39 protein-coding genes, 2 tRNA genes and 1 pseudogene are annotated in these 56,529 nt (G+C 66.6%); 31 read left to right on the top strand and 11 right to left on the bottom strand.

Annotated features, from left to right (window positions below):
• The first annotated feature begins 24 nt into the window (after nucleotides 1-24).
• A complete protein-coding gene (locus OSH07_RS21225; RefSeq protein WP_266340694.1) occupies nucleotides 25-306 on the top strand; it encodes a DUF4242 domain-containing protein in 282 nt (93 codons plus the stop codon).
• Between the two features lie 101 nt (nucleotides 307-407).
• Here the strand turns inward: OSH07_RS21225 and OSH07_RS21220 are convergent, their stop codons facing one another.
• Both OSH07_RS21220 and OSH07_RS21215 read right to left on the bottom strand, forming a co-directional pair.
• Nucleotides 408-2,945 carry a heavy metal translocating P-type ATPase gene (locus tag OSH07_RS21220; RefSeq protein ID WP_266340693.1) on the bottom strand — a complete coding sequence of 846 codons (2,538 nt, stop codon included), beginning with the start codon at nucleotides 2,943-2,945 and terminating at the stop codon, nucleotides 408-410.
• A gap of 453 nt (nucleotides 2,946-3,398) precedes the next feature.
• Nucleotides 3,399-3,473 (bottom strand) — tRNA-Thr (locus OSH07_RS21215).
• 388 nt (nucleotides 3,474-3,861) lie between these two features.
• Between OSH07_RS21215 and OSH07_RS21210 the strand changes: the two genes are divergently transcribed.
• The 9 genes from OSH07_RS21210 to OSH07_RS21170 all read left to right on the top strand — a co-directional run bounded on the left by OSH07_RS21210 (nucleotide 3,862) and on the right by OSH07_RS21170 (nucleotide 9,707).
• On the top strand, nucleotides 3,862-4,083 hold the full coding sequence (locus tag OSH07_RS21210; protein ID WP_266340692.1) for a hypothetical protein: 222 nt from the start codon (nucleotides 3,862-3,864) through the stop codon (nucleotides 4,081-4,083).
• 128 nt (nucleotides 4,084-4,211) lie between these two features.
• On the top strand, nucleotides 4,212-5,501 hold the full coding sequence (gene murA, locus OSH07_RS21205) for a UDP-N-acetylglucosamine 1-carboxyvinyltransferase (RefSeq protein ID WP_266340691.1): 1,290 nt from the start codon (nucleotides 4,212-4,214) through the stop codon (nucleotides 5,499-5,501).
• A gap of 110 nt (nucleotides 5,502-5,611) precedes the next feature.
• Complete coding sequence (locus OSH07_RS21200) at nucleotides 5,612-6,067, top strand: DUF2948 family protein (RefSeq protein WP_266340690.1); 456 nt, start codon at nucleotides 5,612-5,614, stop codon at nucleotides 6,065-6,067.
• Nucleotides 6,068-6,175: 108 nt separating this feature from the next.
• Nucleotides 6,176-7,468 carry a histidinol dehydrogenase gene (gene hisD / locus OSH07_RS21195; protein WP_266340689.1) on the top strand — a complete coding sequence of 431 codons (1,293 nt, stop codon included), beginning with the start codon at nucleotides 6,176-6,178 and terminating at the stop codon, nucleotides 7,466-7,468.
• Nucleotides 7,469-7,505: 37 nt separating this feature from the next.
• The gene (locus OSH07_RS21190; RefSeq protein WP_266340688.1) at nucleotides 7,506-7,997 is read left to right on the top strand and encodes a UPF0262 family protein; all 492 of its coding nucleotides are present in this window, start codon (nucleotides 7,506-7,508) and stop codon (nucleotides 7,995-7,997) included.
• A gap of 2 nt (nucleotides 7,998-7,999) precedes the next feature.
• Nucleotides 8,000-8,479 (top strand): arsenate-mycothiol transferase ArsC, encoded by a 480-nt coding sequence (locus OSH07_RS21185; RefSeq protein ID WP_266340687.1) that lies wholly within the window; start codon nucleotides 8,000-8,002, stop codon nucleotides 8,477-8,479.
• A gap of 115 nt (nucleotides 8,480-8,594) precedes the next feature.
• The gene (locus OSH07_RS21180; RefSeq protein ID WP_266340686.1) at nucleotides 8,595-9,218 is read left to right on the top strand and encodes a Maf-like protein; all 624 of its coding nucleotides are present in this window, start codon (nucleotides 8,595-8,597) and stop codon (nucleotides 9,216-9,218) included.
• A gap of 14 nt (nucleotides 9,219-9,232) precedes the next feature.
• Nucleotides 9,233-9,463, top strand: coding sequence for a DNA gyrase inhibitor YacG (gene yacG, locus OSH07_RS21175; protein ID WP_266340685.1), 231 nt, complete (start codon nucleotides 9,233-9,235; stop codon nucleotides 9,461-9,463).
• Between the two features lie 168 nt (nucleotides 9,464-9,631).
• Nucleotides 9,632-9,707, top strand: a tRNA-Phe gene (locus OSH07_RS21170).
• Nucleotides 9,708-9,761: 54 nt separating this feature from the next.
• On the opposite strand, the gene OSH07_RS21165 is transcribed toward OSH07_RS21170, so the two are convergent.
• On the bottom strand, nucleotides 9,762-10,100 hold the full coding sequence (locus OSH07_RS21165; protein WP_266340684.1) for a site-specific integrase: 339 nt from the start codon (nucleotides 10,098-10,100) through the stop codon (nucleotides 9,762-9,764).
• Nucleotides 10,101-10,382: 282 nt separating this feature from the next.
• Between OSH07_RS21165 and OSH07_RS21160 the strand changes: the two genes are divergently transcribed.
• The 7 genes from OSH07_RS21160 to OSH07_RS21130 all read left to right on the top strand — a co-directional run bounded on the left by OSH07_RS21160 (nucleotide 10,383) and on the right by OSH07_RS21130 (nucleotide 16,225).
• The gene (locus tag OSH07_RS21160) at nucleotides 10,383-10,520 is read left to right on the top strand and encodes a hypothetical protein (RefSeq protein WP_266340683.1); all 138 of its coding nucleotides are present in this window, start codon (nucleotides 10,383-10,385) and stop codon (nucleotides 10,518-10,520) included.
• Nucleotides 10,521-10,638: 118 nt separating this feature from the next.
• Complete coding sequence (locus OSH07_RS21155; protein ID WP_266340682.1) at nucleotides 10,639-10,944, top strand: hypothetical protein; 306 nt, start codon at nucleotides 10,639-10,641, stop codon at nucleotides 10,942-10,944.
• 40 nt (nucleotides 10,945-10,984) lie between these two features.
• Nucleotides 10,985-11,641 carry a hypothetical protein gene (locus OSH07_RS21150; RefSeq protein ID WP_266340681.1) on the top strand — a complete coding sequence of 219 codons (657 nt, stop codon included), beginning with the start codon at nucleotides 10,985-10,987 and terminating at the stop codon, nucleotides 11,639-11,641.
• Between the two features lie 17 nt (nucleotides 11,642-11,658).
• The gene (locus tag OSH07_RS21145; RefSeq protein WP_266340680.1) at nucleotides 11,659-13,095 is read left to right on the top strand and encodes a DUF1254 domain-containing protein; all 1,437 of its coding nucleotides are present in this window, start codon (nucleotides 11,659-11,661) and stop codon (nucleotides 13,093-13,095) included.
• Nucleotides 13,096-13,122: 27 nt separating this feature from the next.
• A complete protein-coding gene (locus OSH07_RS21140) occupies nucleotides 13,123-13,482 on the top strand; it encodes an HdeA/HdeB family chaperone (RefSeq protein WP_266340679.1) in 360 nt (119 codons plus the stop codon).
• 65 nt (nucleotides 13,483-13,547) lie between these two features.
• On the top strand, nucleotides 13,548-13,976 hold the full coding sequence (locus OSH07_RS21135) for a DUF2721 domain-containing protein (protein ID WP_266340678.1): 429 nt from the start codon (nucleotides 13,548-13,550) through the stop codon (nucleotides 13,974-13,976).
• 515 nt (nucleotides 13,977-14,491) lie between these two features.
• A complete protein-coding gene (locus tag OSH07_RS21130) occupies nucleotides 14,492-16,225 on the top strand; it encodes a hypothetical protein (RefSeq protein WP_266340677.1) in 1,734 nt (577 codons plus the stop codon).
• A 330-nt stretch (nucleotides 16,226-16,555) separates the two neighbouring features.
• On the opposite strand, the gene OSH07_RS21125 is transcribed toward OSH07_RS21130, so the two are convergent.
• The 3 genes from OSH07_RS21125 to OSH07_RS21115 form a co-directional block, all read right to left on the bottom strand.
• Nucleotides 16,556-18,214: an arylsulfatase gene (locus OSH07_RS21125; RefSeq protein WP_266340676.1), complete on the bottom strand. Its 1,659-nt coding sequence runs from the start codon at nucleotides 18,212-18,214 to the stop codon at nucleotides 16,556-16,558.
• Nucleotides 18,215-18,849: 635 nt separating this feature from the next.
• Entirely contained in the window at nucleotides 18,850-23,634 is a 4,785-nt protein-coding gene (locus OSH07_RS21120; RefSeq protein ID WP_266340675.1) for an autotransporter domain-containing protein, read from the bottom strand.
• Between the two features lie 181 nt (nucleotides 23,635-23,815).
• Nucleotides 23,816-26,173 (bottom strand): glycosyltransferase family 2 protein, encoded by a 2,358-nt coding sequence (locus OSH07_RS21115; protein WP_266340674.1) that lies wholly within the window; start codon nucleotides 26,171-26,173, stop codon nucleotides 23,816-23,818.
• Nucleotides 26,174-26,859: 686 nt separating this feature from the next.
• Here OSH07_RS21115 and OSH07_RS21110 point away from each other — a divergent pair.
• Nucleotides 26,860-27,741, top strand: a complete 882-nt coding sequence (locus tag OSH07_RS21110; protein ID WP_266340673.1) for a tetratricopeptide repeat protein — start codon at nucleotides 26,860-26,862, stop codon at nucleotides 27,739-27,741.
• 147 nt (nucleotides 27,742-27,888) lie between these two features.
• Here OSH07_RS21110 and OSH07_RS21105 read toward each other — a convergent pair whose 3' ends face one another.
• Nucleotides 27,889-28,245 carry a hypothetical protein gene (locus OSH07_RS21105; RefSeq protein ID WP_266340672.1) on the bottom strand — a complete coding sequence of 119 codons (357 nt, stop codon included), beginning with the start codon at nucleotides 28,243-28,245 and terminating at the stop codon, nucleotides 27,889-27,891.
• 251 nt (nucleotides 28,246-28,496) lie between these two features.
• Between OSH07_RS21105 and OSH07_RS21100 the strand changes: the two genes are divergently transcribed.
• The 3 genes from OSH07_RS21100 to OSH07_RS21090 are packed head-to-tail and all read left to right on the top strand — an operon-like array spanning nucleotide 28,497 to nucleotide 33,423.
• Nucleotides 28,497-29,546 carry an HlyD family secretion protein gene (locus tag OSH07_RS21100; protein ID WP_266340671.1) on the top strand — a complete coding sequence of 350 codons (1,050 nt, stop codon included), beginning with the start codon at nucleotides 28,497-28,499 and terminating at the stop codon, nucleotides 29,544-29,546.
• Entirely contained in the window at nucleotides 29,543-32,284 is a 2,742-nt protein-coding gene (gene rbbA / locus OSH07_RS21095; protein WP_266340670.1) for a ribosome-associated ATPase/putative transporter RbbA, read from the top strand. Before OSH07_RS21100 ends, rbbA begins: the two co-directional genes overlap by 4 nt.
• Complete coding sequence (locus OSH07_RS21090) at nucleotides 32,284-33,423, top strand: ABC transporter permease (RefSeq protein ID WP_336798909.1); 1,140 nt, start codon at nucleotides 32,284-32,286, stop codon at nucleotides 33,421-33,423. The genes rbbA and OSH07_RS21090 overlap by 1 nt, the downstream gene beginning before the upstream one ends.
• 37 nt (nucleotides 33,424-33,460) lie before the next feature.
• Here OSH07_RS21090 and OSH07_RS21085 read toward each other — a convergent pair whose 3' ends face one another.
• A complete protein-coding gene (locus OSH07_RS21085) occupies nucleotides 33,461-33,808 on the bottom strand; it encodes a RidA family protein (protein WP_420909663.1) in 348 nt (115 codons plus the stop codon).
• A gap of 397 nt (nucleotides 33,809-34,205) precedes the next feature.
• On the opposite strand from OSH07_RS21085, the gene OSH07_RS21080 reads away from it, so the two are divergent.
• The 6 genes from OSH07_RS21080 to OSH07_RS21055 all read left to right on the top strand — a co-directional run bounded on the left by OSH07_RS21080 (nucleotide 34,206) and on the right by OSH07_RS21055 (nucleotide 49,270).
• Complete coding sequence (locus OSH07_RS21080) at nucleotides 34,206-44,138, top strand: hypothetical protein (RefSeq protein WP_266340669.1); 9,933 nt, start codon at nucleotides 34,206-34,208, stop codon at nucleotides 44,136-44,138.
• Nucleotides 44,139-44,544: 406 nt separating this feature from the next.
• On the top strand, nucleotides 44,545-45,741 hold the full coding sequence (locus OSH07_RS21075) for a substrate-binding domain-containing protein (protein ID WP_266340668.1): 1,197 nt from the start codon (nucleotides 44,545-44,547) through the stop codon (nucleotides 45,739-45,741).
• Nucleotides 45,742-45,862: 121 nt separating this feature from the next.
• Complete coding sequence (locus OSH07_RS21070; protein WP_266340667.1) at nucleotides 45,863-46,600, top strand: ATP-binding cassette domain-containing protein; 738 nt, start codon at nucleotides 45,863-45,865, stop codon at nucleotides 46,598-46,600.
• On the top strand, nucleotides 46,593-47,327 hold the full coding sequence (locus OSH07_RS21065) for an ATP-binding cassette domain-containing protein (RefSeq protein ID WP_266340666.1): 735 nt from the start codon (nucleotides 46,593-46,595) through the stop codon (nucleotides 47,325-47,327). Before OSH07_RS21070 ends, OSH07_RS21065 begins: the two co-directional genes overlap by 8 nt.
• Nucleotides 47,324-48,310 (top strand): ABC transporter permease, encoded by a 987-nt coding sequence (locus OSH07_RS21060; RefSeq protein WP_266340665.1) that lies wholly within the window; start codon nucleotides 47,324-47,326, stop codon nucleotides 48,308-48,310. The genes OSH07_RS21065 and OSH07_RS21060 overlap by 4 nt, the downstream gene beginning before the upstream one ends.
• Entirely contained in the window at nucleotides 48,311-49,270 is a 960-nt protein-coding gene (locus OSH07_RS21055) for an ABC transporter permease (RefSeq protein WP_266340664.1), read from the top strand. It begins immediately after the preceding gene.
• Between the two features lie 6 nt (nucleotides 49,271-49,276).
• On the opposite strand, the gene OSH07_RS21050 is transcribed toward OSH07_RS21055, so the two are convergent.
• Nucleotides 49,277-50,110: an IclR family transcriptional regulator gene (locus OSH07_RS21050; protein ID WP_266340663.1), complete on the bottom strand. Its 834-nt coding sequence runs from the start codon at nucleotides 50,108-50,110 to the stop codon at nucleotides 49,277-49,279.
• Between the two features lie 150 nt (nucleotides 50,111-50,260).
• On the opposite strand from OSH07_RS21050, the gene OSH07_RS21045 reads away from it, so the two are divergent.
• Nucleotides 50,261-51,163, top strand: a complete 903-nt coding sequence (locus tag OSH07_RS21045) for an amidohydrolase family protein (RefSeq protein WP_266340662.1) — start codon at nucleotides 50,261-50,263, stop codon at nucleotides 51,161-51,163.
• Nucleotides 51,164-51,340: 177 nt separating this feature from the next.
• On the opposite strand, the gene OSH07_RS21040 is transcribed toward OSH07_RS21045, so the two are convergent.
• On the bottom strand, nucleotides 51,341-52,081 hold the full coding sequence (locus tag OSH07_RS21040) for a polysaccharide deacetylase family protein (RefSeq protein WP_266340661.1): 741 nt from the start codon (nucleotides 52,079-52,081) through the stop codon (nucleotides 51,341-51,343).
• Nucleotides 52,082-52,519: 438 nt separating this feature from the next.
• Between OSH07_RS21040 and OSH07_RS21035 the strand changes: the two genes are divergently transcribed.
• Together OSH07_RS21035 and OSH07_RS21030 are read left to right on the top strand one after the other, a co-directional pair.
• Nucleotides 52,520-52,909 carry a response regulator gene (locus OSH07_RS21035; protein WP_266340660.1) on the top strand — a complete coding sequence of 130 codons (390 nt, stop codon included), beginning with the start codon at nucleotides 52,520-52,522 and terminating at the stop codon, nucleotides 52,907-52,909.
• Between the two features lie 126 nt (nucleotides 52,910-53,035).
• The gene (locus tag OSH07_RS21030; protein WP_266340659.1) at nucleotides 53,036-53,575 is read left to right on the top strand and encodes an MgtC/SapB family protein; all 540 of its coding nucleotides are present in this window, start codon (nucleotides 53,036-53,038) and stop codon (nucleotides 53,573-53,575) included.
• Here OSH07_RS21030 and OSH07_RS21025 read toward each other — a convergent pair.
• A pseudogene (locus OSH07_RS21025) lies at nucleotides 53,575-53,706 on the bottom strand (TrbI/VirB10 family protein); the annotation flags it as partial. The gene OSH07_RS21030 and the pseudogene OSH07_RS21025 overlap by 1 nt on opposite strands.
• Before the next feature lie 400 nt (nucleotides 53,707-54,106).
• On the opposite strand from OSH07_RS21025, the gene OSH07_RS21020 reads away from it, so the two are divergent.
• Nucleotides 54,107-56,485 (top strand): arylsulfatase, encoded by a 2,379-nt coding sequence (locus OSH07_RS21020; protein ID WP_266340658.1) that lies wholly within the window; start codon nucleotides 54,107-54,109, stop codon nucleotides 56,483-56,485.
• Nucleotides 56,486-56,529 lie beyond the last annotated feature (44 nt).

Genomic DNA, 56,529 nt, shown 5'->3' with positions numbered 1-56,529 from the left:
CCAGTGATCCAGAGAGGAGAAAGAATGAAGCAGTTCATTATCGAGCGGAATGTTCCCGGCGCGAGCCAGCTTTCCGAAGCCGAGCTTCGCGCGATCGCCTGCAAGTCGAACGCCACGGTGGCGGCGCTGGGCGAACCCTATAACTGGGTGACCAGCTATGTCGCCGGCGACACCATCTATTGCGTCCACGAGGCGGAGAGCGCCGACGTCATCCATCGCCACGCCCGCGAAGGCGGCTTTCCCGCCGACAAGGTGACCGAGGTGAAGACGCGCATCGGTCCCGAAACCGCACGGGGCGGCCTCTGAGACGCTGCCTGGCCGGTCGGACGAACCCCATCGACCGGCTGCGCGCGCTCCGGCCGAAATGGACATCCCGGGCCTCGCCCGGGATGTCCTGTCATCAGGCCTCAGATCTTTGTCACACGCAGCCGCAGCGCGTTGACGATGACGCTGAAGGACGAGAGCGCCATCGCCGCCGCCGCGATCACCGGCGACAGAAGCACCCCCAGGATCGGATAGAGCAGGCCGGCCGCCACCGGTATGCCGGCGGCGTTGTAGATAAAGGCGAAGAACAGGTTCTGGCGGATGTTGCCCATCGTCGCCTGGCTGAGCTTTCGGGCCTGCACGATGCCCATCAGGTCGCCGCGCAGGAGCGTCACCCCGGCGCTCTCCATCGCCACGTCCGTTCCCGTGCCCATGGCGATGCCGACATCGGCCGCTGCCAGCGCCGGCGCGTCGTTGACGCCGTCGCCCGCCATCGCAACGACCTTGCCCTCGGCCCGGAAGGCGGCGACGATGTTGCCCTTGTCCTCCGGCAGCACTTCCGCCTTCACCTCGTCTATGCCCAGCCGTCGCGCCACCGCTTCGGCCGTGGTGCGGTTGTCGCCGGTCAGCATGACGATGCGGATGCCGGCCTCGTGCAGCGCGCGGATCGCTGCCGGCGTCGTTTCCTTGACGGGATCGGCGATGGCGAGCACGCCGGCCGGTTGGCCGTCGACGGCGGCGAGAAGGGCCGTGGCGCCGTCGCCGCGCAGCCGGTCCGCCTCGGCCTCGATCGCCGCGACGTCGACGCCGAGTTCGGCGAGATAGGCCGCATTGCCGAGCGCGACGGTACGGCCGCCGACCTTGCCGACGACGCCCTTGCCGGTCGGCGAATCGAAGTCCTCGACCGGATCGAGCGGCTGCCCGCGCTCTTTCGCGGCGGCGACGATCGCGGCCGCCAGCGGATGTTCGCTCGCCTGTTCGACGCTGGCCGCGAGCCGCAGCAGTTCGGCTTCCGAAAGGCTCGCCGCCGGCCGGATCGCCACAACGCGTGGCCGGCCTTCGGTCAACGTGCCGGTCTTGTCGACGACGAGAACATCGACCTTCTCCATCCGCTCCAGCGCCTCGGCGTTCTTGATCAGCACGCCGGCCTGGGCGCCGCGTCCGACGCCGACCATGATCGACATCGGCGTGGCGAGGCCGAGCGCGCAGGGGCAGGCGATAATGAGCACGCTGACCGCCGCGATCAGGCCATAGGCCATGGCGGGAGAGGGTCCCCAGATCGCCCAGGCGGCGAAGGCGGCTAGCGCCACCAGCACGACGATCGGCACGAACCAGGACGACACCGTGTCGGCCAGCCGCTGGATCGGCGCGCGCGAGCGCTGCGCCTTCGCCACCATCTGGACGATCTGCGCCAGCATGGTATCGGCGCCGACCTTCTCGGCCCGCATGATGAACGAGCCCTGGCCGTTCAGCGTGCCGCCGATGACCTTGGCGCCGGTCGACTTGGCGACCGCGAGCGGCTCGCCCGTCACCATCGATTCATCGACATTGGAGCGTCCCTCCAGCACCTCGCCATCGAGCGGCACCTTGTCGCCGGGGCGCACGCGCAGCCGGTCGCCGACCTCGACATGGCCGAGCTCGATCTCTTCCTCGTTGCCGTCGGCGCCGATCCGTCGGGCCGTCGCCGGGGCGAGGTTGAGCAGCGCCTTGATCGCGCCGGAGGTCTGCTCGCGGGCGCGCAGTTCCAGCACCTGGCCGAGCAGCACCAGCACGGTGATGACGGCGGCCGCCTCGAAATAGACGGCGACGGAGCCGTCATGGCCCTGGAAGGCGGGCGGGAACAGGCCGGGCGCCAGCGTCGCGACGATGCTGTAGACCCAGGCGATGCCGGTCCCCATCGCGATCAGCGTGAACATGTTCAGCGAGCGGTTGACGAGCGAGTGCCAGCCGCGCACGAAAAACGGCCATCCGGCCCAGAGCACCACCGGCGTGGCGAGGAGCAGCTGGATCCAGTTCGACGCCGTGCCGCCGATCAGATGGCCGATGTTGAAGATATGACCGCCCATCTCGAGCAGGAATACCGGCAGCGCCAGCGTGAGGCCGACCCAGAACCGCCGCGTCATGTCGCGCAGTTCCTCGCTCGGTCCCTCGTCGGCCGTGACGAGAACCGGCTCCAGCGCCATGCCGCAAATCGGGCAGTTCCCCGGGCCGATCTGCCGGATTTCGGGGTGCATCGGGCAGGTGTAGGTTGCGCCTTCTGCCGCTTCTCCGGCCGGCTGGGCCGCTGCACTGGCCGGCATGGGGCCGTGATCGTGATCGTGGTTGTGACCACTGTGATGGCCGCCGAGGGCATAGCGGCCCGGCTCCGCCATGAATTTCGACCGGCAGCCGCTCGAGCAGAAGAAATAGTCGGCGCCTTCGAAGCGGGCGCGAAACGCCGTCGCCTCCGGATCGACGTCCATGCCGCAGACGGGATCCTTCACCCGTTTCGCCTCGCCGCCTGTCGCCTCCGCGCTGCCGTGGCCATGCGGATGTCCGGGCGTGGAAGGGTGCGAGTGCCCGGAAGGACCCGCGCCGCCATGCGCGCGCGTTTCGGCATCGGCCCCGGCAGGTCCGGTGTTCGCAGGCCCCGTCTCGGCAGTCGAGATCTTGTCAGGCGCGGTCGTGGTCGTGACAGTCATGTCGGTCTCCCGCAATTGCAGGTCGGGAGCCTGCGGGTTCCCATGATGGGAAGGTCAAGCCCAAATATCGCACCAGGCTTCACCCGGTCGTCCGCCCATTTCTTCTGCGGATGGATGGTTTCGCCGCGCCGAGCACCGCGACGAAGGCCTTCTTGTGCAGCTTGATTTACACCTCCGTCTCGGAAGCATGGTTCTGGCGCAACGAGTTATGGAACCCTCGCGAATCGGCGAAGGTCGGGACCTTGTCCATGTCGACATTGGAGGCGGCCATCGACACCTCGTCGCGGGAGCATCCATGCTGGATGCAACGATGGGTCATGATCAACCGGAGTTGCGCAACGTCGACGTCGGCGCGGTCATCCTTCGCGGCCAATCACCTGCAGAATGACGAGCCAAAACCCGTCTGCTTACTGCAGATCTTACGGAACGACGTTTGGTTTCAGGGGGAAAGGATGGTGCTGCAAGAGAGGATTGAACTCTCGACCTCACCATTACCAATGGTGTGCTCTACCACTGAGCTACTGCAGCGCCGGCGGGCGTGTCGCCCGGACGGCGGTCTATTGCCACAGCGGGGCGGCGGGATCAAGCGCCTGTCGACAACTCTCCAGCCTTTCGCGGTGGAAATGTGGATAGAGGTGGCAAAGCGCCGGGATCGGGCCTGCATCTGTGGATGGCGGCTCAGCATTTCCGGGGGCGCTCCTCTCTTCGAGCGCTGCCGCAGATTGGCATCCGTCAGAGCTTCGGAGCGGGGCTGGCCGGGCAGGGTCGTGCTGCGGGAACGGTGGCCCGGCTGCCGCCGACAGGTCCGCTTCCGATGCCGGGGCGGGGTTTCGGCGATGCGGTCCGTCGGCCTTGGACCGCGACGCTCTTGCGCCGTATATGATTCCCTCTTTCCTGCTGATGATCCGAAACGGCCATGACACGCAAGCCCGACACCGAACCGACCGCTTCCGCGAAGAATCCTTCCGCCGATCCGGCGGATGCCGCCGCGCCCGCCTCCGGGCGGCCGAGCCCGGCCGCCCGCGCCGCCAGGGAGCGTGAGGATCGCCTGGCGGCGGCGCTGCGAACCAATCTCGCCCGCCGCAAGGCCGCGGCGCGCGCCGCCATGGCGGGCGACGGGGACGATCCATCGGAATGAAGGGGTTGCGACGCCGGCTTTTCCTTGTATCGGCCTCATTCCTGGATTAGAGCGACAGTCCATTCATTCGGGGGCACTTCACGGGGCGCCACCGCTCGTTCCATCGTTTCGGAAAGGCTTGGCAGGTCATGGACAGAATCCGCATTGTCGGTGGCGCGCGTCTGAACGGTTCGATCCCGATCTCCGGCGCCAAGAACGCCGCGCTGCCGCTGATGATCGCGAGCCTCCTGACCGACGAGACGCTGACGCTCGCCAATCTGCCGCGTCTCGCCGACGTCGCGCAGCTGAAGCGCATCCTCGGCAATCACGGCGTCGACATGACGGTCGCCGGCAAGCGCCTCGGCGAGGCCGAGCTTTCCGGCGAGACCGTGCACCTGACCGCCCGCACCATCGTCGACACCACGGCGCCCTATGAGTTGGTCTCGGCCATGCGCGCGAGCTTCTGGGTCATCGGCCCGCTCCTGGCGCGCGAAGGTTTCGCCAAGGTCTCGCTGCCCGGCGGCTGCGCCATTGGCACGCGCCCCGTCGACCTCTTTCTCGAGGCGCTGCAGGCCATGGGCGCCGAGATCGACATCGAGGGCGGCTATGTCATCGCCCGCGCTCCGAACGGCCTGCAGGGCGCCCGCATCATCTTCCCGAAGGTGACGGTCGGCGCGACCCATGTCACGCTGATGGCGGCGACGCTCGCCAAGGGCGAGACGATCATCGAGAACGCCGCGCGCGAGCCGGAAGTCGTCGATCTCGCGGAGTGCCTGATCAAGATGGGCGCCCGGATCACGGGCGCCGGCACGTCGACGATCCGCGTCGAGGGCGTCAGCCGTCTGAACGGCGCCCGCCATTCGGTCATGCCGGACCGCATCGAGGCGGGCACCTACGCCATGGCTGTAACGATGACCGGCGGCGACGTGCTGCTCGAAGGCGCGCGCGCCGACACGCTGACGCGGCCGATCGAGATCCTGCGCGAGGTCGGCGCCGAGATCACAGAGACCAATGAAGGCCTGCGCGTCTACCGCAACGGCGCCGACCTGCGTCCGGTCAACATCTCGACCGAGCCGTTCCCGGGCTTCCCGACCGACCTGCAGGCACAGCTGATGGCGCTGGTGACGCGGGCGGACGGCACCTCGGTGATCCGCGAGACGATCTTCGAGAATCGCTTCATGCATGTGCAGGAGCTCGCCCGCTTCGGCGCCGAGATCCATCTCGACGGCCAGAAGGCGACCGTCGTCGGCGTGCCGCGCCTGAAGGGCGCGCCGGTGATGGCGACGGATCTGCGCGCCTCGGTGTCGCTCGTCATCGCCGGACTTGCCGCGGAAGGCGAGACGATCGTCAACCGCGTCTATCATCTCGACCGCGGTTTCGAGCGGCTCGAGGACAAGCTGTCGCGCTGCGGCGCGACGATCGAGCGGATTTCCGGCTGATATCCGGCGCGAAATGACGTTCGGGAGCGTCGTGGCGCGATTCACCTGTTGCGATCGCGCCACACAGTTCCTACCTGTCGTTTCAAGTAAACAGGCCGACAGGTGTCCTCATGGATCAGCTTAAACTCGCCGCGTTCGACGCTGAAGACCTCGCCGTCGTATCCGCGCATGTACAGGACGCGGTGCTGAAGGTTGGCGACATCGCCTTCATTCCGAAGGAGAAGCGTTTTGCCGGCGTCATCAACCGCTTCGTCTGGGAAAAGCAGCCCGAAGCCGGTGCGCACAAGAAGAGCTGGGAGCGTCGTCGTTCCGGCTTCCATTTTGACCGTGTCCTTGCGGTCCGCTCTGTCGGCATAGACCGCAGTCGCCCCGACGCGGTTCTCGATCTTCTCGCCATCGCTTTCGAGCCGCGCGAAGAACCGGCCGGCACCATCACGCTCATCTTCGCTGGCGGCGGCGCCATCGCGCTCGACGTCGAATGCATCGAGGCGGCGGTGCGCGATCTCGGTCCGGCCTGGTCGACCCAGTGCTGCCCCGAGCACAGCCTCGACGAACAGTTCGCCTGAGCGGATCGCGTGTCCCGGTTCGCCCCGATGCGCCGGAACGCGCCTGCGGCCTTTCCCCTCCGCCCGAACCGCGCTAGAGACGTCGCTCTGATCTGAGGAGCCGACGTCTTGGCCATTCGCCTGTCCCACACCGATCCCGATTTCGAAACGCGCTTCCGCGCGCTGCTCGCCGCCAAGCGCGAAGTGTCGGAAGACGTCGACGCCACGGTGCGCGGCATCCTCGCCGACGTGCGGGCGCGCGGCGACGCCGCCGTGCTCGACTACACGGCGCGCTTCGACCGGCTGCAGCTGGCGGCCGGCGCGCTGCGCGTCTCGGAGGCCGAGTTCGAGGCGGCCGAGAAGCTCGTCGACGAGAAGACCCGCGCCGCCCTCGTGCTGGCGCGCGACCGCATCCAGTCGCACCATGCCCGCCAGAAGCCGGTCGACGACCGCTATACCGATGCGCTCGGCGTCGAGCTCGGCTCGCGCTGGACGGCGATCGAGGCGGTCGGGCTCTATGTCCCGGGCGGTACTGCCTCTTACCCGAGCTCGGTGCTGATGAATGCGGTGCCGGCCAAGGTCGCGGGCGTCGATCGCCTCGTCATGGTGGTGCCGACCCCGGATGGCGTCATCAATCCGTTGGTTCTGGTGGCGGCGCGCCTTGCCGGCGTCGACGAGCTCTATCGCATCGGCGGTGCGCAGGCGGTGGCGGCGCTGGCCTTTGGCACGGACACCATCAAGCCCGTCTACAAGATCGTTGGCCCCGGCAATGCCTATGTCGCGGCGGCGAAGCGCCAGGTGTTCGGCACCGTCGGCATCGACATGATCGCCGGCCCGTCGGAAGTGCTGGTCATTGCCGATGGCGACAATGATCCGGACTGGATCGCCGCTGACCTGCTCGCCCAGGCCGAGCACGACACGGCGGCGCAGTCGATCCTGATGACCGATGATCCGAAGCTCGCCGATGCGGTCGAGGCCGCCGTCGAGCGTCAGCTGAAGACGCTGCCGCGCGGCGAGACCGCGGCGGCGAGTTGGCGCGATTTCGGCGCCGTCATCGTCGTCGCCTCGCTCGACGACGCCGTGCCGCTTTCCGATCGCATGGCGCCCGAGCATCTGGAGATCGCCGTCGCCGATCCCGAGCCGCTGGTACGGAAGGTGCGCAATGCCGGCGCCATCTTCGTCGGCCGCACCACGCCGGAAGTGATCGGCGATTATGTCGGCGGTTCCAACCACGTCCTGCCGACGGCGCGCTCGGCGCGCTTCTCTTCCGGGCTTTCCGTGCTCGATTTCATGAAGCGCACCTCGATCCTGCGCACCGGCGCCGAGCAGCTTCGCGTCCTCGGCCCGGCGGCGATCGCGCTCGCCGAAGCCGAAGGCCTCGGCGCGCATGCGCGTTCGGTGGCGATCCGGCTCAATCTGTAGCAGGATCGATCGCCGATCGATGAACGCGGAACCCGACATGGCCAATGCCTCCGAGCCCGAGATCGCTGGCAAGCTGGTTGCCGTCGATCTCGACGGCGCGACGCTCGGGCGCGTCTCGGCCGATGTCGACCATGAGCGCAAGATCGCCATCTATGATCTGGTCGAGGACAACCGCTTCACCCTGCCGGACTACCCGGCCGGCGGCTATCGGCTCCATCTTGCCATTCGCGAGAACCGGCTCGTCTTCGACGTTCGCGACGAGAACGACGCGCCGCTGATCCTGCATGCCCTGTCGCTGACGCCGCTCCGCAAGATCGTCCGCGACTATTTCCTGATCTGCGACAGCTATTACGCTGCCATCCGCACGGCGACGCCGAGCCAGATCGAGACGATCGACATGGGCCGGCGCGGCGTGCACGACGACGGCTCGCGCCTGCTGATGCAGCGGCTCGCTGGCAAGATCCTGGTCGATTTCGAGACGGCGCGGCGGCTGTTCACGCTGGTCTGCGCCTTGCACTGGAAAGGCTGAGCTTGGCCGCCGCCGACGCTCCGGGTGTGTTCGAGCCCCGCGATGCGCGGCCCCCGACCTCGGTTCTTTTCATGTGCGGCATGAACGCGATCCGCTCGCCGATGGCGGCGGCGATCGCCGCCCAGCTCTTTCCGCGCCTCTATGTCGCCTCCGCCGGCGTCCGCAAGGGCGAGGTGGATCCGTTCGTCGCCGTGGTGATGGAGGAGAGCGGCCTCGACCTCACAAGGCACCGGCCGCATACCATCGAGGAGCTCGAGGATACCAATTTCGATCTCGTCGTGACGCTATCGCCGCAGGCGCACCACCGCGCGCTGGAGCTGACGCGCACCATGGCGGTGACGGTGGAGTACTGGCCGATGCCGGATCCGACGCTGGTCGACGGTACTCGTGAGCAGCGGCTCGACGCCTATCGTGACGTGCGCGACCAGTTGCGCCGGCGCATCAAGGATCGCTTCGGCTGGGCGCCGCTGCCGAGCGGGTAGGGGCCATATTCCGGCGATCAGTTTCTTTACCCCGGCAATTCGGCTACGGTCCCGCCGCTCTGCCGAAAGCCGCGTCTTCGCGCGGCGCCATCAGCAACATCGACCGGACGGAAGAATGACAGGCACCGCCAAACTCCTGCTTGCATCGGGCAGCCCGCGACGGCTGCAACTCCTCGCCCAGGCAGGATTGGAGCCGGACAGCCTTCTGCCCACTTCCGTCGATGAGAGCCCGCTGAAGAACGAGCTGCCGCGCAGCCTTGCCAAGCGGCTCGCCCGCAGCAAGGCCGACGCGGCGCGCGCCATGGCGGCGCGCACGCCGGAGTTCGCCGACAGCTACATTCTCGCCGCCGATACGGTGGTGGCGGTCGGCCGCCGCATCCTGCCGAAGGCCGAGTTCCACGACCAGGCAGCCGAATGCATCCGTCTGCTCTCCGGCCGCTCCCACCGCGTCTACACGGCGGTCTGCCTGCTGACGCCAAAGGGCTCCGTCCGCCAGCGCCTGGTCGAGAGCAAGGTACGCTTCAAGCGTCTTGGCCGGCAGGAGATCGATACCTATCTCGGATCCGGAGAATGGCGCGACAAGGCGGGCGGCTACGCGATCCAGGGCCTTGCCGGAACCTTCGTCGTCAAGCTGGTCGGCTCCTATTCCTCCGTGGTCGGCTTGCCGCTCTACGAGACGATCGCGATGCTCGACGGGGAAGGCTTTCCCGTCCGCAAGGGTTGGCTCGGGCCAGCCTGAGGAAGGGCAGACCGATGACTGAGTCCAAGAAGCCGGCAACCGGGACGCCGGCCGCGCCGCAGAGCGCGGAGATCCTGCCGTTGCGCGCGCCGCGGCGCTGCGCCAATTGCGGCAAGGAGACGGTGCGCGCCTTCTATCCCTTCTGCTCGAAACGCTGCAAGGACATCGACCTGCATCGCTGGCTGTCTGGCGCCTACGCGATTCCGGTGGTCGAGCGCGACGCCGGCGACGACGAGGACGAGTAAGCCGGCGCCATGCTTCCGGCGGCCCGCGTCAGCCCGGTTTTCGATCCGCGATGCGGGTTGTTCACAGGCTGCATTCTTCCTGCGTCGGCCTCTGGACAGGCTAGGGGCCGTCGCCTATAAGGCACCTGTCTTCGCGATTGAGACGCCCTTGCGGCGCCGGTCGCCGGCGCCCGGATAGCTCAGTTGGTAGAGCAGCGGATTGAAAATCCGCGTGTCGGTGGTTCGAATCCGCCTCCGGGCACCATTTTCCTTTGAAATCGATAGGTTAGATCGGAATTTCCCGAGCTGGGATTTCCAGCTATTCCGACGTCTTGTTCATCCCCACCACGACGTTGTCGGCGAGGCGGCGCTGGCGCACGCCCCTCGTGTAGCGGTCGATCTCCTTGTATGTGGTTTGGCCGGCGATCGACATGATGTCGGCATCGGGGCAGTCGATTTCTGCAAGACGCGCGGTGGCCGCCTTTCGAAGTCCATGGGCACGGCAATCCTCAAGCCCGGCCTCGTCGCGCCGCTTCCTCGCCAATGTGGGAGTGGCATGGACAAGCTGGCAGCCCACATCGCGCAGGCGCTTTAGCCTGTTCGGTAGCGGCTCCATCCGTGCTGGACGACTGGCGCCGGTTCTGTCCAGGCCCCACAACCGCTGCCCCTGGCGGCTGCTCGGCAAGGCTGGCGGCGGTTCTGCTGCGCTGCACCCGGAGGGCGCAAACCACCGCACTATTGCGTTTGTTACCACGAACACTGCGTAAGCTTACGCATCGAGCGCCGGGTTTCGCTCTATATCTTCCTCAGGTGGCGAGCATCTCCATGACGCCCGGACGCTTGAAACCTCCCGACGACCGCTCCGGGTCGCTGGAATAGGGGCGGAGCGGGGTTGGGGAGCCGCGACCGCCTGGGTTTATCTTCCGGCAAGGAGATCTACATGAAGACTGCATTGGTTCTCGTACTCTGCACGCTGGCGCTTGCAGCCTGCCAGAGCAACCAATCCTCCGGCGGTGGCGGACTCTCGAAGTGCGTCTCCACCGGTGCTGGCGGCACGACGGACGTGATCTGTCCCTGACGCCTGCTTCGGCCTGTTTCCGGTGGCAGCATGGGAGGGGGCGCCACCGGCAGGAGGCCGACGAAGCCGCAAATGCGCTGCGATCCCGAGGTGAACGACAGGTGAGCTGGAGTTCAACATGGCAACCGAGGAGGAGGCAGGCGCGGGGCCGGACGGCATAGAGGCCGCCATCCGCCACTTCCCGACGCAGGCAGACGACATCAAGGCGCTGGCGCGCGAAAGCGAGCTCTTCAGGGACATTTGTGACGAACTGGCCGAAGCCGAGGTCGCGCTATGGACAGTGGATCGCCTCGATGTCGCGCTGCGCGCCGAACGCCGGCTCGAGTGGCTTGGCTTTGTTCGCTGGGCCTTGAAAGAGATCGATAGCGAACTGCGCCACGCGCGGATCGCGTCTTTCAGTCGGACCAACCGGTCCGACTGCTGAAGCGGCTGCGCCGCACCAACGGCAAGCAAGGAGAACGAGCATGAAGCGAGACCTACTATCGGTTGCGGCGCTGCTTTGCGCACTGGCAGCCGCACCGGAGGCTCTGGCGCAGGACGCGATCCAGGCGCCGGCGCAGAAGCCGATCGGCGGCAGCGCCAAGACGCAGATCGAGCCGTCGCTGATCGTCATGAACGCCGCCGGAGCCAAGCTGGAGGGCAGCAAGCTGACCTTGATCGGCGCAGCGCCCAACGCGATCATCTTCGCCGACCGCCCGGTGCGCGCCGCCGGCCATGCGCTGACCGCCCACCTGCTCGAGGAATGGGCCACCGGATCGGACAGCTTCGCCAAGGATCCGCCGAACGCCACCGTCTCGGTATTCGACGAGGACGGCTCCAAGGTCAAGGACGCCGTGGTGACGCTCCTCTCCCCGAAGGCCGATGGCGCCAACATCGTCTTCGACGTTGCCGTGCTGGAAGGGGACCTCGGCAACGCGGCCGGTCCGGCCTCGGTGTTCATCGACATCATCGGTATGCCGCTGACGCCGCTGTCCTTTGCTGGCGTAGCGCGGCGGACGGCCTATCGCGGCGCGTTCTACGCCGGCGCCGCGGCAGGTGCCGCCTACCGCTATCCGCCGGCATACGCGCCGTACCCAGTCTATCCGCCCTATCCCTATTACCCGCCCTATCGTCCCTACTGATTGAAGGAGCCACGATCATGGATATCACACGCCGCACCGCGACCCTGCTGGGCGCCGGCCTGCTCGGATCCGCGGCGATCTCGCCCGCCTTCGCACTGGACGGCCCGCTCTCCGACGTCATCGCCGGCCGCGAGGACTTCTGGACGGGCGTCGACGCCTACATCTACGGCTATCCGCTGGTGACGATGGAGATGACGCGTCGCGTCGTCACGAACGTGGTGGAGGCCAAGGGTACGCGCGCCCCGATGGGCCATCTCATCAAGCTCCGGCAATATCCGGATGCCTCGTTCACCGACGTGACGGCGCCGAATGCGGACACGCTCTACACGACGGCGTTCGTCGACGTTGGCGCGGAGCCCTGGGTGTTCGAATTCCCGGACATGGGCGATCGGTACTTCCTGTTTCCGATGCTCGACGGCTGGACCAATGTCTTCCAGGTGCCGGGCTCGCGCACGACCGGCGAGAAGGGGCTGACCTTCGCCATCACCGGCCCCGGCTGGTCCGGCACGCTGCCGGACGGCGTGGTCGAGTACAAGTCACCGACCAACATCGTCTGGCTGCTCGGCCGCATCTATTGCGAGGGGACGCCGGAGGACTATGCCGCCGTCCACAAGATCCAGGACGCCTGCAAGCTGCAGCCGCTCTCGACCTGGGGCAAGCCGTACACGCCGCCGGCCGGAAAGGTGGATCCGTCGATCGACATGAAGACGGCGGTGCGCGAGCAGGTCAACAGCATGTCCGCCACGGAGTATTTCACGCTCCTGTGCGAGCTCATGAAGACCAACCCGCCTTCTGCCGCCGATGCGCCCGCAGTCGAGAAGTTCGCCTCCATCGGCATCGTGCCGGGGCAGGATTTCGACAAGTCGAAGTTCGACCCGCTCTTCGAGAAGCGGCTGCCGGATCTCGCTTTTGACCGGGTGATGCTGCACTTCAAGTTCAGCGACGGCGACGTGCAGAGCGTCAATGGCTGGGGCTTCACCACCAAGACCGGGCTCTACGGCACCAACTACATCCAGCGTGCCCTGGTCACGGCGATCGGCCTCGGCGCCAACCGCCCGCAGGACGCGGTCTATCCGACCTCGCTCAAGGGCGGCGGCGGCATGATCTCGCGCAGCTACAATGGCAGCGAGGACTATGTCGTGAAGTTCAAGAAGGGCCAGCTGCCGCCCGTGAAGGGCTTCTGGTCCATTACGATGTACAATGAGAAGTACTTCTTCGTCGAAAATCCGATCAACCGCTATTCGATCAGCGCGCGACAGGATCTCAAGGCCAATGCCGACGGCTCCGTCGATATCCTTATCCAGCACAAGTCGCCGGGCAAGGACAAGGAGTCCAACTGGCTGCCGGCCCCGAAGGACAAGTTCTACCTGATGATGCGCCTCTACTGGCCGGACGAGAACGATCCGTCGATCCTGAACGGCAGCTGGATCATTCCGCCGGTCGTGAAGAGCTGACGTCGGCAAACCATCGGAGAGCAGCAAATGATCCGATCCCTTCTCATGGTCGGTGTCGTGCTGGCGCTCGGCGCTCCAGCGGCCATGGCCCAGACGGCGACGCCGTTGCTCGCCTATGCCGACGAGAACGGCTTCCTGGATGTGCAGGCGCTGACCTGTGCCCAGCTTGCCGGGACCTATCAGCAGGACGCCGATGCGCTGACCGCTTGGTATGGCGGCTGGTACAACGGCCTCGCCAAGAAGCACTTCTACGATGTCAAGAAGAGCAAGGAGGCCGAGCACGAGGTCATCGTCTACTGCAAGGCGCATCTCGACAAGAAGATCATCGACGCGATCGCCGTCGTCTTCAAGGATGAGCGCGCCAAGCTCGGCATCGACATGAACTGACGCTACCGGCGGGCGCCCCCGAAATGTCGCGGGCGCCCGCCGACCCTCCTTCTGCTGGAAAAGCCATGGACTCCCCCACTCTGTCCCATCTGTCGCAGGTCATGCTGCACGCCACGGCGCCCGCCTTCCTGCTCGGCGCGACGGCGTCGTTCGTGGGCCTGCTGGTCGGACGGTTCAACGTTCTCATCGACCGCAGCCGGTCGATCCACGGCATTTCCGACGACGACGAGCTTCGCAAGGTGCTCAAATCGGACATTCCGAGGTTACGGTCTCGCGTCCGGCTGCTGCATCGGGCGATCTCGCTGGCGATCGCCAGTTCGCTCTGCACCACGCTGCTGATCGTCTGGAGCTTCGCGGCCGCGTTTCTCGACCAGGATCACCAGGTCGGCGCGGCCCTGTTCTTCATCGTTGCCATGGCCCTGTTCGTTGGCGCCTTGCTCTTCCTCGCCCGTGAAATCTCGATCGGCCTGAACGACATCGACCACCTGCCGTGATCGGCGCCTTGCCGTCGCAATGAGCCGGGTGTGCCAAGATGAGCGTCAACGGCACCGTGATCTGGAGCCGCGGCGGCGTCTGCTACCAGCCCTATCAGGGGCGCCATGTCGTGGCCTGCATCGACTGAGCAAGGGGCCGGGTAGCTCGACATCGCGCAGGCCACTTGCCTGGCATGCGATGTCGGGATCCGGCTTGATCAGCATGCAGTTCGGCTGCGGCGAGGGCGCGAACGCAACTGCGATTGGGACGGAGCACCTCACCCCTCGGCCCTTGCCGCCGCGCAATAGCGTGAATGCACCCGCATCCAGAGCGGCGAGACAATGGCCACGTTGCCCAATGCAATATAGCAGCACGCTTGGCGCACCTACAGACTGCTCTCTGTTTGGCGCCTTCCCGGCGGGCGCAATTTAAACCCGCCAAATTGTAGATTTGGCGGGGCCGCTTCATTCCCGCTCGGCCCGCGATGATGTAACTATGGGTTGCGTGCTGCACCGCCTGGAGAACAGCGATCGCGATGCGGAGTTGGTTTGCTTCGTCGGACAAAGGGCTGGCTGACGCATCAGCTGATCTCGGGCCCCACGCTCCGACCGATGTCGAGATACCACCGGAGGCAATTCGGGATGCGCTTGCCCGAATTCTCAAAGGCGAGACATTCGACGCGCCCTCCCGGTCCCGTCGCTTTCTCAGCTATGTCGTCGAAGAGACGCTGGCCGGGCGGGCCGACCGGATCAAGGCCTTCTCCATCGCTACGGACGTGTTCGGCCGGGGCGCGGATTTCGACTCGCACGCCGATCCGATCGTGCGGCTGGAGGCCGTCCGCCTGCGTCGCGCGATGGAGCAGTATTACGAGAGGGCCGGGACCAACGACCCGGTCGTGATCTCGATCCCCAAGGGCGGGTATGTTCCTGCGTTTGCCTGGCAAGTGCTCGTCCCTCCGGTCGAAGCTCTTGAGACCGACCGGCCGCCGCGATGGATTGTTGGCCTGGTAGCTGTGGTCTGCGTAGGGCTGACTGTGTCGCTGGCGCTCCTGCTCGAGGCCGCTGGCTGGTCGCCATGGCCAAGGGCGATCTCGACGCCAGCCGTGCCGCGCCTGCTGGTTCGACCGATCGACGACGTGTCCTCCTCGCCGGCCGCGTCCGCCCTTGCTAACGGACTGACGCCGGAAATCCTCGGCCAGATGGCGAAATTCCGCGACATCGTCACCGTGGAAGGCGAGCGCGACAATCCCAATGCGCACGGCGCGCGCTATGTCCTGCTGGGCGGCGTCAGTCTGGCAGGAAGCAGACTACGTCTCCAGGCCCGGCTGCTCGATGCAGAAGATGCCAGCGTCCTCTGGGCACACACCTACGATGTGAACTACGACCCCAGGCAGCGGATTGCACTCGAAGAGCAGTTGGCACGGGAAATTGCCACCGAACTCGGCCAGCCCTACGGGGTGATATACAAGGCCGATGCGGGACGCAGCGGGTCGGACACGAGCGGGGACTGGGAATCCTATTCCTGCACGCTTTCCTATTTTATCTACCGTGCCAATCTCGACGCTCGCTCCCACCCGCGCGTCCGCCAGTGTCTGGAGAAGACGGTGGCACGCTTCCCGGACTATGCCACCGCCTGGGCTCTTCTCGCCCAGACCTATCTCGATGAGCTCCGTTTCCGGTTTCCGGTCGAGGCCGCGACGGCACCAGCTTCTCTCGAAAAGGCTACCGCCGCCGCCAAGCGCGCCGTCGAGCTTGACCCTCGAAACGTCCGCGCCCTGCAAGCCAAGATGCTGGCTCTTTATTTCGACGGGCAGGTAGAATCGGCGCTGGCCATTGGCGAACAGGCGATGGCCACCAACCCGAACGACACCGAACTAATGGGGGAATACGGACTTCGGGTGGCGGATTCCGGCCAGTGGTCGCGTGGCTGCGCCCTCGTGGCGCAGGCACGCGAGCGCAATCCAGGGCCGCTTGGCTATTATGAAGTGATCCTGTCCATCTGCTCCTACATCGAGCGGGACTACGCCGCCGCGACGATGTGGATCCGGCGGGCGGCCGTCGTGGACAATCCTGCCTATCATCTCATCGCAGCGGCGGTCTTTGCCGAGGCCGCCTATCCGGTCGATGCCGAAGCCGAACGGAAATGGCTGATGGCCCATGCGCCAGAGTTCGTAACGAATGTCCGGACCTGGGTGGGGCTGCGCAACGTTCCGGAAGTGGATCGCAATCGTTTCTTGACGTCCCTGAGCAAGGCTGGATTGCAATTTTGAACTCAGGGGCAGCGTCCGATGATACTCCTTCCCCACGATGCGGCGGGCGCCGCCTCACCGCATCTCGATGCTAATCGCTCGTTCATCACCGTCGAGAAGGGTGAGCGCGAACCGTGAGGGACGTGCTTGTGATGATGGCGCGCCCGGCTGAGCATGTAGCCACCCGGGAAGGTGATGACGCGACAGGGCTGCGTGGTGCCAGCACGGCGGTCCCGCGTTAGCCGGGCAGGCTTGGACGAAGGCAGGCATGGTATTGCCGCCGGTGGGCGTCCATGGCGGCGCAGCGCGGCGCCATGGAACTTTTCGGATACCGCCGGCTCCCGCCGCGCCCTACTGCGGCGCGAGTGATTCCAGCTGTTTCAGGCGATTGAGCGCCGCTTCCTGCCGCAACAGCCCGTAATTGATGCCGCTCGCGTTCAGCGAGCTGCCTTCCTGGTAGGGGAACTCCGTGAAGTCGGCGAAGAACTCCTTGATCTTCCCCTGCACCGGCACCAGCAGCCACATGTTGCGCGCCAGGAATTCGGTGGCGCCGCCGCCTTCCTTCATGCCCCGTTCATAGGGATCCATGCGGAGATTGGCGATATTTGCCCAGGCCGGGACCTCGCGCGTCGCGGTGGCGATGTTGCCTTCGCTCGAGACCGCGAAGGAGAGCTTCCAGTCGTTCCAGCGCAGCGCGTTCAGATTGCCACCCTGGTCGAAGTAGAACATCGTATCGCGCGGCGGCTCCTTCGCTTCGCCCTTCAGCAGTTCGGTCAGGTCGTAGCCGTCGAGATGGACCTTGAACGTCTTCGAACCGGCCTGGAAGCCCTTCTTCATCTGCTCCTTGATGTCGGGAATGCCGGCGGCGGTAGCAAACGTCGGCATCCAGTCGATCAGCGCCACGGGGTCGTTGATCTGCGTGCCGGGCTTTACGACGCCCGGCCAACGCACCATCATCGGGATGCGGAAACCGCCTTCCCATGTCGTGCCCTTCTCGCCGTGGAACATCGTCATGGCGCCATCGGGCCACAGCGCGATCTCGGCGCCGTTGTCGGTCGTGTAGACGACGATGGTGTCCTCGGTGATGCCGAGATCGTCGAGCTGCTTCAGCAGTTCGCCGACCATGCCGTCATGCTCGACCATGCCGTCGGCATGGATGCCCTTGCCGGTCTTGCCGAGCGATTCCTTCTTCAGATGCGTGAAGACGTGCATGCGGGTGGCGTTGAACCAGACGAAGAACGGCTTGTCGGCCTTGTGCTGGCGGTCGATGAAGTCCTTCGCAGCGGTCAGGAACTCCTCGTCGACGGTCTCCATGCGCTTGGTGTTGAGCGGGCCCGTGTCCTCGATCTTGCCATCGGCGAAGGAATGGATGACGCCGCGCGGACCGAACTTCTTCCGGAATTCCGGATCCTTCGGGTAGAAGTAGCCCTCCGGCTCCTCCTCGGCGTTGAGGTGGTAGAGGTTGCCGAAGAACTCGTCGAAGCCGTGATTGGTCGGCAGATGCTGGTCCTGGTCGCCGAGATGGTTCTTGCCAAACTGGCCGGTGGCATAGCCCTTGGTCTTCAGCACGTCGGCGATCGTCGGCATCCAGTCCTGGATGCCGTGCGGATCGCCCGGCATGCCGATGGTGAGCAGGCCGGTGCGGAACGGCTCCTGGCCGAGGATGAAGGAGGCGCGGCCGGCGGTGCAGCTCTGCTGGCCGTAGGAATCGGTGAAGATCGCGCCTTCGCTGGCGATCCGGTCGATGTTCGGCGTGCGGTAGCCCATCAGGCCCATCGTGTAGGCGCTGATCTGCGGAATGCCGATGTCATCGCCGAAGATGACGAGGATGTTCGGCATCTTGCCGGACGGGGCCGGCGCGTCCTGCGCGCGCGCCGCGGCCGGCATGGCGGTCGCCGCGGCGCCGGCGGCGAGCGCCGAGGTTGCGATCAGCGCCGTCGTTCCGGTCAATAGCGACCGCCTGCTGACGCCGTGGTCGGTCTGGTCGGGGGCAATCGGTCGATCGGTCATGTCATTCTCCCGGTGTGGCTGAGGAAAGAGGACATCTCCCTGTGCGGGTCTCCTCGCGGGCCGCTTGGCGGGTCCTTCGAAGGATATCGCTCGGTCAGGAATCGGGCGGGGGCGTTCGGGATGGGATGAGGCTGTCGCAGGGCGCGCCAGGGCGTAACGCATGCCGGCCGCGAGGGGCGGCGGCCGGGGAAGAGTACGATGCAGGCTGCTTCGTCATCACGAATTCTCCGGCGGATGGCGGAGCGGGTGTGATCTGCGGCAACGAAAAGCAAGGCCCCGGCCGAAGGTCGGGGAGATGTAGAATTCTGGAGTGGACGCTAGGTCAGTCCGGAGGCAAATCTGTCCGCTTACTGCTTTCGAGTCAATTCCGTTTCGTAACCGTCTGAATTGATCGGCAGTCCTGTCGTGAGCGGATTGTTTGCCGGGATGGATTGCTTGGGCTACCGGAATATCGGCTTTCCGGTCTGTCGTATTCGCAGGCAGGGTTGCGGCCGATCAATATTTCTTGAAACGGCAATGTTTGCGATGTCGTGGTTTCCACTCGGGCAGGTCGCGCAAGGCGGCTCCAAGGAAAACGCCCCGGAGCTTGCGGCTCAGGGGCGTTTCACATCCAGGTTTCAGAGGCGGCGAGCGCCCTAGAAGTTATGGCTGGCCTTCAGGCCGAAGGCGTTCTCGGTCGAGGTCTGACCGAAATTGCCGTCGTAGAAGGCGCGGATGGTGTTGCCGTTCTCGAACAGGACGTCGACGCCGGCCGAGGTGTTCCACAGCAGCCGGTCGCTGCTGCTGGTGATCGTGAAGTCGCCGGCATCGGGCGTGACGGTCGCGAAACGTGCCGTCAGGTCGTAGCTGTCGTTGGAGAACACGGTGACGCCACCCCGGACATAGGGGCGGATCATCGTGCCGCCGGTCGTCACCACCTGCCCGCCGACCTCGATGGACGGCGCCGCGCTGAAGACGGTGCGCGAGACGCTGTCGACCGACATAGCCGCGACGCCGCCCGTCTCGGTGAACGCCGACTGGTAGAGATAGGTGGCGTTGCCTTCGATCTGCGGACGGACATAGACCTTGTCGTTGCCGAAGTCGTAGGCGGCGCGCAGGCGGCCGTTCAGCGAGCCGGCTTCCGGCTTGCTGGTCAGGTCGTTGTAGAAGTCGCCGAAGGCGACGAAGCGCTCGGAATCGTACCAGCCATAGCTGCCGGACGCCGAGGCGGCGAGCGTCAGCGGACCCGGCACGTACTTCAGCACCACGCCGCCTTCGACCTGCTTGCCGTCGCTGGTCGAGCCGTCGGCACCGTTGGACTTGGACGTGCTGGCCGCGAAGGCGAAGCCCAGGCGGTAGTGGTCCTTGACGGCATATTGCGCGCCGCCGGCGAGTTCCCAGGTGTCGCGGGTGAAGCCGGACGTGTCGAAGGTGCTGTCGCGGTCGAAGGTGCGGTAGCCGATGCGGCCCCAGGCGCATTCGCCTTCGGCATTGAACACATAGGCGCCGTCCCGGACCTTACAGCTCATCAGGCTGTTGGCGAAGCCGAGCGAGTTGTAGGTCGCCATCAGCTGTTCGTTCAGATGATCGGCCGGCGTCAGCTGGTTGTAGGCTTCGTTGACCGCCTCGATCGAGGTGAGGTTCAGCAGCGACAACGCGATCGGATCGAGCGCGCCGACATTGCCGATCACCTGGTTCAGGTAGCTGCCGAAGGCGCGCCCGTTCTCGTTCAGTCCGTCGACGAGATACTCGTAGCCCGCAACCGTCAGATCGAGGTGGTCTTCATTGACGTTGTCGATGGCATACTGGACCAGCGGGTTGGAGACCAGCAGCGCGCTGGTGGTCACCGTGTCGGCCGTCAGCACCGTGAAGGTCTGGTCGAACTGGCCGAGCGAGGTGAAGTGCAGGCCGAGCGTGCCTGAAAGGCTCGCGGTGCCCGAGACGTCCAGCCGGTCGGCCGTCGAGCCGGCGAGGTCGATGTCGAGCAGCAGCGTGCCGGTGGAGCCGTTGACGAACGAGCCGGTGAGCGCGGTCGTTGCGACCTGGCCCACTTCGCCGACCGAGACGCTGCCATCGTTCGTCAGCGTGTTGCCGGCGCCAAGATGGACGGTATCGCCCATGTTGAAGACGCCGTCCTCGCCGTTGAGGAAGCTGTTCGACCAGTCGCTGAGCACGACATTGCCGGTGATCGTGCCATTGTTGACGATCGACGTATTGTTGTCGTTCGCCAGGATGGCGAGGCCGTTGATGCCGTCGGCGCTGTCGATCGTGCCGGCGTTGACGAGGCTGTTTTCGTAGCCGCCGTCGAAATGCACGGCCGCGAAGCCGGCGCCGCCGGTCACCCGGCCGCCGTCGACCGTCACCGACTGGTCGCCATAGCTGACGAGGTGGATGGCGTCCTGGTGGGCGGAGATGTCGCCGTCGACGGTGACATCGATGTCGGCATTGGCGGTTTCCGCGTAAATGCCGTCATAGTTGGCCGCCGTGATATCGCCGGTATGCTCGATCGTGATCGCGCCGTCATCGCTGCTGTTGACGGCGTTGATGCCATAGCCGTCGGCGAGGATGTCGCCGGTGCTGGTGATGGTGATGGCGCCGAGGGCCGAGGTGGCGATGATGCCGCTGCCCTTGTTGGCGGTGACATTGCCCGTCTGGGTGACCTGGACCGCGGTGAGGCCCTCGTTCTTGGCGACGATGCCGTCCAGATCGGCGAGGATCGCGCCATTGCCGATGACCGTCACGGCGCCGGTCGTCGACGAGGCGACGATGCCGGTGCCGGTATTGGCGGTGATGGCGCCGGCGGTCACGCTCACCGACGCGTCGCCCTCGTTCGTCGCGACGATGCCGTCGAGTTCGGCGATCAGCGAACCGATCGTGGTCACCTTCACCTCGCCCGTGGAGGAGGAGGCGACGATGCCGGTGCCCGTGTTGGAGGTGAGGCTGCCGTCCTGGTAGACCGTGACCTTGCCCGAGCCGATATTGGTGGCGTCGATGCCGTCGAGTTCGGCGGTCAGGGTTCCCGTGTTCGACACCGACAGCTCGCCATTTGCGGAGCTCACGACGATGCCGGTACCCTTGTAGGCCGTGAGGTTGCCGACCTGCGTGACCGAGATCTTGGCGTTGCCCTCGTTGGTCGCGACGATGCCGTCGACATCGGCAGTGAGAACGCCCTCGCTCGTCACGGCGATCTCGCCGTCGGTCGACGAGGCGATGATGCCCGTGCCCTTGTAGGCGGTGATGTTGCCGCTGCGCTCGATGGTGATCTTGCCGTAGCCCTCATTGCCCGTGACGATGCCGTTCAGCTCGGCCGTGATGTCGCCTTCGCCGGTGACGTTGACTGCGCCGGTGGCGGACCAGGCCGTGATGCCCGACTTCGAATAGGAGGTCAGTTCGCCGTTCTGCTCGACCGAGACCGCGTTGTTACCGAGGCTGCTGGCCTTGATGCCTTCCAGCTTGCTCGTCACGGCGCCGTTGTTGGTCACCTTGACGATGCCGGCCGCCGACGAGGCCAGGATGCCGGCGCCGTCATAGGAGGTGACGCCGCCGCTGGTGATCTCGACCTTCTGTCCGCTCAGGTTCGTGGCGGTGATGCCGTCGAGCTTGGCGGTGACGGCTCCCGTCGAAACCGTGACGGCGCCGGACGGCGTATAGGCGTCGATGCCCTTGCCGGCATTGGAGAGGACGGTGCCGGTCTGGACGACGGTGACGTTGCCCGAGCCGGTCTTGGCATGGATGCCGGTGGTCTTGCTTTCGATCGCGCCGGACGAGGTGATCGAGACGTTGCCGGAGCCGGAGCTCGCCCAGATGCCGGCGCCGTTGGAGGCGGTGATCGCCCCGGTCTGGTCGATCGTGTTGCCATAGCTCGAGGTCGACTTGATGCCGTCCTGGTAGGCGGTGATCGTGCCGGAATTGGTGATCGAGGCGCTGCTGCCCGTGGCGTCGACCACGATGCCCGAGCCGCTCCACGATTCGATCGCGCCCGACGTGCGGTCGATGGTGACGCCGCCGCTGGCCGTCATCGAGATCGCGTCGCCCTTCGACGTGATGCTGCCGGCGCCGGTCAGGGTTGCCGTGCTGGCGCCCGACGTGGCGAGGATGCCCTTGCCGTTATAGGCGGTCACGTCGCCCGTCTGCGTGATGCTGACGGAGCTGCCGCCCGACTTGGCGGTGACGGCATCCAGCTCGGCCGTGACCGTGCCGGTCTTGGTGATCTGGACGCTGCCATTGCCGGAGGCGGCGTAGATGCCCTTGCCTCCATAGGACGTCAGCGCGCCCGTCTGGCTGACGGTGACGGATGCGCTGCCGCTTTCGGCATAGATGCCGAAGCCCTGCGCTTCCAGCGTGCCGGTGTTGGTGACCGAGACCGTGCTGTTCGGCGCCTTGGCGACGATGCCGTCGCCGTCGCGGGCGGTGAGCGTGCCGCCGAAGTGCTCGACGATGACGTTGGATTCGCTGCTGTTGGCGTAGATGCCGGTGCCGCCGGCATCGACGGCGCCGTTCACCGAGACGTCGACCGTGCCGAGCGCGTCGGCATAGACGCCATAGCCCTCGTCCGCGGTCACGCTGCCGGTCTGGTCGAGCGTAAGCCCGTAACCGGAGGCATGGCCCTCGAGATGGATGGCGTCGACCTTGCCGCGCACGTCGCCGGTGACGGTCGCGGTGACCTCGCCATTGGCCGTTGCGTAGATGCCGTGCTGGCCGTCGCCCTCGACGTCGCCGGTATGGGTGAGCTCGACGTCGCCGCTCTCATAGCTCTGCAGGACGATGCCGCCGCCGGCCGCCAGGATGTCGCCATTCGTAATCGACGTGATCCCGCCATTGGTCGAGGCGGTGATGCCGTCGCCGCCGGTGGAGGTGACGTCGCCGGTGACGTCGATCGAGATCGCGCCGTTCGTCGTGCTGTGCAGCTTGACGGCGTCGAGGCCGCCCGAAATGTTGCCATGCGCCGTCAGCGTGATGGCGCCGTCCGTCTCGGCCCAGACTCCGAAGCCGTCGGTCGAGCTGACATTGCCGGAGTGGTCGATCGCGATCGCGCCGACATCGTCGTCTTCGTAGCTCTGCGCCTTGATGCCGTCCGCGCCTTCGCCGCTGACGACGATCTCGTGCGTCCCGGTGTTGCTGTTGATCGTCACCGCGCCGTTCGAGATGAAGCGGATGCCCGAATTGCCGTCGTCCCAGGTGATGTCGGCGTCGGGTTCCGTCAGGTTGAGCGTGTGGACTTCGCTCGTCTCGTCGATGCTGATCGGGTCCGGCAGAGCGCCGCTGCAGGTCATCGTCCCGTCGTCGGTCGTGCATGCGGCGAAGGCCGGCGCGCCCATGGCGAGAAGGATCGCACCCGCGGCCGAACCGCCGAGCAGCGCCCGGCGCCATGCCGCCGTCGAGCGTTGCGTGGCGGCGCGTTGCGGCAAGCCCGGTCCCGTCGAACGGAACGGAGCTGCCAATCGGCCGCTTCCTCCTACTTCTGCAAAATCTGACACGTCGTCCCCCGGCTTTTCATAATCTCTGGAAATTGGATGGCACCGGCGTAGGGCGCGCCGCGCCCCTCCGGCTCAGTCGTGCCGCGCGAAGCGGCGAGGCTTCCGCCTCCAGTCCGTCTCGAAATCCTGCCCTGCGGGATCGCGGTCATGGGCGCGCTCCCCGCAATTGCTCGACGAGCAGGCCCAGCGCCGCGTCCCTTTCGGCGGCGGTCGCGCGCGCCGTGCGGGGTTGGGCGATCGCGCGCGGGCGCGTCTCGGCCGTCGCCGTGCTGTTGCTCTGGCTGGCGATGGCGCCGCCGATGAAATCGTCCTGCGACAGCTTCGGCGCCACGTTCATCGGCGCCAGCATGATCAGCGCGAACAGGGCGGGCGCCGCGAAGATGCGCGCCGGGCGCAGGCCAAGCCAGCCGAGGCCGTGCACCGCGCGCGCCATGCTGCCGGCAGCCGCGTTCGATGCGGCCGCAAGGCGCGTCCTGATCGCCAGCGCCAGGTCTGCGAGGCCGTTGCGGAAGCCGATCAGGCGATGCAGGCCGTAGCCATAGAGCGTGACGTTGACGGCCGGCACGATGGCGCCGAGATAGTCTCCGGCGATCAGGCCATCGGCGACGTAGCGCAGCATCAGCGCCAGCATGAAGCTGTTGAACAGGAAGCAGTAGGGCGGGATGAAGGTGCGGTCGGCGACCTTTGGCGTGCGCGAGAAGCTGCCCTTCCGCCCGGTGATCATCTGGCGGATCGAGGCGAGGATGCCGGCGAAGGTGACCGGCAGCAGCATCAGGTTGAGCGCACAGACGGCGAACAGGTCCCGGAAGCGATAGCCGAGCCGGCGCAGGTCGCTGCCGTAGAGCAGGAAATAGGGCAGCATCACCAGCGGCGTCCAGACCAGCGCCCGTCCGTCCGCGCTGGCCCAGATCATCAGCGCGAACACCGCTGCGTTGCCGATCAGCGGCGACAGCAGGTAGTTGGTGCGCAGCACCAGCTCGGGAATTCGGCGCATCCGGCCGCGATTGCCGAAATATTGCCGCAGCAGCATCGGGAAGATGATCAGTCCGCCATTGCTCCAGCGCTTGCGCTGGATCGCGAGGGCGCCGAAATCGGCCGGGGTGGCGCTGTAGGCGAGCGGGGCGAAGTAGTTGTGCACCGTCCAGCCTGCCTCGAGCAGGTCGATGGTCGAGCCGGTGTCCTCGATCACCGTCTCGTCCTGGATGAAGACCTTGCAGGTCTTGCCGGCCTCCTGCTGCTCGCGGGCGATCTGCTGCAGCGCCGTGGTGCGGATCAGCGCATTGGCGCCGACCCAGTAGGACGCGTTGAAGAAGGTCGCGCCCTGGTGGATGAGGTACTGGATGTCGGTGGTGGCGCCGGCGATGCGTTCGACCGGCGTCAGGCCCTTCGGGAAGGTCAGGTAGGGGGTCTGCGCGACGCCGGCCTTTTGATTCTGGTTCAGAAGGTGGACGAGTTGCAGCATGTAGTCGCCGAGGATGACGCTGTCGGCGTCGAGCGTCAGCACGAAGTCGGCGCCCGGGATCTCGATCGGATCGCGCGCGCCGGCCGCTGCCGGCTCCAGCGCCACGCCGCCGCCGGCGCGGCGCATCGCATAGCGGCCGCCCATCATGCCGATATAGGCGTTGAGGTTCATCGCCTTGTTCGGCGCGTGCGAGAGATTGGCGAAGGTCTTGCGCTGGAAGCTGCTGATGTCGGTGCAGAACAGGTCGGCGAGGATATCGTATTCGCGGTCGATCATCTCGACCGGCAGCAGCGCGTCCGACAGTTCGGCGCCCCGCGCCCGGTAGTGGCGGGCGAGATCCAGAACGATGCGGTCGATAAAGAATCGGTCGACATGCCGGAAGGCGGGGCTGATCTCGGCCTCGAACGAGCGCGCAAGCCGCTCCAGCCATCCCGCGACATAGTCATAGCTGCGCTTCAGCCGCCAGGTTTCGGTCGCGAGATTGACGCCGCCAGCGGCCTGGCGTCGATGCCAGGCCTTCGCCTCGTTGCGCAGCGCGCCCATCGGCGCGTCGAGCAGGGCATGCACCTCGTCGACCGCCGACAGCGTCGCCTCCACCGAGGCGTCGTCGCCCGGCGGATCGTCGACGAGCAGGACGAGCCTGCGGTTCGAATAGCGCGCCAGCGCCGCCGACAGCATCGTCATGATGATGACGCGCCGTTCCTCGCGATAGCTCGGGATCAGCACGGCGACGCTCGGTGCGTCGGGCCGCAGCAGATAGGCGACCTCGCTCTCGGCGAAGGCGCGGTGGCGCTGCGCTCGCCTGGCCGCACCATACCGGCTCAGCTGGTAGGACAGGCTGCAATAGAAGAGTCCGAGCAGCAGGCCGCAATAGAGCGTCCGGTCGACCCAGTGCATGTCGTCGATGACGTACAGAAAAATCGTCAGCCCGCCGACGGCGCCGAGCGAGCATGCCATGACGACGAGCACGAAGAACGGCTCGAGCGCCCCGGCACGGGCTGCGGTCGTCGACCAGGAAGCGGGCAGGCGCGGCATCGGCATTGCGGCGGTTTCGGCAAGTCTCGAGAAGCAGGGTGTCGGGCTGGCGACGACGCGCCGAGGCGGGGAGCAGCTCAGGCGGTCGAGGCGGGTCGATACGGGCTGGACGCCGAAGGCGGGTGCCCGCGCAGCACGCGCGCGGCATCGGGCGGGCGCGGCCGCGATGCGGCGGCGATCCTCCGTCGCATGTCCTTGCTGTTCGGTAATGCGGAATAGTCGAATTCGGGCGAGGTGAGGTAATCGGTGATGCTAAGGCGGCCAGACAATGACTCCGCCAGCAAGTCCGCCGCTTTGCGCGCGGCTATTTCGCTACACCCGTCCTGCAACTTGGCGCCCCCCGGCGTGCCAATATTTCAGACTCTTAATTAGCCATAGCAAAACAGTACGATGGCTTAGATGGTTCAATAACTTAATAAGAATCTACTGACCGAAGACTGCGTACACGCCCGTTCCACATTACGCAACGGACCTCCCTGCGGTTGCAGGCGGCTGTGATGAAATTGCCACGAAATTTGGTTGATTTTCCCCAGCGACGAGCGCTTGTCAGCATGACGGAACGGAGGCTACCAATGTCGCGATCCGCAGGGGGCAGGATGAATTCGCGCCATCGCGGTTGAAAGAAACGATCTCGTCCCGGCCAAGGAAGGTTCCGGCGCGGCGGATCGATACCAGGGGGCTCGGTTCACGGAATGCGTTTCAACAAGCTCGGATATCGCGCGGCGCTGCGCGCTTTCGCCGGCGGTCTGGTCATCGCGGCCTCGATCGTCGGCGCCAGGGCCGGCCTCATCGAGGAAGGCGACAAGGCGCTGGCGGCGCAGAATTATGAACGTGCCATGGCGCTCTATCGGCAGGCGGCCGACAAGGGCGACGTGTGGGGCCAGGTCAATCTCGGCAAGATGTACGAGAACGGCTCCGGCGTTCCGCAGAACCAGAAACTGGCGGCGAGTTGGTACGCCAAAGCGGCCGATCGCGGCAATGACTGGGCGCAGAACAGTCTCGGCTCGCTCTACGAGAACGGGACCGGCGTGCCGAAGGACGTCGCAAAGGCGGCGGCGCTCTACAGGAAGTCGGCCGCCAAGGGCAATAACTGGGCGCTATACAATCTGGCGCGCTGCCAGGCCGAGGGCATCGGCATGGCGGCCAATGCCTCGGATTCGCTGAAGAATTATCGCAAGGCGGCCGAGCTCGGCAATTCCTGGGCGCAGTATGCGCTGGCCGAGAAATACGCGACCGGCGCTGGCGTGGCGCCCAGCTATCCGATGGCGATCGGCTGGTACAAGAAATCGGCGGACCAGGGCAATGCCTGGAGCCAGTTCAAGCTCGGCGAATACTATGCGAAGGGTGTCGGCGTCGTGCAGAGCGATGCGACGGCTGCGAAATACTACAAGCTTTCGGCCGAGCAGGGGAACCATCTGGCGCAGGCGAGCTATGGCCTGGCCCTGGAGACCGGCAAGGGCTTGAAGCGCTGGAACAAGAAGGAGGCCGCGCATTACTACAAGCTCGCGCTGGCCAATCCCGGCGCGCCCGATTGGGTCAAGCAGCGTCTGGCGGCGCTGGGCGGCGCGCCGTAGCGGAGGCGTCGCGACAGGCAAGTCGAGGCCGCCGCCCGCCGGCGCGGGGGCGGTGTCGTTTCACGCGGGCCGGGCCGCGCGTCTCGTCAAAGCGACTGGGCTGCGCCGGCCAGGTCCCGGAGCGACCCCGATGCTACGCGCGGCCTCTCAGCCATGCGCCGCCGAAGCCGCCTGAAGCCGGGTCAACTCGCGCTTGTAGGCGGCGTCCGCGGTCGCCTGGCTGATCTTGCCCTGGTCAACCTGCATCGCCAGCGACAGCCGCAGGCCCTGCTGTCGCCGCAGCAGCTCCCGGTCGGGGAACTCGGACGCGAACTGGTTTTCCGCGGCGTTGATGCAGCGCGCCCGCTCGGCTCGTGTCTTGAGGGTGTGGTTGTCATAGCTGGTCTGGCAGGCCTGGTAGGCCTGCTGCAGTCCCGAGCTCGGCCCGGTTGCGGGGCCGGTCGCGGTATGGGTTGTGCTGCAACCCGCGACAAAACCGAGCAACGCCAGAATTGCAATGCGCATTTCGATCGCCTCCCGTTTTGCGCAGCATCTCGCAGCTTTGCGCGCGAGTCGAGTATCGTTTCCGTAACGTAAAGGTGATCGACAAGGCGCAGCTTCTTGTCGGCGCTTCCGTTTTCCCGGGCTTCCGCTTTCTGGGGCTTCCGTCGGGAGATGAGGCGTCTTGTCCGGGCGTTTCGATCGAGGCTTCCCCAAATTCGCCGCGTGCCCGATACTGTGCAACGAAGCGTTGTGCGGAATGCGAGGTACCTTCGATGCGTCACTCCTGGCCGAGAACGGGGCTCGTCGCCCTGGCGGCAATTCTGGCCGCCGGCACCCTGGCGGGGACGGCAGGGACGGGGGGCTGGCTGATCCCGCAGGCCGAGGCGCAGAGCAAGCTGCAGAGCCTGATCGAGCGGTTGCGCGGCAACACGCTGCCGAAGGGCATCGCCCAGTCGAACGGCCGCATCGAGGGCCAGGAGATCGACGTCTCCAGCAAGTATCCGGGCCGTCTCGCCTCGGTCGACGTGAAGGAGGGGGACACCGTCGAGGCGGGCCAGGTTCTCGCCCGCGTCGATGACCGCGAATACCGAGCCCAGCTGCTCGGCGCCCAGGCGCAGGTGCTGCGGGCCGAGAGCGCGCTGAGCGAGGCGGACGCCCAGATCGCGCAGCGCGACAGCGATCGCCAGCTTGCGCAGGCGAGCTTCGACCGCATCGACGCGCTGTTCAAGAAGGGCCACGCGACGGCGCAGATGCGCGACGAGGCGCAGAACAAGCTGAACGTCGCCAATGCCGCCTACCAGGCGATGGTGGCCGCGCGCGCCCAGGCCGAAAGCTCGATCAAGGCGGCCGAGGCGGATGTTTCGCGCCTCAACGCCATCATCGAGGACATGGTGCTGGTGGCGCCGCGGCGCGGCCGCGTGCAGTACGAACTCGCCCGCGCCGGCGAGGTGGTGGGCGCCGGCACGCGCGTGTTGACGCTGCTCGATCTCTCCGACATCTCGATGTCGATCTACCTGCCGGCCAAGGACGTCGCCGGCATCGCCATCGGCGACGAGGCGCGCATCATTCTCGATCCGATCCCGGACTACGTCATTCCCGCCACCGTCACCTTCGTCTCCGGCGAGGCGCAGTTCACGCCGAAGACGGTCGAGACCAAGGACGAGCGCGAGAAGCTGATGTTCCGCGTCAAGCTGCAGATCCCGCGCGCCCTGGTCCAGAAATATGAGAGCCAGGTCAAGGTTGGCGTGCGTGGCGTCGGCTTCGTGCGCACCTCGGTGGATGCCGACTGGCCGGATAGTCTCAAGGTCAATGTCCCGCAATGACGGAACCCGTCGCGCGTCTCGAGGGCGTCAGCCATCGCTATGGCAAGCGGCTGGCCGTCGATGATCTGACGCTCGCCATTCCCGCCGGCTGCATGGCCGGGCTGATCGGCCCCGACGGTGTCGGCAAGTCGACCGTGCTCGGCCTGCTCGCCGGCGTGCGCAAGCTGCAGGCCGGCCGTGTCGAGACGCTCGGCGGTGACATGGCGGAAAAGCGCGTGCGCGACGTCGCCTCGCCGCGCATCGCCTACATGCCGCAGGGGCTCGGGCGGAATCTCTACCCGACGCTCACCGTCTTCGAGAATCTAGACTTCTTCGCCCGGCTGTTCGGCCAGGGCGCTGCCGAGCGGCAGGAGCGCATCCACGATCTCCTGACCGCCACCGGGCTCGACCCGTTCCCGGATCGTCCGGCCGGCAAGCTCTCTGGCGGCATGAAGCAGAAGCTGAGCCTCTGCTGCGCGCTGATCCACGATCCCGATTTCCTCATCCTCGACGAGCCGACCACCGGCGTCGACCCACTGTCTCGCCAGCAGTTCTGGGACCTGATCGACTCGATCCGTGCCCGCCGGCCGCAGATGAGCGTCATCGTCGCCACCGCCTATATGGAGGAGGCCGAGCGCTTCGACTGGCTGGCGGCGATGGACGACGGCAAGGTCATCGCCGAGGGGACGCCGGACGAGGTCCGGGCGAAGGCCGGCAAGGACACGCTGGAGGAGGCCTTCATCGCGCTGCTGCCGGAAGAGAAGCGCCTCGGCTACCAGAGCGTCGTCGTGCCGCCGCGCGTGATGGAGCCCGACGAGGTCCCGGCGATCGAGGCGGAGGGCCTGACCTGCCGCTTCGGCGATTTCACGGCTGTCGACAATGTCTCCTTCCGCATCTCCAAGGGCGAGATCTTCGGCTTCCTCGGCTCGAATGGCTGCGGCAAGTCGACGACGATGAAGATGCTGACCGGCCTGATCACCCCGACCGAGGGCTGGACCAAGCTGTTCGGCCAGTCGCTCGCTGGCAACGACATGGAGATCAAGCAGCACGTCGGCTACATGTCGCAGTCCTTCTCGCTCTATACCGAGCTGACGGTGCGGCAGAACCTCGAGCTGCACGCGAATCTGTTCCATATCCCGGCCGCCGAGATCGGGCCGCGCATCGGCGAGATGCTCGACACCTATGATCTTCGCGATGTCGCCGATCAGCTGCCCGACAATCTGCCGCTCGGCATGCGGCAGCGCCTGCAGCTTGCCGTCGCGGTCATCCATCGGCCGTCGATCCTGATCCTCGACGAGCCGACCTCCGGCGTCGATCCGGTGGCGCGCGATTCCTTCTGGCGCACGCTGGTGACGCTCGCGCGCGAGCATGGCGTCACGATCTTCATCTCTACCCATTTCATGAACGAGGCGGCGCGCTGCGACCGCATCTCGCTCATGCATGCCGGCAAGGTGTTCGCCGTCGGCGCGCCGCAGGAACTCGCCGAGCAGCGCGGCAAGGCGACGCTGGAGGAGGCATTCGTCTCCTATCTGAAGGAGGCGTCCGGCATTCCCGAGGAGGCGCCGGTCGCGACCGAGGCGGAGACCGCCGCGCTCGAGGCGGCGACGACTTCCCCGCACGCCGCCGCGACCCGGCCGCGTCGCTTCGATCCCGGCCGCCTCTGGGCCTATGCGCGCCGCGAGACGATGGAACTGCTGCGCGACAAGATCCGTCTCGGCTTCGCGCTGTTGGGCCCTGTCCTGCTGATGATCACCTTCGGCTATGGCATCTCCTTCGACGTCGAGAATCTGAGCTTCGCCGTCTACGACCAGGACAGGACCCCGGAGAGCCGTCAGTTGATGGAGAACTTCTCCGCATCGCGCTATTTCAGCGAACAGCCGGAAATCACCTCCGAGAGCGACCTGCAGGACCGGTTGAAGAGCGGCGAGGTCAATATCGCGATCGAGATTCCATCCGGCTTCGGGCGCGACCTCCGGGGCAGCCGCCAGCCCGAGGTGGCGGTGACGGTCGATGGCAGCATGCCCTTCCGCGCCGAGACCGCGCGCGGCTACGTCACCGGCCTCGCCGCCGAATATGCCGCCGAGGTCGCCGCGCAGACGGGCCAGTCGGTGCCGGACGTCTCGGTCGAGACGCGGTTCCGCTACAATCAGGCCTTCAAGAGCGTCAACGCCATGGTGCCGAGCGTGATCATGCTGATGCTGGTGCTGATCCCGGCGATCATGTCGGCGATCGGCATCGTGCGCGAGAAGGAGACCGGCTCGATCGCCAACTTCTACTCGACGCCGATCAGCAAGGCCGAATTTCTGCTCGGCAAGCAATTGCCCTATATCGGCGTCGCGCTGGTGAGCGCGGTGGTGCTCTTCCTGCTGACGCTGTTCCTGTTCCAGCTGCCGTTGAAGGGCTCGCTCAGCCTGTTCGCGGTAGCGACGCTGCTCTATGTCACGGCGACGACGGGCTTCGGCCAGCTCGTCTCCACCTTCACCCGTTCGCAGGTGGCGGCGGTGGTGGCGACCGCGATCATCTCGATCATCCCGGCGGTCAATTTCTCGGGCCTGATCATCCCGGTCTCGTCGTTGACGGGCGGCGGCCGCGCCTTCGGCCTTTCCTTCCCCCCGGCCTGGTATCAGCCGATCAGCGTCGGCACCTTCACCAAGGGGCTCGGCTGGGCCGATCTCTGGCTCAACGTGCTGGTCCTCGCCGGTTTCGGCGTCCTGTTCTTCGTTGCTTCCCTGCTCCTGCTGCGCAAACAGGACACCTGATGATGAAGAAGTTCTTCCGCTGGTGTTCCGGCCTCTTCCAGCTCTTCATCAAGGAACTCCGCAGCATCAAGGCGGATCCGATCATGCTGGTTCTGGTGCTCTACACCTTCACGCTGGCCGTCTATTCGGTTTCGAGCAGCGCCTCGACCGAGTTGAAGAACCTCGCCGTGGCCGTCGTCGACGAGGATGATTCGCAGTTGTCGCGCCGGATCCTGGGGGCGCTGCAGCCGCCGATCTTCCAGGAGGCGGTGAAGATTTCGCCGCGCGACGTCGATACGGCCCTGAACGAGGGCCGCTTTGTTTTCGTGCTCGACATCCCGCCGAATTTCGAGCGCGACGTGCGGTCGAACCGCGCCGCCGAGCTCCAGGTCGAGATCGACGCCACCGCCATGGCCTTTGCCGGCAATGGCGTGGTGGCGTTGCAGAACGTCATCGCCAACGAGATCTCGGAATTCCGCTATGGCGGCGGCATCGAGGCGACGGCGCCGGTCAGGCTGGTGATGCGCAATGCCTTCAATCCGAACCTGAACTCGGTCTGGTTCGGCGCGCTGATGCAGGTGATGAACAATGTCACGATGCTGACGCTGATCCTGTCCGGCGCGGCGCTGATCCGTGAGCGCGAGCGCGGCACGGTCGAGCATCTGCTCGTCATGCCGGTCGGGGCCGGCCAGATCGTGCTCGCCAAGATCCTGGCGAATGGCCTGATCATCGTCGCCGCGGCGACCCTGTCGCTGATCTTCGTCGTGCAGATGCTGCTCGGCGTGCCGATCCAGGGCTCGATCGGCCTGTTCCTGCTCGGGACGACGATCTACACGCTCTCGATCGCCTCGATGGGAATCCTGGTCGCTACCTTCTCGACCTCGATGGCGCAGTTCGGCCTGCTGGCGATCCCCGTCCTGATCGTGCTGAACCTGCTGTCCGGCAGCGCGACGCCGCTGGAGAGCATGCCGGTATGGCTGCGCTACACGATGCAGGCGCTGACGACGACGCCGCATTTCGTGTCGTTCACCCAGGCGGTGCTGTTCCGGGGCGGCGGTTTCCCTCTCGTCTGGCAGTACCTGTTGATATTCCTGGCCTTTGGCGGCGCCTATTTCTTCGTGTCGCTCGCCCGCTTCCGCAGCGCCGTCCTGAAGGGATAGCGCCGGCTGCCTCGGCCGCCGGCGCCCGCGTCCAGCCTCAGGGCAGGGCGGCGACCGCCGTGATCTCGATCTTGTAGTCGGGATCGGCGAGCGCAATGCCGCCGGTGGCGCGGGCCGGCGGGTTGGCCGGGTCGATCCAGGCGTCCCAGACGCTGTTCATGGCGGCAAAATCGGCGATGTCGGCCAGCCAGATCGTGACCGAGAGCAGGCGCGATTTGTCGGTGCCGGAGAGCGCGAGCACGCGGTCCATCTCGGCCAGCGCGCCGCGCGTCTGGGTGATGATGTCGGCGCCCGGCTGCCCGACCTGGCCGGCGACATGCACGACGCCGTCATGGGTAGCGGTCTCGCACCAGCGCGCCGCCGGCTCCAGTCTCGAAATCTCCACGAAATCGCTCCTTCGTAACGTGCGGGCGGTGCGTCCTCGCGCAGCCCCAAGGCATCCGGTTAGCCGTTGAACGGGAGGTGCGCCACTCGCAATAGATAGGTCGGCCATATCTATGCAACCATAGATATATTTTGGATTGCGGATTTGCAGCCCTTTCGCCACAGGTCCGGAGAATCGCGCCCCCGCTGACCTAGGGTCACATTACGCGGTGGTAAACCATATAGGTTGCAGCTACGCGAACTCGTGCCCTTCGGCGCGAAGGGGCGGGGGGCGGGACATGGCGGGGATCTGGACGCGGGTTGCGGCGCTGCGGGCGCTCGGGCGCTATCGCCCGATAGGCGTCTCGACGCTTCGCGGGGCTGCCGCGGCGGCGCTCCTCTCTGGATGTCTCGGTCTGTTGTCGCTCCTGGGTGCCAGCGATCCGGCCGCGGCTGCCTGCGTCGGCCAGACCGGCAATGTGATGAACTGCACGGGCGACGCCAATGGCGGCTCGGCCGTCTACACGGCGCCCAGCGTCACGACGCTCAACGTGAATTCCCTGACCTCGAACCTGTCGCAGGTGTCGCTGACCGGCACGGGTTCGTCGCCGATCGATCCGGCCGCCGTCGAGCATTACACCTGCGCGCCCCCGGCGCAGGGGCAGCCCGCCAACTGCACCATCACGCCAGCCGTGCCGGCCACCGACGACGAGCCGGCCAAGCCCGAAACCTGCGCCGGCGCCAACTGCATCGCGCCGCCCGCGAAGGCGGCCAGCGGCCCGACCGGAAATGCCGGCCCGACCCTCATCGTGAACTACACGCCGGGCGCCAATGCCGCCAACGGCGTCGTCGGTGGCAATACGGATGGCGTGCCGGGCGTCATCGCCCAGTCGAATGGCAGCCGTGGCGGCAATGGCAGCAATGGCTATGTCTTCTCGAATGGCGGCGATGGCGGCAACGGCGCGGATGGCGGCAACGCCACGGTGAACGCGAACGGCAACGTCACGACCAGCGCGGATCACGCCGCCGGCATCGTCGCGACGAGCATGGCCGGCAATGGCGGCAATGGTGGTGGCGCCTATGGCATTTCCGGCAGCGCCGGCGATGGTGGCCTCGGCGGCAGCGGCGGAACGGCAACCGTCAATTTCATCGGCGGTCACGTCATCACGACGGGGGACTACTCGGTCGGTATCGCCGCTGTCAGCCAGGGCGGCGGCGGCGGCAATGGCGGCGGCGGCGGTGGCCTTGTCTTCAACCCGGGCGGCGGCAATGCGGCCGGCAGCGGCGGCAACGCCAATGTCACCACCAGCGCCGGCACGTCGATCAGCACGTCCGGAATCTATTCTCACGGCATCGTGGCGCAGTCGATCGGCGGCGGGGGTGGCGGCAGCGCCGGCGGCTTCGGCCTGTTCTCGGCCTCGGGCGGCAGCGGCGGCAATGGCGGCAATGGCGGCATCGTCCACGTCGTGAACGGTGGCTCGATCACCACCACCGGTGATTACTCGCAGGGTATCCTGGCCCAGACCATCGGTGGTGGCGGTGGCGACGGCGGCTCGAATTTCGGCCTGTTCGCCGGCAGCGGTTCCGGCGCGCCGGGCGGCAATGGCGGACCGGCCGATGTGGTGACGGTCGGCGTCACCAATTCCGGCGCGATCGAGACCTATGGCGTCTCCTCCAACGGCATCCTGGCGCAGTCGATCGGCGGCGGCGGCGGCAATGGCGGCCGGGCCGGCGGCCTCGTCGCGCTGGGCGGCAACGGCAGTGCGACCAGCGATGGCGGCATCGTCGAGGTCACCAATACCAGCGCCGGCTCGATCAAGACGCATGACGCCTATTCGGCCGGCATCCTGGCGCAGTCGATCGGCGGCGGCGGCGGTAATGGCGGCGTCAGCGCCGGCCTGTTCACGGCAGGCGGAACGGGCGGCAAGGGCGGCGATGGCTCCCGCGTCACCGTCATCAATGCTGGCGATATCGAAACCGGCATCTATGGCGCCGATTCCATCAATTCGGCCGGCATCTTCGCGCAGTCGGTCGGCGGCGGCGGCGGCAATGGCGGCGGCGCCTTCTCCGGCAGCGCCGGCGTCAGCGTCGCGCTCGGCGGCACCGGCGGCGACGGAGGCGAGGGCAAGACGGTCGAGGTCCTGCGCGACGAGGACAATGCGCGTTATTCGATCATCACTCATGGCGACCAGTCGGACGGCGTCTTTGCTCAGTCGATCGGTGGCGGCGGCGGCAATGGCGGCTTTGCCGTGTCGGCCGCGGTCGGCGACCTGGCGCTTGCCTTTGGCGGTGACGGCGGCAAGGGCGGCGATGGCGGCGAGGTGACCGTCGAGACGGCCGGCACCATCACGACCGAGGGGGCGGGATCGCGTGGTATCTTCGCGCAGTCGATCGGCGGCGGCGGCGGCAATGGTGGCGGCGCGATTGCGGTAGCGGTCGGCGGAACGGTGGCAGCCGGCGTCAGCATCGGCGGCACCGGCGGCGAGGGCGGTGACGCCAAGGCGGTCAACGTCTCGAGCTGGAGCGATATCAAGACAAAGAGCGATAACGCCCAGGGCATCGTCGCTCAGTCGGTCGGTGGCGGCGGCGGCAATGGTGGTTATGCGATCAGCGGCGCGATCGGCGGTCTCGGCGTAGCGGTCGGCATTGGTGGCGCCGGCAGCAGCGGCGGCGCCGGCCTGGATGTCGATGTCGACAGTTCCGGCTCGATCTGGACCAAGGGCAACAATTCGACCGGTATTCTGGCCCAGTCGGTCGGCGGCGGTGGTGGCAATGGCGGCTTCGTGGTCGCCGGCGCCATCGGCGGCGGCGCGGTCAGCGTCGGTCTTGGCGGCGAAGGCGGTTCCGGCAGCTCGGCCGGCGAGGTCACCGTCAACGCCGATGGCGCCGGCCACACCATCAGCACGACGGATGGGCGCACCTGGAACATGGTCACCGAGGGTGACAATGCCGTCGGCATCCTCGCCCAGTCGGTCGGCGGCGGCGGCGGCAATGGCGGCTTTGCCGGCAGCCTGGCGGCGGGCGGCGTGGTCGGCATCGGCGTCAGCCTGGGCGGCTCCGGCGGTGGCGGCGGCGACGCCGCCAAGGTCACCGTCAACAACGGCAAGAAGGTCGGCTCGGTCGTCACCCAGAACAACATCCTGACGATGGGCGACGGTTCCTCCGGCATCGTGGCGCAGTCGATCGGTGGCGGTGGCGGCAATGGCGGCTTCGCCGTGACGCTGAGCGCATCCGGCTCCTATGGCGGCGCGGGCGGTGCGGCGGCGGTGTCGCTCGGCGGCAGCGGCGCCACCGGCGGCGTCGGCAAGGAAGTCTTCGTCACCAATTATGGCAACATCGCCACCGGCGGGCAGCAGGCGCACGGCATCCTGGCGCAGTCGATCGGTGGCGGCGGCGGCAATGGCGGCTTCTCGATCGCCGGCACCTTCACCTCCGGCGCGCTCGCTGCCTCGGTCGCCATCGGCGGCAGTGGCGGCGCGGGCCAGAATGGTGGCGAAGTCACGGTCGGATCGACCGGCAACATCGAAACCCGCGGCGACCAGTCGATCGGCATCTTCGCGCAGTCGGTCGGCGGCGGTGGCGGCAATGGCGGTTTCGCGGGCGCAGGCGCCATCGCGCTGCAGGGCGGCAGCGTCGGCGTCGGTCTCGGCGGCTCGGGCGAAGGCGGCGGCGCCGGCGTCAAGGTCGCGGTTACCTCGACGGGTAACGTGACGACGGGCGGCGACCAGTCGATCGGCATCCTCGCGCAGTCCGTCGGCGGTGGCGGCGGCAATGGCGGCTCCAACGTCACGCTGGCGCTCGGCCAGGACGCCGGCATCGCGGTCGGCCTCGGCGGCGATGGCGATATCGGCGGCGCCGGCGGCGTCGTGACCGTCACCTCCACGGGCAACCTCACCACCGGCTATGATTTCGAGCATGGCGTAATGTTCCAGGGTGGAGGCTCGGGGGCTGCCGGCATTCTGGCGCAGTCGGTCGGCGGCGGCGGCGGCAATGGCGGCTTCTCGGCTGCGGTCAGCGGCGGCAAGACGCTCGGCGTCAGCGTCTCGCTCGGCGGCAGCGGCAAGGGCGGCGGCCAGGCCGATATCGTCACCGTCTCCAGCGAAGGCAACATCACCACTGGCTATGACAGTTCGGCCGGCATCCTGGCCCAGTCGGTTGGCGGTGGCGGCGGCAATGGCGGCTTCTCTGGCGTGCTCGCCATTTCGACCGATGGCGGGGCGGCGGGCGTCAGCCTCGGCGGCTCGGGTGGCACGGGCGGCATCGGCGAGGCCGTCACGGTCACCAGCAACGGCAACATCCGGACGCTCGGCAACGGCTCGGATGGCATCCTGGCGCAATCGGTGGGCGGCGGCGGCGGCAATGGCGGCGCCAGCATCGCGGCGAGCGGCTCCGGCAAGAAGGGCAGCGTCTCGGTTTCGCTTGGCGGTGGCGGCGGCGATGGCGGCATCTCGAAGCTCGTCACCGTCAACAATACCGGCACGATCTGGACCAAGGGCGACATCTCCAACGGCATCCTGGCGCAATCGGTTGCCGGCGGCGGCGGCAATGGCGGCTTCTCGGTCGCTGGCAATCTGACCGTCGACGGCATGGGCGGCGCCAGCGTCAGCATTGGTGGTGGCGGTGGCGAGGGACAGAACGCGGGTGCGGTCATCGTCAACAGCAATGTCGGTGCGACACTCTCCGGCAATGCGGCAACGATCCACACCGAGGGCGGCGATTCCAACGGCATCTTCGCGCAGTCGGTCGGCGGCGGTGGCGGCAATGGCGGCTTCTCCGGCGCGATCTCGGTCACGGGCGAGAATGCCAAGACGGCGGTCGCCGTCTCGATCGGTGGTTTCGGCGACGGCGGCGGCAACGGCTCGACCGTCAACGTCAACTCGGTCGACAACATCCTGACAGAGGGCAACGGCTCGAACGGCATCTTCGCGCAATCGGTCGGTGGCGGCGGCGGCAATGGCGGCTTCTCCTTCGTCGCGGCGATCCAGGGCTCGCTTGGCAAGGCCGAGGACGGCACCAAGACGGCCATCTCCGCCTCGCTCGGCGGCTTTGGCGCGGCAGGCGGCAATGGTGACGCGGTGACGGTGGATTCGACCGGCCTCATCCAGACCAAGGGCAAGAAGGCCTATGGCGTGCTGGCGCAGTCGATCGGCGGCGGCGGCGGCAATGGCGGCCTCAGCGTTTCGGCGAGCCTCTCCGGTGGTGAGGAAGGTCGTCAGGTCAGCGCCTCGGTCGGCGGCTTCGGCGCGGATGGCGGCTATGGCGGCACCGTCACCGTGACCCGCAACGGCTCGATCATCACCGAGAAGGACCAGTCGGTCGGCATCTTCGCGCAGTCGGTCGGCGGCGGCGGCGGCAATGGCGGCCTGTCTGTCGCCGGCGTGATCTCCGGCAAGAACGCCAAGAGCCTGTCGGCCTCGCTCGGCGGCTTCGGCGGTGAAGGCAGCTATGGCGGTACGGTCACGGTCGACAATACCGGTTCGATCACCACCGGAGGTGTCGAGGCGCACGCCATCCAGGCGCAGTCGATCGGCGGCGGCGGCGGCAATGGCGGCATGGCGATCGCGGGCACGATCGGCGTGCTCGGCGACGAGGGCACCAACGTCAATGCCAGTGTCGCGGTCGGCGGCTTCGGTGGCGATGGCGGCATTGGCGGCCTGGTCAAGGTCGACAATGATGGCCTCCTGACGACGACCGGTGACGGCGCCTATGGCATCTTCGCGCAGTCGATCGGTGGTGGCGGCGGTTCCGGCGGCAACGCCGTCACCGGCGTGCTCGGCCTCGGCGGCAACACCGAGGGCACGCAGGTCAATATCAGCGTAGCCGTCGGCGGCCTCGGTGGCGACGGCAATCTCGGCGGCGACGTCCATGTCACCCAGGATGGCGGCATCGAGACATCGGGCGTCGGCGCGACCGGCATTTTCGCCCAGTCGATCGGCGGCGGTGGCGGCACCGGCGGGCGGTCGAACTCGATCTCGCTGCAGCTTGGTCCCTCCTGCAAGCCGCCTGCGGATTGCGACGAGGTCAAGAAGTCGCCGAACTGGAACCTGCAGGCGACGGTCGGCGGAGAGGGCGGCGTCGGCAATATCGGCGGCCTCGTCGAGGTCACCAATCTCGATTTCATAACCACCCATGGCGACAAGTCGGCCGGCATCCTGGCGCAGTCGATCGGCGGCGGCGGCGGTACGGGCGGCGACGCCTATGTCGGTCTGGGCGGCCTGGTGTCGATCCCGGGCGTGCCGGTCGATCCGCTCACCTTCCTGAAGCCGGTCAGCACAGGCAGCTTCAAGCGCTCGGCGGCGGTCGGCATTGGCGGCACGGGCGGCACCGGCGGCAATGGCGGCACGGTCACCGTCACCAATACCGGCCACATCACCACCGAAGGCCAGACCTCGGACGGCATTCATGCGCAGTCGGTCGGCGGCGGCGGCGGCGATGGCGGTGATGGCAATGCCGGCATGCTGGGCACCATCGCCCTCGGCGGCAGCGGCGGCGCAAGCGGCAATGGCGGCGCGGTCACCGTCACCAATGGCAAGGACGACTTCTCGCAGGCGAATGTCGCCCTGATCGAGACCTTCGGCGGCATCGTCCTCGACGAGGACGGCGAGCGAACGAATCCGGATGCGGATACCGGCCGCTCCAACGGCATCTTCGCGCAGTCGGTCGGCGGCGGCGGCGGTTCCGGCGGCGGCGCCGGCGCTCTGCTGGCCATTGGCGGCACCGGCGAGGCGGCGGGCTATGGCGGCACGGTCACCGTCGACAATTATGGCGGCATCCTCACCCATGCCGATGATTCCGCGGGCATCTTCGCCCAGTCGATCGGTGGCGGCGGCGGTGCCGGCGGTTCGATCGGCCTGGCGATTCTCGGCGTCGGCGGTTCCGGCGGCTCCGCCGGCGTCGGCGGAGCGGTCGGCGTCACCAACGCGGCGATGATCGAGACCCATGGTCTCGATTCGCATGCCATCTTCGCCCAGTCGGTCGGCGGCGGCGGCGGCTCCGGTGGCGGCAAGAATTCCGGCAAGTTCACCGACAGCGTTCCGGCGCTGGTGCTGATCGGCGGCGCCGGCGGTTCCTCCGGCAATGGCGGCGCGGTCACGGTCACCAACTCCAACAGCCTGCACACGCTGGGCGACGGCGCCGACGGCATCAATGCGCAGTCGATCGGCGGCGGCGGCGGCTCGGGCGGCAGGACCTATGGCCTGCTCATGGTCGGCGGCGATGTCGCTTCGACCGGCAATGGCGGCGACGTCACGGTCGAGAACCAGCGAATCCTGTCCGGGGACGAGAGTGGGACGCTGCTGCGCCAGGGCAACATCCTGGTCGAAGGCTATGGCTCGCATGGCATCTTCGCGCAGTCGGTCGGCGGTGGCGGTGGCAATGCCGGTGGCGGCTTCGCGGCCAGCCTGACCTCGGGCTCGCTCGGCGTCGGCGGCGCCGGAGGCGGGGGCGGCGGCGTCGTCAAGGTCACCAATGCGGGCACCATCACCACGACGGGCGACGCGGCGGTCGCGATCTTCGCGCAGTCGATCGGCGGCGGCGGCGGCAATGGCGCCATGACCGGCGGCACGGCGCTGGCCGACGGCTCTACCTTCGACTTCGTCATCGGCGGCGCTGGCGGCGCAAGCGGCAAGGGCGGCGACGTCACCGTCACCAATGAGGCGACCGGCCTGATCCACACGACCGGATATGGCTCGACCGGTATCCTGGCGCAGTCGGTCGGCGGCGGTGGCGGCACGGGTGGCATCACCTATGTGACCAGTCCCGGCGACACGCCGTCGATTGCGCTGGCGATCGGCGGCTCGGGCGGCGCCGGCGGCGATGGCGGCATCGTCAAGGTCATCAATGACGGCAACATGCTGATCGAGGGCGACAACTCCGTCGCGATCTTCGCCCAATCGGTGGGCGGCGGTGGCGGCGCCGGCGGCGCGGCGACCGCTGTGGCGCTCGGCGGTACGGCAGTGATCGGCGGCGCCGGCGTCACCGGCAAGGGTGGCGACGTCATCGTCGACAGCACCGGCGTCATCGAGCTGAAGGGCAACGGCTCCGTCGGCATCTTCGCGCAGTCGGTCGGCGGCGGCGGCGGTGTCGTCACCGCGGGAACCGATGGCATCGTCGAGGCCACCGCAAATGGCGGCACCGGCAATGGCGGCATCGTCAAGATCACCGGCAACACCAGGATCCTCATCACCGGCGACAATTCGGTCGGCGTCTTCGCCCAGTCGGTGGGCGGCGGCGGCGGCGTCGGCGGCTTCGACGGCAACTATCTCGGCCTGGACGGCTTCTCCGGCGCCAGCGCCCAGACCTTCAGCCTGTTCTCGGAACCGACGCCGGCCGGCTTCATGGGCTCTGTCGGCGGCGACGGCTATGGCGACGTGGTCAGCCTGACGCAGAAGGTCGATGTCGCGGTCACCGGCAAGAACTCCTTCGCCATCCTGGCGCAGAGCGTCGGCGGCGACGGCAATGGCGACATCGACGTCACCATCGAGGACAAGGTGAAGGTGATCGGCGGTTCCGAAATGGGAGCCGGCGTCGGCTTCAAGGACGGCAAGACCAACAAGCTCACCAACAAGGGCATCGTCACCTCGGTCGACTTGATCGACGGCTACGCCATGCGCGCCACCGGCGGCGACGACACCTTCGAGAACGAATATGTGACCATCGGCTCGGTCGCGCTCGGCGAAGGACAGAACGCCTTCAACAACCGCTTCGACGCCATCCACTACATGGGCGACACCGTCGATCTCGGCGCGACGGGCAAGTATCTGAACGAAGGGTACATGTCGCCCGGCGATTGGGACCGGGTGATGCGGACGACGCTGACCGGCAATCTCGAGCAGACCGAGGAAGGCGCCTATCTGCTCGACCTCGATCTCGCCGGCACGACCGACCGCATCGATGTCAGCGGCACGGCGGTGGTGGACGGCATCGTCGCCATCAACGTCATGCACCCCGCGTCGGCGCGCACCGGCAGCACGGACTACGTCATCATCCACACCGAAGAGGGCGTCACCGACGAGGGCCTGGAGCTCGACGCCGCGCAGAGCGCGGTGGCGCAGTACAAGCTGCTCTATCCGGTCGATCCCCAGGATGTCGTCCTCAATGTCGACATCAACTATGCCCGTGGGGGCATGACGGAGAACCAGACGGCGGTCGGTTCGGCGATCAACGCGATCCAGACGGACCTTGCCTCGCCGGATTTCGCTCCGATCGCGGCGGCGCTGTTCTACGTGCCGACGATCGATGCCCTCGGCGCGATCTACGATTCGATCTCGGGCGAGGGCGTTAGCGGCTTCCAGCAGCCCGAGTTCGACATGAACAGCACTTTCCTGGCGGCGATGACCGGCCAGGCGGACAGCTGGCGCATCGGCATGGGTCTCGATCCCTCGAGCCAGAGCTATACGCCGAAGGCGCTCGGCTACGCGGACGAGCCCGAAAAGAGCCCGGCCTTCGCCGCGCTCGACCAGGCCGAGGAGCGTCGCTGGAAGATCTGGGCGACGGTCGGTGGCAATTCCGGCAACGTCAATGGCGACCCGACCATCGTCGGCAGCGCCGACCTGACCTACAAGGCCGGCAGCCTGGCGGCCGGCGTGGACTACCAGGTCGATCCCGACACGCTGATGGGTCTTGCCGTCGGCGGCGCCGCCGGCTCGTTCTCGGTGCCGGATCGCGAGACCAGCGGCAACATGGTCGGCGGCCATCTCGGCGCCTATGGCGCGAAGAAGTGGGGCCAGTTCTATGCCAATGGCGCGCTCGCGTTGGACATCTACGACAACAGCACCCGCCGCCAGGCGACCGTGCCTGGCTCCGACGCGCCGCTCAATCCCGTGCCTGGCTTCTCGGAACGCTGGGAGGGCGATTTCCTGAGCGGCGGCTTCAGCGCCCGCGCCGAAACCGGATGGCGCCAGCCCGTCGCCGGCCTCGGCGCGGTCACCGGCTTCGCCGGCCTGCAGTTTGCCTCGCTGACCATGCAGGGCTTCCAGGAGACCTCCCCGAACGGCGACGTCCTCGGCCTCGACTATGACCGCCGCACCATCACGTCGCTTCCTTCCATGCTCGGCCTGCAGTTCGACACGACGATGGGGCTCGGCGAGAACACGACCATCCAGCCCTGGGCGCGGGCGGCCTGGCAGCACGAGTTCAATCCGGATCGCTCGGTCAATCCGAGCTTCCTCGCGGCGCCGGGCTATCCCTTCGTCGTGCAGGGCGCGGCCGCGGCCGAGGATGCGCTGGCGGTCAATGCCGGCTTCAGGATGAACTGGGGCCCGGACACCTCGTTCTTCGCCACTTTTGACGGCAAGTTCGCCGACAACGTCCAGACCTATGGCGGCAATGCCGGCTTCCAGGTCCGCTGGTAGCGTCTCCTGCCGGCCGCGCTTTCGCGTGGCCGGCTCCAATGCCCAGTTGGCTCGACGCCCGCTCGCGTGGATCCCGCCGGCGGGTGTCGAGCTTTGGAGGAGCAGGCTTTTCCCAGACCTTCGTCCGGTCCCAAGCGCTCACCTGTTATTCGTGGTCAAATACCAGTTGACAGGAATGCGGCTTGCTATCTGATGTGAACGAAAGCTCTCACCTGCGAAAAATAAGCTGGAGGGCGGAGGTTGGCGTGGGAGCCGCCAGCCGGGTGTTCTTGAGAACAAGAGTTCGCGTGCGGAACGTGCGACGAGAAAGCTTGGGCCAGAGGGACGTCGCACGCCACGCGGCGGGGCCTGAACAGGGCGCGGTGAGCGGATATCCGCCCCGGCCAAGAGGGAGGGAGACAGGATCATGACACGGGCTAGGACGAAACTCGGCGTGGCGGTCTGCGCCGCTGCCTTGATGAGCGTGGCCGGCGTGGCGAAGGCCGCCGAACTGCCGCCGGCCTTCGCGACGCTGCCGCCGGATATCCAGGCGCTCTATGTCGGCGTCGAGGAGACGATCCAGCCGTCGGCCTATGACAATTTCGGCCCGGTCAAGCAGCCGTGGAAGTGGTGCCACTCGGAATCCTACCAGGGCAATCCCTGGCGGGTCTCCGTCACCAAGGAGCTCGAGCGCCTGGTCGATCTCTACAAGGCGAAGGGCTGGGTCTCCGATTTCGAGATGTCGGATTCGAACGGCGACACCGGCCAGCAGATCGCCCAGATCCGCGCCTTCATCGACAAGAAGTGCAGCATCATCACCTCCTTCGCCGGCTCTTCGACGGCGCTGAACGAAGTGATCGAGGCCGCCTTCAAGGCCGGCATTCCCTTCGTCACCGGCGCGGGCGCCGTCACCAGCCCCTATGCCATCAACGTCGATTCCAACTATGTGAAGTTCGGCTATGACGTCGCCAAGGGCGTCGTCGAGGGCATTGGCGGCAAGGGCAACGTACTGCGCATCGAGGGCATCGCAGGCAGCCCGTTGGTCGCCCAGCAGCGCGCCGGCGCCGACAAGGCCTTTGCCGAGGCGCCCGACGTCAAGGTGATCCGCGACGTCAACGGCAACTGGTCGCCCAACGTCACCAAGACGGTGACGCTGCAGGTGCTCGCCACCACGCCGCAGCCGATCGCGGGCGTCTGGACCTCGGGTTCGGAGTCGCGCATCGTCGCCGAGGCGTTCAAGCAGGCCGGCCGGCCGATCCCGGTCGTCTCCGGCTCGATCTCCGGCGATGCGCTCGGCTTCTGGAAGGATAACCAGGACACGTTCCGCTTCACCGGCGGCGCGCTGATGCCGTCCTGGACGGCGCAGACCCTGTTCCGCGTCGGCGTCCGCGTGCTCGAAGGCCAGCAGCCGAAGCTGAACATCCTGATGATCCCGGTGCCGGCCGTGAAGCCGGACGAGCTCGGCAAATGGCATCGCGAGTGCATGACCAAGGACGCCGTCTCGATCTTCCCCGTCGCGCCTCAGGACCCGATGCCGGAAGAGCTGATGGACGCCTATTTCGCCAAGCCGGCGCATACGCAGCTGTTCGATTACGCCCAGACGCCGGATCCCTGCTCCAAGTAGGATCACGGACAGGCGACACACGCCGGTGGCCGCTTCAAACCCGGCTATCGGCGTGGTTCTCTGACGAGCGGGCGGCCACGGCCGGCGCCCGCCTGAATGCGCATCGGGGGAATGACGGTCTATGCTGGAGATCCGCGATCTCTCCAAGCGCTATGGCGAGACGGTGGCGCTGGACGGCGCCACCATCGATTTTGCGCCCGGCACCATTCACACCATTCTCGGCGAGAACGGCTCGGGCAAGAGCACGCTGGTCAAGCTGCTCTCCGGCATCGTCACGCCGGATCGCGGCAGCATCACCTTCGAGGGCCGCAGGATCGCCGGTCGCGATCCCGCCGATTTCCGCGCGGCCGGCTTCGCCACCGTCTTCCAGGAAGTGCTGATCGCGCCGGACCGCAGCGTCGCCGACAACATATTGCTCGGCTATGACGGCCTTCTTCGCCGCCGCGTGCCGCGCGGCGAGCGTCGCGCCTTCGCCGGCAGCGTCCTGTCCGAATTCGCGGTGACCCGGGTGCCGCTCGACGAGCCGGCCGGCGAGGTGCCGCTGGCGGCGCAGCAATTGATCGTGCTCGCCCGGGCGCTGACCCGCAAACCCCGCGTGCTGATCCTCGACGAGGTCACCGCCGCGCTCGATTTCGCTGATCGCGAGGCGGTGTTCGCGCTGATGCGGCGGCTGGCGGCGGACGGCTGCCTGATCCTGTTCATCACCCACCGGATGGACGAGGTCACCGGCCTTTCCGACCGCGTCACGGTCTTGCGCAGCGGTCAGGTGGTGAAGACTCTGGAGAAGGGCGAACTCGTGCCGGATGAGCTGCTCGCGCTGATGGCGCCGGATACCGCGCGGGAGCTGCACCATGGCTGACGCCGCCGTCGCGCTTTCCGTACGCGGCCTGTCGCTGAAGCCGGGCGCGGTTCTGTTCGAGCAGACGATCCGGCGCGGCGAGATCGTCGGCCTTGCCGGCCTCGACGGCCATGGCCAGGATGCCTTCATCGAGACGCTGGCCGGCCTGCGCCCGCCCGTCGCCGGCGAGGTCCTGGCCGGCGGCCGCGAGATACGGAGCTTCCGGCAGGCGGTTCGAAGCGGCATCGCCTATCTGCCGCGCGACCGTCGCGCCACCGGCATCTTCCCGTCCATGTCGATCCTCGACAATTTCGCCATCGCGACTGTCGGCCGCGATCGCCGGCTCGGCCTGATCAGCGCGGCCGAGCGGCGCAAGCGCTACGATTATTATCGCGACCGGCTGTCGATCGTCGCGCCCGAGCCCGGCCACCTGATCACCACGCTTTCCGGCGGTAACCAGCAGAAAGTGCTGCTCGCCCGCGCCCTGGCGCACAAGCCGGACGTGCTGCTCCTGAACGACCCGACGCGCGGCGTCGACATCGCCACCCGGCGCGTGCTCTACGCCGTGTTCCGCGAACTGGCGGCTGAGGGCATGGCGCTGGTGATCCTCTCGACCGAGATCGAGGAGGCTCTGGTGCTCTGCGACCGCATCCTCGTCTTCCGCGAACAGGAACTTGCCGCCTCGCTGGAAGGGGTAGGGCGCTCGTCCGAGCGCATCATTTCCACCATGTTCGGGCGCGCAGCATGACGGCGATCGCAACCTCGCAACCCACTCGCCGGGCCTCGGCCCTGACGGCGATCTGGCGGCAGACCGGCTTCGCGCCGATCCTGTTCGTCATCCTGCTCGCGATCAACATCGTCATCAATCCGGCCCGCTTCGCGCCGGGCGCCTGGGGCACGCTGATCGGCCTCGCGGCGCCGCTGGTCGGCGCGGCGATCGCCTCGGCGCCGGCGATCCTCGGCGGCCGCGGCGGCATCGACATCTCGGTCGGCCCGATCATGGGCTTCGTCAACGCCATCGTCGTGCTGGTGCTGGTGCAGAAGCTGGGCTTGACCTCGCCCCTCATCGTCGTCGGGGCGGCCGTCCTGATCGGCGCCGCCATTGGCGCGCTGAACGGCTTCCTGGCGACGATCCTGCGCATCCAGCCGATCGTCGCGACGCTCGGCACCTATCTGCTGCTGGTCGGCACGACGCTCACCATCCTGCCGGCGCCGACCGGCACGGTTCCGGCCTGGCTGAAATCGCTCGGCGGGCCGCTGTCGATCCTGCCGCTCGGCGCCGTCTTCCTGATCTGGATCGGCATCCGCCGCCTGCCTTACTACGACCACCTGATGGCGGTCGGCAGCGACGACCGCGCCGCCTATACGGCCGGCATCCCGGTGACGCTGGTGCGCTTCCTCTCCTATGTCATCACCGGCGTCTTCGCCGGCGTCGCGGGGCTGATGATGACGGCGCTGATCGGCTCGGCCGACCCGTCGATCGGCCCGACCTACACGCTGATCGCCATCTCGGCCGTGGCGCTTGGTGGCGTCAGCCTTGCCGGCGGGCGAGGCGGCCTGCTCGGCGCCGCCATCGGCGCGATCGACATTTTCCTGCTGCAGAGCGCGCTGACCTATTTCAACTTCTCGACCTTCGTCCTGCAGATCGCCTATGGCGCGATCCTTGTCATCGCCATCGTGCTGACGGCCTTGCAGGACCGCTGGCTCGGACGTGTGCGGGGAGTGAGCTAGATGGCGCGGTTGACCAGTGACCAGGCTCGCGTCCTCGGCGCGCTCATCGTCGCCGTCGCCCTGCATCTGACCGGCACGGCGCTGATCGAGGGCTACAGCAGCGAATTCTCCATGCGGGCGATGCTGGTGCTCGGCTCGCTGCTGGCCATCGCCTCGATCGGCCAGACGCTGGTGGTGATCATCGGCGGCATCGACCTCTCGATTCCCTTCGTCATCGGCTTCGCCAATGTCGTCACGGCGCAGCTCTATGGCGGCGGCATGAACTTCGCGCTGGTGTGCGCGATCGTCGTCGGTCTCGCCTGCGCGATCGGCGCGCTGAACGGCCTGATCTCGTCGAGCCTCAAGCTGCATCCCCTCATCGTCACGCTCGGCATCGGTACGATCGTGCAGGGCTCGGTGCTGCTCTGGACTGGCGGCTTTCCGTCCGGCTCGGCGCCAGAATCGATCACCGAATTCGTCTCGATCGGCGGCTCGGTCGGCTTCCTGCCCGTACCCTGGCTGGTGCCGTGCTTCGTCGCGCTCGCGGCCATCGTCACCGTGGCGCTCGCCCGCACCGCCTATGGTCGCCGCCTGTTCGCCCTCGGCAGCAATCCGCGCGCCGCGCCGCTCGCGCTCATCAACCCGGTGGCGATGTGGACGGCGACGTTCGCGCTCTCGGCCGCCTTCGCCGCCGTCACCGGCATCCTGCTGCTCGGTTTCACCGGCTCGGCCTATGGCGAGGTCGGCCAGCCCTATCTGTTCCAGACCATCGCCGCCGTCGTCATCGGCGGCACGGCGCTGGTCGGCGGGCGCGGCTCCTATCTCGGCACGGTCGCCGGCGCGCTGGTGCTGACCGAGATCAACACGCTCTTGATCGGCATCGGCCTGCAGCCGTCGCTGGTGCAGGCGGTCCTCGGCGTCGTCATCGTCGTGCTGGTGTCGTTCTATGGCCGCGACGCCCATGTGCGGACGACGATCTGAGGCGGTTCAGCCCTTGATCGGGAATTTCGGCTCCGGCAGGTGGCCGCCGATCTGGCGGCAGAGTTCGGCCGCAGCCTCGTAGAGATGCTTCGATGCGTCCGCCAGCTGCACCTGGTTGGTGACCCAGAGCAGGAACGGCATGGTGATCGCCGCCTGGGCGATGCCGCTGGCGTCGAAGATCGGGAAGGATACGTCGGTGATGCCGCGCAGCGTCTCGTCCGCGACCATCTCGTAGCCGCGCTTCTGGATCTGCTCGACACGGCGGATCAGCGGCTCCGGATCCTTCTCACGCGACAGCAGCTCCTCGGAGGCGCGCTCGATCAGCATGGCGCGGGTCGGCTCGTTCTGGAAGGCGATCAGCGTGCGCCCGGACGCCGTCGACAGCATCCTGGTCTGGGTGCCAAGACGCACGCGAAAACCGACCGGGGCGGGATTGTCGGCAACGGCGATGACTCGGACCGAGAGCCCGTCGAGGATCGACAGGATGATCGCCTCCTCGACCTCGGCCGCCAGGCTCTGCAGGATCGGCTGCGCCGCCTCGCGCAGCCGCCGGATCGGCGGATGGCCGCAGGCGAGATCGAACAGCTTCATCGAAATCTGGAACGCCTCACCGGGCGGCTTGCGCTCGACATAGCCGCGCCGCTCGAGCGAGACGACGACGCGGTAGACTTCCTGCACGGACCGGCCGAGCGAATGGGCGATCTGCGACAGGATCAGCCCGCCCGACTGGCCGGCCAGCAGTTCGAGGATGTCGAGCCCCTTTTCCAGCGCCGGAGCCTTGTAGGCGACCGCCGCCGTGGCCTGCTGTTCGACGTCCACCGCCACTGCCTTCTTCGCCATTTCCGAGCCCCGTGCGTGCCTGCTTGTTTCCTCACCGATACATCATCGCGCCCTTGACAGCATCTGCCGAGCGCTATCCTATTTCAAAAACAATTATCATATGTGGAAATTGACGTCGCGCCGCGAGTCGTTTCCCGTGGGAACAGGAACATGACGGGGCAGCGCTACAGCGGGGCGATCATCGACGCCCATCATCATTTCTGGGATTTGAGCCTCGGCAAGCATGGCTGGCTGGAGGGCGGCCAGCCCGACGACGAACTGGCGCCGCTCCGCCGCAACCATCTCGCCAGGGACTACGAGGCACTGGCATTGCCGGAAGGCATCGTCGCCAGCGTGCATGTCGAGGCCAACTGGGATCCGGCCGACCCGGCCGGCGAAAACCGCTGGCTCGACACGCTGGAGCGATCGCCCGGCATCGCGTCGCGCTATGTCGCCCATGCGGCGCTGCTCGATCCCGGCGCAGCCGCCGTGCTGGAGCAGCATGCGGAAAGCGCGCGCGTCGTCGGCATCCGCGAGATCCTGAGCTGGCACCCCGACCCGGCCAAGCGCCGGATGCCCGACAATGACCGCATGGACGATCCGCGCTGGCGCGCCAGTCTCGCCCGCTTCCGCGATCTCGGCTTCAGCTTCGACCTGTTGATCACGCCGCATCAGTTCGAGAGCACGATGCGACTGGTGGCGGATTTTCCCGACATCGCCTTCATCTTGAACCACTGCGCCAGCCCGATCGACCGCGATGCGGATGACATGCGGCGCTGGCGCGAAGGGCTGGTTCAACTGGCAATCGCGCCGAATGTCGCGATCAAGATCTCCGATCCCGTCGCCTATGATCCGCAATGGAGCCGCGAGAGCCTGACCGAAGTGATCCATGCCTGCATCGATGCCTTCGGGCCGGAGCGCTCTATGTTCGCCACCGACTACCCGGTGGCGGGCCTGCATATCGGCTTCGCCGAATGGATTGACGTCTTCAAGGACGCGACGCGCGGTTTCTCGGCCGACGAACAGGCAGCGCTCTTCGCCGGGACAGCCCGGCGCTGGTACAGGATGGCTTAGCCATACCGCCTTCAGCTGAAAGCAAGACCCTCACCCAACCCTCTCCCGCAAGCGGGCGAGGGCTTCGGGCCGGCGTCATGCCGATAGCGGGGCGTCATATCGATCGCGGGGATTGGACGGCGCGCTCCCTCTCCTGCCTGCGGGAGAGGGTAGGGGTGAGGGCCCCCTAGATTAGCCTCAGTTGCTCGCCTGGGTCTGCACGTCGTCGAGCTTGACGAACACCGCGCCCGAGGCGGCGAGCCGCTTGATGCCCTCGACGACGCCGAGGCCGGCCGGATGTCCCGGCTGGTTGATATGGGCGATGATAACGTCGCCGGATTTCGCCGCGGCGATGCGCTTGGCGACCGTGGCGGCCGGCAGCGACGCGCCCATGTCGGCGTTCAGCGAGAAGCCGGCGACCTCGTAGCCGTCGGCGCGGATCTGGTCGAGCGCGTCGCGGCTGTAGACGGCCGTCGCGCCGCGGAACCAGCGCGGCGGCTTGCCGGTCGCCTGCTGAATGGCCGAGGCGCCGCCATCGACCTCCTTCTGCACCGCTTCCAGCGAGCCGGCCGTCTTCACGCCGTAGAGGCTTGGAATGTCGGTGATCGCCGGCACATGCTGGTCGCCGTGGTTCTCGATCTGGAACAATTCGGGGTGCGCCATCAGGGTGGACATGGTGGCGGCGTTCCGCTTCATCCAGCGATGGGTGACGAACAGGGTCGCCGGAATCCGGTTCTCGACCAGCAGGTTCAGGATGCGCTGGTCGATGGCGCCGGAACACGCGTCGAAGGTCAGCGCCACGACTCGGGGTCCCGGCGGCGGCGCGGCGATGCGCAGCTTCAGTTCGATGTCATGCGACTTCGCCGTCGCCGGCAGGGCGGCGACGAGGCTGGCGCCAAGCGCGAGGATCGTGGCGAGGAGGGGGCGACTGCAGGACATGCGGAACTCCGGGACGCGGCGTGCGCGGAGAAAGATCCAGCACTTCGACTCAAATAAGGCGGCAGGCAACAGATCTCGCGCTTTCCGCCTCTCTTTCGCACCGGCGCCGGACGCGATTGCGGCGTGCCGGCAGGACGCCGCCGAACTGGGGCATCGATTCCTGCAAACGCTCCTTGGAGGTCTTGCATGTTTGGACATTAACCATCTGCGCGCAAACATTTTTCCGTTGTCTAGGAGGCGACGGGCGACGGTGGTAGCGTTAACTTTCCCCAGGCTTGAAGCGAACGGACCGTTCCGCCCGGGGCGAGGGCCGCGTCGTGATGTCTTGTACCGCGCAGTGCCATGGCTCATGCGACGCGCGAAGCTGGCGGAATGGATCCGGCGTTTCTCGGCGTTTCGCATGCCTCCCGGAACGGGCTCCGACGCAAGGGGATGCCGGTGGCTGACAGCTGGCCCGTGATCCTGCTGGTCGAGGACGAACCGCTGGTGCGGGCCGCTGTCGCTGAAATGCTGGAGGATCTCGGATTTTCCGTCGAGCAGGCCGCTTCCGCTGGTGCAGCCTCGGCCCTTCTGGCCGTGCCGGATCATCCCTATGACGCGGTCATCATCGATGTCGGCCTGCCGGATCGGCCCGGCGACGAACTCGCCAGGGACATCCTGTCCGATCTCGCCGAAATCCCGGTCATTATCGCCAGCGGCGGCGATCCCTCCGAGCTCGATCCGGCGCTGGCCGGCAATGCGCGCATCGCCATCCTGAGCAAGCCCTATGGCGCCCGAGGCATGATCGAGCTTCTAGCCTCGCTCGGCGTCATCGCCGGCAGGCCCTGAGGTCCGCGCAGTCGCACAGCTTTTGGTGGAAGAAGGCAGCGTCAGGCTGGGCGTCCGGCTGGTACGCCGTCGAAGATATGCGACTATGCCTGCTCGCTCGACGTTCCGACCGGAGGAGGCCGCCCCGTGCCGACGGAGTACTATCTCGACGTTGCCATGCGTCTCGGTATGGCCGTGCTTTGCGGCCTGCTGATCGGCATCAACCGCGACGCCAAGGAAAAGCCGGCCGGCATGCGCACGCTGGCCATGGTCTCGCTCGGCGCGGCGCTGGTCGCGGTCAGCGTCGGCAACATCGCCACCTTCGCCGGCCATCCCGACGCGCAGAGCCGGGTGTTGCAGGGCGTCATCCAGGGCGTTCTCGCCGGCATCGGCTTCATCGGCGCCGGCGCCATCCTGCGTCCGTCCAAGCGTGGCGAGGTCGTGCATGGCGTCACGACGGCGTCGACGGTGTGGGTGTCGGCGGCGCTCGGCATCGCCTGCGGCCTCGGCGACTGGCCGGTCGTCCTCATCTCGCTGATGCTGGTCTTCCTGGTCCTTGTCGTCGCCAAGCCGATCGAGCGGCGCTGGCTGGACTATCTGCGCGCTCGCGAGGAGGCGCAGGAGGCCGCCGCAGCTGCCGCCTCGGCGGAAGGCGCCGAACCGGCGGCTCGCTCGAAGCCGGTCTAGGACTGGTTGCCACGACGGTTGGAATCGAGCGCCCAGACGAGCGCGCCGAGGACGGCGACGGCGCTGACGCCGCTGGAGGCGATCAGCACCTTGCGCGACAGCCGAGTGACGTTCGATGGTTCGGGCCGCAGGCAAAGCTAGGCTTTGATATCGGGAGCGTCGGTCGTCAATACGCGGCACCCGTGAGCCAACGGAAAACGCGGCGCCATCCGCATCATCGGAGCCTTACTCAGCTGAAACAGCTCACTTGTCAGCGCCTCTTCATTCGGAAGTCTTGAAAGAGCCAGCTGATCCGCAAGAGGCTTGGTCGGTCCTGCCCAGATTGACAGTTCGGGCAATCTCCGGTCTTCTCATGCTGGCGGCCCGATGCATGTCGGTAAACGATTTAAGTCGAACGGTGCCGGAGCGAACCGCCCTACGTTTCATCTTCATCCGATCCGGGCCGGCCTGCGGACTTAAGGAGGTCAAGTAGAGTTCGGAGGAACTTGATCAGAATTCTTTATCCACTGCTGTGAGATCAAGGAGCGTCTGATGAAGTCGTCCAAACTATTTCGTAGCCTGCTGGTGTTGCCTTTTCTGGCCGCAAGCTGTGGAGCTTCTGCCCATGCCCAAACCGCCGGTGTGCCGCTCGCTGCACGAGATGGACAGGTCACGCTGCCTTATGCGGAGCAGAAGTTCCGCGGCAATGTGGGCACCACCTATCTGAATGCCGACCCGGCAGAGTTTCCCGCCCCAATCAAGGCCCCCGAAGGCGCACCGAACGTCCTGCTGGTGTTGCTCGACGATGTGGGTTTCGGGCAGTTCGACGTTACAGGCGGCGGCGTTCCCTCGCCCGCGCTAGACGAACTGGCCAAAGAGGGTCTGACCTTCACGCGCTTCCACACCACCGCGCTCTGCTCGCCGACGCGCGCCGCTCTGCTGACGGGGCGCAACCACAATGTGGCCGGGACCGGTGTCATCACCGAACTTGCCACCGGCTATGACGGCTATACCGGAGTCATTCCCAAGGACACCGCCTCGTTCGCCGAGATCCTGCGTCAGAACGGCTATGTCACGGCTTGGATCGGCAAGAACCACAACACTCCGATCTACGAGACCAGCGCCGCCGGGCCCTTCGACCATTGGCCGAACGGGCTGGGCTTCGATTATTTCTACGGCTTCATGGCAGGCGACACAAACCAGATCCGCCCATATCTCTTTGAGAATCAGACCCCTATTGGGACTCCCGATAAGGAGGGCTATTACCTCAGCACCGATCTGGCCGACCATACGATCGACTGGCTGAAGAGGCTCGAGGCGATCCAGCCCGAGAAGCCCTGGTTCGCCTATCTCGCGCCCGCCGCGACCCATGCCCCGCATCAGGCCCCGAAGGAGTTGATCGCCAAGTTCAAGGGCAAGTTCGATATGGGCTGGGATGCCTATCGCGAGCAGACCTTCAAGCGACAGAAGGAGCGCGGGATCATTCCTGCCGATACCGAGTTGACTCCGCGCCCCGCCAGCCTGCCGGCCTGGGACAGCCTGAACGCCGACCAGAAGAGGCTGTACTCGCGCATGATGGAGGTCTTCGCGGCCTATGGCGAGCAGGTAGACCACGAGGTCGGGCGCGTGCTTGACTATGTCAAGACCTTGCCCGATGCCGACAATACGATGATCATCTATATCGTCGGCGACAATGGTGCCTCCGCCGAGGGCGGCTTCGACGGCACGCTGAACGAGAATGCCTTCTTCAATCAATATCTGATGAAGACCGAGGACATGATCGACCGGATCGATGAGATCGGGACCGAACTGCATTTCAACCACTTCCCTGCCGGCTGGGCCTGGGCTGTCGATACCCCGTTTCAATGGACCAAGCAGGTCGCGAGCCACCTGGGCGGCGTGCGCAACCCGATGATCGTCAAATGGCCGGCCCGCTTCCGGAAGGGCGGGGAGATGCGGACCCAGTTCCTGCATGTCATCGATATTGCGCCGACCATTCTTGACGCGGCCCATATCCCCGAGCCGCGCAGCGTCAATGGGACGGCTCAGACCCCGATCCAGGGCAAAAGCTTCCTGAGCGTGCTGGACGATGCCAAGGCCGAAGAGGTCCGCACGAGCCAGTATTTCGAGATGTTCGTGAACCGCGGTATGTATGACAAAGGCTGGTGGGCGGCGTCGCTGGCCTTCGAGCCCTGGGACCCGGTTCGCGGCGAGTTCGATCCGATGAAGGCGAAATGGGAGCTCTACAACCTTGATGAGGATTTCAGCCAGGCCAAGGATCTTGCGGCCAAGAATCCCGACAAGCTGGAGGAACTGAAGGCGCTCTGGTGGGCAGAGGCATCGAAGAACAAGGCGTTGCCGCTTGACTGGCGCGGTGCCGAACGCTTCAGCGCCGAAGGCACCGGAAAGCCGAATCTTGCAGCCGGGCGTGACAGCTTCACCTATGAGGGCGTGCTGGCGGGCCTGCCGGAATCCTCCGCCCCCGACCTGAAGAACAAATCCTTCAGCGTCACCGCCAAAGTCAAGATCAAGGAAAATGCCAATGGCATGATCTTCACGCAAGGTGGCAATACCGGCGGCTGGGCATTCTATCTTAAGGACGGCCAGTTAAAGGCCGTCCATAATTATATCGACGTCGCGGTTTATTCCGTCGAAAGCGACAGCGCCGTCCCTGCGGGTGAGCATGAACTGAAAATGGAGTTCGCCTATGAGGGCGGCAAGGAAATGGGAAAAAGCGGGTCCATAACTCTGTCCATCGACGGCAAGGCGGTCGGTTCGGGCACTATCGCGAAGACCACTCCGTTCAAATATTCGCTCTCCGAGAACCAGGACGTCGGGACGGATACCGGCACGGCGGTCACCAGCGACTACAAGGCGCCGTTCGATTTTCAGGGCGAGCTGGAGAAAGTGGTCGTGGAACTCCAGAAGTAAGATTGGCCGGGCGCTCTGCCATTCGGTGGGCGCCCGGCTTATTG

The organism is Kaistia nematophila, assembly GCF_026343855.1.
Classification (GTDB): Bacteria; Pseudomonadota; Alphaproteobacteria; order Rhizobiales; family Kaistiaceae; genus Kaistia; species Kaistia nematophila.
The sequence above is the reverse complement of the archived record's forward strand: the minus strand, read 5'-3'. Positions and strand labels throughout refer to the sequence as shown.

Bases quoted from the DNA above. Each gene is read 5' to 3' on its own strand.
- OSH07_RS21225 (WP_266340694.1), top strand. From the start codon at position 25: ATGAAGCAGTTCATTATCGAGCGGAATGTTCCCGGCGCGAGCCAGCTT.
- OSH07_RS21220 (WP_266340693.1), bottom strand. From the start codon at position 2,945: ATGACTGTCACGACCACGACCGCGCCTGACAAGATCTCGACTGCCGAG.
- OSH07_RS21210 (WP_266340692.1), top strand. From the start codon at position 3,862: ATGACACGCAAGCCCGACACCGAACCGACCGCTTCCGCGAAGAATCCT.
- murA (WP_266340691.1), top strand. From the start codon at position 4,212: ATGGACAGAATCCGCATTGTCGGTGGCGCGCGTCTGAACGGTTCGATC.
- OSH07_RS21200 (WP_266340690.1), top strand. From the start codon at position 5,612: ATGGATCAGCTTAAACTCGCCGCGTTCGACGCTGAAGACCTCGCCGTC.
- OSH07_RS21190 (WP_266340688.1), top strand. From the start codon at position 7,506: ATGGCCAATGCCTCCGAGCCCGAGATCGCTGGCAAGCTGGTTGCCGTC.
- OSH07_RS21180 (WP_266340686.1), top strand. From the start codon at position 8,595: ATGACAGGCACCGCCAAACTCCTGCTTGCATCGGGCAGCCCGCGACGG.
- yacG (WP_266340685.1), top strand. From the start codon at position 9,233: ATGACTGAGTCCAAGAAGCCGGCAACCGGGACGCCGGCCGCGCCGCAG.
- OSH07_RS21160 (WP_266340683.1), top strand. From the start codon at position 10,383: ATGAAGACTGCATTGGTTCTCGTACTCTGCACGCTGGCGCTTGCAGCC.
- OSH07_RS21155 (WP_266340682.1), top strand. From the start codon at position 10,639: ATGGCAACCGAGGAGGAGGCAGGCGCGGGGCCGGACGGCATAGAGGCC.
- OSH07_RS21150 (WP_266340681.1), top strand. From the start codon at position 10,985: ATGAAGCGAGACCTACTATCGGTTGCGGCGCTGCTTTGCGCACTGGCA.
- OSH07_RS21145 (WP_266340680.1), top strand. From the start codon at position 11,659: ATGGATATCACACGCCGCACCGCGACCCTGCTGGGCGCCGGCCTGCTC.
- OSH07_RS21140 (WP_266340679.1), top strand. From the start codon at position 13,123: ATGATCCGATCCCTTCTCATGGTCGGTGTCGTGCTGGCGCTCGGCGCT.
- OSH07_RS21135 (WP_266340678.1), top strand. From the start codon at position 13,548: ATGGACTCCCCCACTCTGTCCCATCTGTCGCAGGTCATGCTGCACGCC.
- OSH07_RS21130 (WP_266340677.1), top strand. From the start codon at position 14,492: ATGCGGAGTTGGTTTGCTTCGTCGGACAAAGGGCTGGCTGACGCATCA.
- OSH07_RS21125 (WP_266340676.1), bottom strand. From the start codon at position 18,214: ATGACCGATCGACCGATTGCCCCCGACCAGACCGACCACGGCGTCAGC.
- OSH07_RS21115 (WP_266340674.1), bottom strand. From the start codon at position 26,173: ATGCCGATGCCGCGCCTGCCCGCTTCCTGGTCGACGACCGCAGCCCGT.
- OSH07_RS21110 (WP_266340673.1), top strand. From the start codon at position 26,860: ATGCGTTTCAACAAGCTCGGATATCGCGCGGCGCTGCGCGCTTTCGCC.
- OSH07_RS21105 (WP_266340672.1), bottom strand. From the start codon at position 28,245: ATGCGCATTGCAATTCTGGCGTTGCTCGGTTTTGTCGCGGGTTGCAGC.
- OSH07_RS21100 (WP_266340671.1), top strand. From the start codon at position 28,497: ATGCGTCACTCCTGGCCGAGAACGGGGCTCGTCGCCCTGGCGGCAATT.
- rbbA (WP_266340670.1), top strand. From the start codon at position 29,543: ATGACGGAACCCGTCGCGCGTCTCGAGGGCGTCAGCCATCGCTATGGC.
- OSH07_RS21090 (WP_336798909.1), top strand. From the start codon at position 32,284: ATGATGAAGAAGTTCTTCCGCTGGTGTTCCGGCCTCTTCCAGCTCTTC.
- OSH07_RS21075 (WP_266340668.1), top strand. From the start codon at position 44,545: ATGACACGGGCTAGGACGAAACTCGGCGTGGCGGTCTGCGCCGCTGCC.
- OSH07_RS21070 (WP_266340667.1), top strand. From the start codon at position 45,863: ATGCTGGAGATCCGCGATCTCTCCAAGCGCTATGGCGAGACGGTGGCG.
- OSH07_RS21065 (WP_266340666.1), top strand. From the start codon at position 46,593: ATGGCTGACGCCGCCGTCGCGCTTTCCGTACGCGGCCTGTCGCTGAAG.
- OSH07_RS21060 (WP_266340665.1), top strand. From the start codon at position 47,324: ATGACGGCGATCGCAACCTCGCAACCCACTCGCCGGGCCTCGGCCCTG.
- OSH07_RS21055 (WP_266340664.1), top strand. From the start codon at position 48,311: ATGGCGCGGTTGACCAGTGACCAGGCTCGCGTCCTCGGCGCGCTCATC.
- OSH07_RS21050 (WP_266340663.1), bottom strand. From the start codon at position 50,110: ATGGCGAAGAAGGCAGTGGCGGTGGACGTCGAACAGCAGGCCACGGCG.
- OSH07_RS21045 (WP_266340662.1), top strand. From the start codon at position 50,261: ATGACGGGGCAGCGCTACAGCGGGGCGATCATCGACGCCCATCATCAT.
- OSH07_RS21040 (WP_266340661.1), bottom strand. From the start codon at position 52,081: ATGTCCTGCAGTCGCCCCCTCCTCGCCACGATCCTCGCGCTTGGCGCC.
- OSH07_RS21020 (WP_266340658.1), top strand. From the start codon at position 54,107: ATGAAGTCGTCCAAACTATTTCGTAGCCTGCTGGTGTTGCCTTTTCTG.